Genomic DNA, 47308 nt, shown 5'->3' with positions numbered 1-47308 from the left:
CGGTTGTCCAAATAGGCCAGGGCCATGGCCGTCGGTGGGGCGCTGCGGCGATAATGGTGGGCCGTGAGGATCTGACGCTCCAGCACCGAAACCGCGCCGGAATCGATATCCACCGGGCAGGGCGGCTGGCATTTGTGGCAGATGGTGCAGTGGTCGGCCACCTGCCCCAGGTATTTCAGGGCGTCAAAGCCGGTACTGCGAAAGCGTTGGGTTTCCCACAGGATCGCCTCGATCAGGGCCACCACGGCGAGGTTCTTGTTGCGCGGGTGGAAAAAAAGATTTTCCTGGGGATGAAACACGCAGCAAGGGGTTTTGCAGCGGCCGCAGCGCACGCAGCCGGAGATCATCTCCGCCAGACGTTCCAGTTCGGCATGGCGCAGGATGCCGGCTTCCAGGCCCAACAGGTTGAAGGAGGGAGCGAAGACCAGTTGCGGCGCGCGCGGGTCGCTGAGTTTGCCCGGATTCATGAGCCCGTCGGGGTCCACCTGGCGACGGTAGTCGGCAAGCTCCGCCAGACGCTGGGGGTCCAGGTATTTGAACTTGGTCAGGCCGATGCCGTGCTCGCCGCTGACCACGCCGTCCAGTTCGACGGCCTTGGCCATGACCGCGTCGGCGGTTTCGGCGGCGCGCAGCATCATCTCGCGGTCGTTGGCGAACACGGGGATGTTGACATGGATGTTGCCGTCGCCGGCGTGCATGTGGGTAGCAATGACGATCAGGCGCGAGCGGGTGTCGGCCACGATCTCGTCGATTTCGCGGTTGATCTTCACATACCCGCTGAACAGTTCGGCCAGTTCGGCACGCAGCTGCCGGATGTGGGTTTCTTCCTGCAGGTGATGCTTGCCGGACAGGCGAATCCGTTCCAGGGCCGCCATGAACAGTTTTTTCGCGGCGGGAAATTTGGCGGTCAGCCACTCGGGATCCTCCAGCGGCTGGGCCGTCTCCAGATGGGCACCCAGGCGGAAGACCAAAGACAGTTGGTTCTCGCGCTGCTCCTCGGCGTTGATATCGTCGGCGAATTGGGCGAACTCGGCCAGGGCGGCGATGGGCAGGACGATGTCCTCGTTGAGCTTGAAGGAGCGGGTGCGTTTGGCGATGGCGCCCAGGCGTTTGCGGTCGCGCCAGAAGCGTTCGGCCTCCTGATCGCCTTCGGCCACGAAAAGGTGGGTGTTGGCATAGGCGCTCATGAGCGCTTCAAGGCGTGTCAGACCTCGCTGGAGCTGGTCGTCGTCGTGGGCCACCATGTCCACCAGGAGAACCGCCTTGGGGGGATCCTGGCGCGGTGCCTTGACCTTGTAGCCGATGGCACGCACGTAGGCATCGTCGAAATGCTCCAGGGCCATAAGGGTCTCTTGACCGTGGTTGGCGAAGGCCTCGCAGATGGCGGCGATGGCCCGGCTGGCCTCGTCCATGTCCTCCCCGAAAAATTCCAGGCAGCAGGTGGTCTGCTTGGGGTAGGGGCGGTGCAGGATGAATCGGGCCGAGGTGATGATGCCGTCGGTGCCTTCCTTCTGAACGCCGGGCAAGCCGGAGAGGGCCTTGTTGGTGATATCCTTGCCCAGGCCGGCCTTACGGAAATCGAGCCCCTCCAGGGAGATGGTGCGCAGCGTTTTTTCCGTATCGTCGATCACATCGAAAACAATCCGGTCATCGGGCCGGATCCGCCGCAGACTGTGCGCCTTGCGCCGGATGGTATAAAGGCGGCCGTCGGGCATGGCGATCTTGAAATCCAGGAGGTTGTCGATGGCCGTGCCCCAAAGCACGGCCATCTTGCCGCCGGCATTTTCGGCAATGTTGCCGCCGATGGTGCAGGCCCAGGCGCTGGTGGGGTCGGTGGCGAAGATCAGGCCGGCCTTTTTGGCATAGCCCATGGCCGTGTTGGTGATCACCCCCGCTTCCAGGTGGAGCGCCGGCGCGTGTTGGATTTTCCCGTCGGATGAGGCGATGGCCACCGTCTCGATGCCGTGGATGCGGTTGAGCTGCTCGGTGTTGACGATCGCGCAATCATCGGCAAGGGGCACGCTGCCGCCGGTCAGCCCAGTACCGCCGCCCCGCGGGATGAGCCTGACGCCCGCTGCGGCCAGGCCCCGGATCGTTTCAGGGACCTGCGCCTCGCAGGTGGGACGCACCACGGCCAGCGGCAGGCACAGACGCCAGTTGGTGGCGTCGGTCACATGGGCGTTGATGCTGAACGGATCGGAGAAAACGTTGCGGCGGCCGACAATCGGTGTGAGCTTTTGGACGATCCGGCGCTGAACGTCCCGGATTTGGCCAATGCCGGCTTCGGCATCCTCCAGGCACTGCCGGCAGGCCCGTAAAACCGCCACCGCTGCGGGGTCATCGGCTTCCGCCGCCGCCGATGCCAGATCCTGGCGCAGGCTGTCGAAAAACAACCGGCGGCGGCGTTTGGATTCAATCAGCTCATTGCGGATAAAAGCGTTGCGCCGCAGCATGAACATGTCGCCGAAAAAGCGCAGCAGGGGGCGCAACGCCGGACCGCCGTGTTTCATCAGGCCGCTTTTGCGAAGTTGATGGAACCCCTCTTCCCCAAGAAGCAGCCGTACGATCTGGTTGTCGTCGGCCGAAGTATAGTTGAAAGGAATTTTGCGAATATCGTATTCTGGCATGTCGATCAGCCCCTTTAACCGTGAAAAACTGGTTCAAAATCACAATTCCGGCCAATTGGCAACCGTTTCAACGCGTCCTGCTTGCGATCCCTTTCAAGACCGTCGGTCCCCCTACCATGGAACATCTTTCCTGCCCATTTTTCGTATCCGGGTTGACATCTCGGGTGACCTTGATATCCTGGTTTTCCGCGACACCCTTTCCAATCCGTTACAGCCGCATAAAGGGCCGCACCCCATTTTTGCGCATGAGCCCAAAAACGACCTTGCGGTTTCGAAGCCAAGTCAGTATAGAAACCAGAATTATTTTTCAGTCCCGAAATCCACGCGTTAGTGTACTGAAGAGGAGGCAAAATGGCTGATCCCCAAAGTTGGGATTGGGAGACCCGCGAAAAAAAGATTCCCCTGGATGCCTGGAAGACGGAGTACCGCTGGGTGGAGGAGCCGTACGCCAGCCCGGATGGTGAGAAAGTGGCGGCGGTCGTGAATGTTGACGAGGGAGAATTTACGGTCTGCGTGAACGGTGAGGCCTGGGGAGAGACGGTGTTCGACAAGATCTGGCACCTGCGTTTCTCGCCGGACGGCCGCCTGACGGCCCTGGTCAACGAAATGGGCGAATGGACCATGGCCATCGACGGCGAGGCCTGGGAGAACAAGTTCGGCTACATCTGGGAGCCGCACTACAGCGCCGATGGCAGCGGTATCGCCGCGGCCGTTCAGCAGGACATGCAGTACGCCATGGTGCTCAACGGCGAGCCCTGGGAGACGATGTTCGCCAACATGACCTATTTCGCCCTGAGCCCGGACGGCCGACACACGGCCGGCGCGGTGCAGGTGGTGGATGTGGATTCGGGCGAAATTCACAAATTCCAGGAGGGCACGTTTACCGCGGCCCTGGACGGCAACGCCTGGGACACCCGTTTCGTCAATGTCTGGAACCTGGCGATCAGCCCGGACGGCGTGCACCTGGCCGCCGAGGTGCGCCTGAATCTCTATGACTATACCATTGCCGTGGACGGTGTCCCCTGGGACGCGCGCTATCAGACCGTCTGGGCGCCGGTGTTCCATCCGCTGACCGGCGGCGTGGTGGCGCCGGTGCGTGAGAAGGGGGCCTGGACCCTGGCCCAAGATGGCAAGCCCCTTTGGAAACGCACGTTCGTGCAGCTCTGGCAGCAGATGTTCAGCCCTGACGGCCAGCGGATTGCCGCCATCGTGGCGCCCAAATACGGCCGCTGGACCGTGGCCGTGGACGGGGAGCCCTGGCCGGCAACCTTCGGCAAACTGGTCACCGATGCCGTTTTCAGCCCCGACGGCCGGAAGGTGGCCGCCCTGGCCAAGGACGGGGAGACCTTCCGCGTGGTGGTGGATGGCCAGCCCTGGTCGGATGCCTGGGACATGGCCTGGAAACCGGTCTTCGGCCCCGATGGCAAGGACGTGGTCGCCAAGGTGGAGAAGGATCACCGCTATACCTACAGCCTGAACAACCGGGTATGGCGCGGCACGGCGGATGCCGCCTGGGATCCGGTGTTCAGTCCGGACGGCACCCGGCTTCTGCTGCGCACCGTCGAGTCCGGGCAGTACGTGCGCCGGGTGGTACCGGTTTCCGAGATGGCCGGATAATAAGGAGAGACGGATTCGTAAAAAACCCGATATCGGCGTTACCCTTCATTCTTCAAGGAGAATGGCATGCATAGCTTTTACAACTTTGTGAGCGGGCCGCTGGCATGGATTGCCTTCCTGCTCTTCATCGGCGGCAGCATTTTTCGGATCGGGCGCATGCTGGTGCTGGTGGCCCAAAAGGAACCGTTCATCTTTACGTACATGAGCTGGCGCTACAGCTTTCGATCGATTCTGCACTGGATCGTGCCCTTTGCGACGGTCAATTGGCGGCGACAGCCCGTCCTGACCGTGGTGACCTTCGCCTTTCACCTCTGTCTGCTGGCGGTGCCGGTATTCCTGCTCGCCCACGCGGTCCTCTGGGAAGACTCCTTCGGGATCCGCTGGTGGAGCCTGCCCGACACCCTGGCCGATACCCTGACCGTGATCGTCATCCTGGGGGCGGTGTTTTTTCTGGTGCGCAGAATCACACGGCCGGAAGTGCGCTTTGTTACCTCGGCCTCGGATTACGTGATTCTGGCCATCGTCAGCGCGCCTTTCATCACCGGTTTTCTGGCCTACCACCAGTGGTTCGCCTACCCGCTGATGATGGGCCTGCACGTGCTGGCCGGAGATATCATGCTGGCGGCGATTCCCTTCACGCGTCTGAGCCACATGATCTTCTCACCCTTTACCCGGGCCTACATGGGATCCGAGTTCGGCAAGGTCAGGCATGCCAGAGATTGGTAAGTGGATCGTGTTAAGTTTTAAGTATTCAGTGTTAAGCGGCGGATCGGATCTTTTTTGTATCTCAATCGACAGCATTCCTTTACTTAACACTTCAAACTTTACACTTAACACTGATCCATGACCCATCACCTGCTGAAAACCAACGGATTTTACATCCATCCGAATCGATTCGTTGAATAAGGAGTTCACCTAATGGCTGAACCGTCTAAGCAAGAAAAAACCGCTGTCGTCGACGACGGCATCGATGTGGGCGTCTCCCGGCTGACCGAGGAGAAGATCCAGTCGGTGATCAACAGCGTCATCGACAACGAAACCGGCGTCCGGCTCAAGACCTACGTGGAGACCTGCATCCATTGCGGCCTCTGCTCCGAGGCCTGTCATTACTACCTATCCCACGACAAGGATCCGCACTATTCGCCGGTGGGCAAGGTCAAGCAAACCATCTGGGAGATGATCCGCAAGAAAGGCCGCGTGAGTCCCGAATTCATCCGCCAGGCGGCGATCATTGCCCACACCCAGTGCAACCTGTGCAAGCGCTGCGCCCAGTACTGTCCCTTCGGCATCGACATCGCCTATATGATGAGCATCGTGCGGCGCATCATCCACCGCCTGGGGGTGACCCCGTTATACATCCAGGATACGGCCCACAGCCACTCGGTAACCATGAACCAGATGTGGGTCAAGGGCGATGAATGGCCCGACACGCTGCAGTGGCAGGAAGAGGAAGCCCAGGCGGAGATCCCCGATCTGCGCATCCCCCTGGAGAAAGAGGGCGCCGACATCATGTATTCGGTGATCGCGCCGGAGCCCAAGTTCCAGGCCCAGTTGCTCTACCAGGCGGCGGTGATCATGCACGTGGCCGGAGTGGACTGGACCATGCCGGCCTCCGTGGGATGGGACAACAGCGATATGGCCATGTACACCGGCGATAACGAGATCATGGGCCGGATCAAACGCGCCCATTTCGAGACGGCGGAGCGGCTCAAGGTAAAGAAAATCGTCATGGGCGAGTGCGGGCATGCTTTCCGCAGCGTGTACGACATGGGCAACCGCTGGTTGGGCTGGTCCATGCCACCCTTCACCATCGTGCATGCCATTGAGTTCTACTACGACCTGATCAAGGCCGGGCGCATTCAGATTGCCCGGAAGTTCAAGCCTCCGGTCACCCTGCACGATCCCTGCAACGTGGTGCGCGGCGCCGGCTTGGGCGAGAAGGCACGATACGTGGCCCACGCCTTGTGCGAGACGGTCATCGAGATGTATCCCAACCGGGAGCACAACTACTGCTGCTGTGCCGGCGGCGGGGTGATCAACACCGGACCGCCGTTCAAGATGGCCCGCGTCGAGGGTAACCGGGTCAAGGCCGAGCAGCTTTTCGAGACCAAGACCAAGGGGGCCGAGGTGCTGATCGCCCCCTGCCACAACTGCCACAGCGGCCTGGAAGACATCGTGCACCACTACGAAATCGGCCTGGAGATCAAGTTCTTCAGCGACATCATTTACGAAGTCATGGAAAAGCCCGCGTGAGACGAAAAGCCCGCATGCGACCAGGAGGAGACATGAAGACCATCGCCTTGGTGGCCCTATCGCTAATCATCGGGACGGTACTGGCCATAAGCCCGGTCTGGTCCCAGGATGAGATGACCGTTGTGGACAATACGGATTTCCCCAATGCCCAGCGTCCACCGTCGGTTTTCGTTCATGATCGGCACAATGAAAATGCCGGTATTGACGACTGCGCCGTCTGCCATCACGTGTACGACGAAGGCCAGCTACTGGAAGACGAATCGTCGGAGGACCAGCGTTGTGTGGATTGCCACTACCTCGAGCGCATGGGCGACCAGCCGGGGTTGATGGAGGCTTTCCACGCCAACTGCAAGGGCTGTCACGAGCAGGAGGGTAACGGTCCGATCCTCTGTGGCGAGTGCCACGTCCGGTAAGGGCCAACGCCCTGCAGCGGGCCTGATCCGCGAAACGAGACCCCCTGTTCATCCCAGGGATGGTTAAGCAAAGGAGTGTTCTCCCATGCCAAAAAAAATCCTCATCATCGATGACGACCCCATCGTGGTCAAATACCTGGAGGCCGTGTTCAGCGACAACGGCTATGAAACCTGCAGCGCGTCGAGCACATCGGAAGGATTGGCGGTCGTGCGCAAGGAAAAGCCCGATCTGATCACCCTGGATCTGCAGATGCCCGGCGAATGGGGGCCGCGCTTTTACCGCAAGCTCCGCCAGGACAAAGCCTTGAAGGAGATCCCGGTGATCGTGGTCAGCGGCATCGACGGCGACCATGCCATCAAGGACGCCATCGCCTTTGTCAAGAAACCCTTTGATCCGGAAAAACTGGTCGGTATTGTCAAGAATACCATCGGTTGAGCGTCAAGCGTTGATGGACGCGTAAAAAGCGGCTGTCCCCGCAAGGGCGTGGCTGCTTTTTACGAATCCCCTCACAAGTGAACCTCACTGGGAACGCCCAGGTATTTGGCGCGGATGCGGTCAAAGTGGTTGACCAGCACTTCACGTCGCACGCGGGCCGTCTCGGCACCATCCCGGGCGATGATGGCGGCGCTGGTGCGGTCCATCTCGTCCAGCATTTCCTGCACTTCCTCCTTCCACTCACCCTTGTCCAACGTGACGTACCACAGGCGAAAGGTCAGCGTGTACAACTGATTGGAAACCGCCTGAAGCACCGGGTTGCCCGCGGCCTCATGCAGTACCCCGCGGAAGCCGGCATCGATATTCACCAGTGCGTTGGCGTCTTTTTGCTCGCTCAATGCGGCACACACCTTGCGCAATTCACGAATTTTTTCCAGATGAACCGCGGAGGCCAGTTCGGCGCAAAGTCGGCCGACTTCACCTTCGATCCCCAGCCGGGTCTGATAGGTGTGCATCATTTTCTGGAATTCGATTTCCGCCACCATGGTGCCGGTGCGGGGAATGATTCGTGCGAGTTCCTCCCAGGATAGGCGATACAGCACTTCGCGCATGGGGGTACGGCTGACGCCGAACTCCTTGGCCAAGACGTTTTCGTTGAGAATCTGCCCGGGTGCATACTCCAAAAAAAGAATCCGCCGTTTGATCTCGCCGTAGATTTCAGGGTTCATGTGAACTGGGTTTTCCTTGGGTTACGGTTCATCTGTTCAATCAAGGAACTGAGCGGACGCGGGGTTTCCCGCCGACCGATCGGTTGGTGGCGTTTGATGAACCCAAAGCGTTGATATACCAATAGTATGGCAAGGCTGGGCATTGGCTATACCAACCCGACCCCAGATAATCAACAATCTTCTTGATTTTCAAACAATCCCTATGCTTATAAACGAAGGGCAGCCGGCTATGCCGGTACCTTAAAAAAACGGGTCAGCTCATTACCCGGAAAGGCAAGGGGTTATGTCCAAATCCGCATTGATCATCGTTGACATGCTCAACGATTTTATCGACGAAAAAGGTGCGCTGTACTGCGGTCCGGGCGCCCGGGAGATCGTTCCCTTCATCCGCGAGCGCCTGACGGCCCACCGGCAGGCGGGCAGCCTGGTGGTTTATCTCCAGGACGCCCATGCGCCCGATGACCTGGAATTTGAAAAATTTCCCCGGCATTGCGTGGCCGGCACCTGGGGCAGCCAGGTGATCGACGATCTCGCTCCGCTTCCCGCCGAACGGGTGATTCCCAAAACCCGCTACAGCGGTTTTTATGGCACCGATCTCGACGCGGTCCTTTCCGCTGATCGTCCCGACGCGGTCGAGGTGGTGGGGGTGTGCACCTCCATCTGCGTCATGGACACGGTGGGCGGGCTGGCCAACCGGGATTACGCGATTCGGGTACCCCGGGCCGGTGTGGCCGACTTCGATGACCAGGCCCATCAATTCTCCCTGCAGCGCATGCAGCGGCTTTATGGAGCGTTGGTCCAATGAGCCCGGACGCCTTCCCCGGACCCCTGTTTACCGATTTGTACGAACTGACCATGGCGGCCGGCTATTTTGAACGCCGGATGCATACACCCGCGACCTTTTCCGTGTTCGTGCGCGCGCATCCCAAGCGTGGCTACTTCGTGGCTGCCGGACTGCAGGCGGTATTAGATGCCCTGGCGAACTTCCGTTTCAGTCCGGAAGAGATCGCCTGGCTGACCCAGACCGGTCGCTTCAAACCCGCGTTTCTCGATTATCTCGCCCAGCTCACCTTTAGCGGAAACGTGCTGGCCATGCCCGAAGGGGAGCTTTTCTTTCCCAACGAACCGGTGATGGAGATTACCGCACCGCTGATCGAGGCCCAGCTGCTGGAAACCTATCTGATCAACAGCCTGGGCGTGGCCAGCATGCTGGCCACCAAGGCCGCGCGTTGCGTGCATGCCGCGGCAGGACGCCCCGTGGTCGACTTTTCCCTGCGGCGGACCCAGGGATACCACGCGGGCATGGTCGTGGCCCGTTCCAGTTACATTGCCGGCTTTGTCGGCACCAGCAACGTGTTGGCCGGTAAGCTGTGGGACATCCCCATTTCCGGTACCATGGCCCATTCCTTTGTGACGGCCTTTAATACGGAGGTCGAGGCCTTCGAGGCCTATGCCGACCTGTTTCCCGACGACGCCATTTTCCTCATCGATACCTTCGATACCCTGCAGGGTGCTCGCAATGCCGCCCTGGTGGGACGCCGCATGCAAGACAAGGGGCTTGCCCTGCGAGGGGTCCGACTGGACAGCGGCGACATGATCGACCTGAGCCGGAAGGTGCGCCGGATCCTCGACGATGCCGGTTTGCCGGCGGTGAAGATTTTCGCCAGCAGCGGATTCGACGAATATGCGTTGTCACATCTGATCGCGGGGGGCGCACGCATCGACGCCTTTGGTGTCGGGACCCGCATGGGGGTGTCGGCCGATGCCCCCTATCTGGACATGGTCTATAAGATGGTCCGGCTGGGCGATCGGAATGTGCGCAAGCAGAGCGAAGGCAAGGTCACCCTGGCCGGGGAAAAGCAGGTGTTCCGCAAAGCGGCCACCGACGGCCGTTTCCTGGAAGACATGATCGGGGTTCGTGACGAGGCGCCGGAGGGATACCAACCGCTGCTCCAGCCGGTGATGCAAAATGGTAAACGGATGACCCGGCTGCCGCCGCTGATACGGATTCGCGATCGTTTCGCCGACAATTTCAGGTGCCTGGAGGATGGCTGCAAGCGATTTGAAGCCCCTGAGATCTATCCGGTGCGGTTGAGTGCGCGGTTGGAAGCACTCCAAAAGACGGCTTAAGCGGATGGCGTCAAAAAAGGACCCCTACATACCCCACAAAACTGTCTCCCGGGCTTTTGTCGTAACTGCTCCCATAAACCAGCTCTTCGGCGCTGACGGCGCCCATGGCCTTGCCCGCGGCGATGGCCGCCGCGGCCGCGCCACTGCAACAGGCGTTGTCATGCGCCAGGCCTTCCCGTAGCACCGCTTCCGGATCCATGCGCAGCATGGCGTTGATGACGCGCCGATCATTTTCCTCGCGGACCCATTCGACGGCCTTCGGGCCAGATCCCTTGGTGGTGAATCCATAGTTGGGGCCGTAGTGGGTCAGATCCGTGGAACCGATGGCCACCATGGACCGGCCCAAGGTATTTGCCGTCTCCACCACCGAACGGGCCAACGCGAGGGTCTCGATGGCGGGGGGGGCTCCCATGGCGACAACCCGTGAATGGGGGAAGAAGTAGCGGATGAAAGGCATCTGCAGTTCGATGGTGTTGTCCTGGTGAAACCGGCTGGGGGTTTCCAATTGGAACGGATACTGTCGGGCCAGCGCGCCGGCCATCTCCGTGTCCACCGGTACGGGCCCGAAGGGCGTCTCCCATGCGCCCTCGGGCATGATATAGCGGGGCGAGCCGGGATGCAGGTGCATGCCGAATACCACGACCACGTCCACATCCGCCGCGCCTTCCCGGGCCAGGCGATGGATCACGTTACAGGCGATGCTGCCGGAGAAGATCCAGCCGGCATGCGGAACCACCCCGCCCACGGGCGCCGTGGTGGAAACGCTGTAGGTGCTGCCCTCCGCGAGAAAATCCCGGATCCGGGCCTCGCATTCCCGCTGACTCGCCGGGTACCAGCTTCCGGAAAAGACGGATTTTCTGATCTGCATGAGTGCGCCTCCAATCATGATCGGTTAGATTTTGTTGATATTTCGACGATGCCGATAAAACGATTTTGTCATGGAAAAAGGCGCCGGTCACGACTTTTCTTTTAAAAGTTCATGATTATAGTAGGAAAAGCCATGAATCCGGCAGGATCGACATGCATCGGCAACCTGCTGTGAATACGCCTGATCCGCACCCTGTTAACTCGGAGGCCACCATGTGGGAATATACGGACAAAGTGAAGGACCATTTTCTTAACCCGCGCAATGTGGGGTTTATCGACGATTTTGACGGTCTTGGCGAAGTGGGGTCCCTGGCATGCGGCGACGCCCTTAAATTGACCTTCAAACTCGATCCAGACGGGCGGATTGCCGATGCCAAATTTCAGACCTTCGGCTGTGCCAGCGCCATCGCCTCTTCCTCGGCCCTGACCGAAATCATCAAGGGCATGACCCTTGATGAGGCATCCAAGGTCACCAACGAGGATATCGCCGAATACTTGGGTGGGCTGCCCAAGGAGAAGATGCACTGCTCGGTGATGGGCCGCGATGCCATGGAAAAGGCCATCGCCTTTTATCGCGGAGAAGCCGAGAAGAAGATCGACGGCGAGATCGTCTGTGAATGCTTCGGCGTGACCGATCGCCAAATTGAACGGGCGGTCAAGGAAAACGGTCTCACATCCATTGAAGAGGTCACCGATTATGTCAAGGCGGGTGGCGGTTGCGAAAATTGCCACGACAAGATCCAGTTTATCATCGACAAAGTGTTGGGCAATGCGCCGCGGGCGGCCAGGAAACCCGAAGCCCTGACCAATATCCAGAAGATCAAGATGATCGATGCGACTCTCGAACGGGAGATCAAACCGGCATTGAACCAGGATGGTGGCGATATCGAACTGGTGGATGTGGATGGCAACCGCGTGCTGGTAAAACTGCGCGGTACCTGCGCCTCGTGCAGCAAATCCCAGATCACCCTGAAGCATTACGTGGAGACCAAGCTCAAGGATCTGGTCTCCCAGGACCTGGTCGTCGAGGAGGTGTGAGCCGATGAACGGTACCATCTATGTGGACAACAACGCCACCACCCGCGTGGCCCCCGAAGTGCTGGAGGCCATGCTTCCCTATTTTTCCGATTTCTACGGCAACCCCTCCAGCATGCATACCTTCGGCGGAAGCGTGGGCAGCAAGGTCAGGGAGGCGCGGGCCCAGGTGGCCCGGCTGTTGGGTGCGCTGCCCGAGGAAATTCTCTTCACCAGCTGTGGCACGGAAAGCGACAGCACGGCGATCTATGCGGCCGTCCGTGCCAATCCGGAGAAAAAGCACATCATTACCACCCGGGTGGAGCATCCGGCGGTGAAAAACCTGGTCGAGCATCTGGGGAAAAATGGCTACCGGGTGACTTTTGTTCCCGTGGATCGTAACGGCCGCCTGGATCTGGAAACCCTCTATCGAAGTTTGTCCGACGAAACCGCCATTGTCAGTGTCATGTGGGCCAATAATGAGACGGGAACGGTTTTTCCCGTGGAGGAGATCGCCCGCAAGGTGAACGCGCGCGGCATCGTTTTCCATACCGACGCGGTGCAGGCCGTGGGCAAGATTCCCATCAACCTGGCCGATTCGGCCATCAACATGCTTTCGCTTTCCGGCCACAAACTCCATGCCCCCAAGGGCATCGGGGTGCTGTACCTGCGCAAGGGCACCAAATATGCCCCGTTTCTCATGGGCGGGCATCAGGAGGGCGGTCGCCGGGCCGGTACCGAAAACACCGCTTCCATCATCGGCATGGGGCGAGCGGCCCAGCTGGCCATCGATAGCATGCAGGATGAGAACACGCGAGTAAAAGCCTTGCGCGACAAGCTTGAATCCGAACTGCTCAAACGCGTCCCTGCCAGCATGGTCAATGGCGATCCGGAGAACCGGTTGCCCAACACCACCAGCATCGCCTTCGAGTATGTGGAGGGCGAGGCGATCCTGCTGCTCATGGACCAGCACGGCATCTGCGCTTCCTCGGGGTCGGCCTGCACGTCCGGCTCCCTGGAACCGTCCCATGTGCTGCGGGCCATGGGCGTGCCGTTTACCGCCGCCCACGGATCGATCCGCTACAGCCTGAGTATTTACAACACCGAGGAAGAGATCGACTTCATCATCGAGAAGATGCCTCCCATCATTGAGCGGCTGCGCCAGATGTCACCATTTTGGCAACAGGCGCAACGCGCCTAGTCTTCTTCCGAATCATCAAACATCCAGGGATAAAGGCGGGTGGCGCAGCGCTCACAAATACCATGACTGATATAGGTCCCCAGGTGCTTCTGGAAATAGCTCGCGGGTGAGAACCACTCACCGGCATCGTCGCGTAGTTTGTTGCAGTTTGAGCAGACGACGATGGCGTGCCCCCAGTCATCAGGGGGGGGGTGTCGGTATGCGGATGGGCCGTCGCCTGTTGTTTTTGCAGCTGGTCCGTAATATCGATACCGATCCCGATTTTAACGAGCCGCCTGTCTTCGGTCAGGGCCGCCGTGTCGATCATATCGTAGCAGCGTTGGGTAATGGTGTTTTTTAGCTGCCATCGGCAAGGCTCTGTCGGTAGTCCATCTTCGTCTACCAGCGCTTCAAAACGGCAGAAGGCGCATGGCCCATTCTGATCCGTATGAAGCACCTCCCAGCACTTTTTACCGACCACATCACCAAAAACTTTCTGCATATGGCGGTTGGCATACAAGATGTCATGGGATTCCATATCGATCACCGAGGCGAGGACCGGCAAATAATCGAGAATCTGATTTTGGCTTTTCATGAAGTCGTTTCGCAAAAGAGAGGTGTAGCCGTTGTTAATCTCGTACAATACCAGTTCAGTTGTGCCGCTAATGTGTAGCTTTTCATGGATGGCCGCGCTATGACGTTCAACGATCGAGACGGGCAGCATGAGCCGCCTGCTGATCTGCCGTTTGTTTTTGCCCACGGCCATCTGCGTAGCGATTTGCTTTTCACGAAGGGTTAATTTGTCGGCGCGTATCGAATCCTGATGAGCGATGCCCCGGCTGGGTGTTTGCTCGGAGGTGTCACGCCGCTGTGGATTTTCTGCTTCAATGGTTGTGTCACGGTTTTGCATGATATCGATTCCGCCCGACGCCGCCATATCTGTCTGCCTGCGGCGCATTTTGATGGATGTTGCCTCCACGCCGTCAATGAAAGAAAGCATGAGGATTGCCTCATCGATGCTCCCCTCCACCGACGGGGTTCTGTTTTTACCTTGCATTTCCTTTGGAGATATAGTTCTTATCTCTGGCCTATATGAAAATGATTATCAATTCAGATGCCAACTCGAAAAATTGGATTTGATTTCGTATCTTGTTGGTTTAGAAGCCTATTTATTTTATGTCGGTGGTTTTTGACGGCAGCGCTGTAACGATTGGTGACGGTCCTGCCATTTTTTAGGCCATTTAGGTGTGTCATTTGTACGCAGTTGCTGCGGCCCAATCAAATGGTCTTGATGAATGCTCTTTAACCGATACGTGTGTTGGTGATGAACAAACCCGTCATATATCTGATCGATGACAGCGAGGCTTTTCTGGATCTTTTCGCCTCCATGCCGGAAATTGGGGAGTTTGACCTCAGAACCTTTGACGCGCCGCAAAAGGCCCTCGATGCCTTGGAATGTGGCCCCGCCGCCGACCTGATCATATCAGATATCGAGATGCCGGAGATGAGCGGGCTGGAACTCTTTCACAAGGTCGCCGACCTGGCGCCGTCCATCCCGGTGATTCTGATCACCGCTTTTGGCTCTACCGAGCAGGCGGTTCAGGCGGTCCAGCAGGGCGCCTTCCATTATTTTGAAAAACCCATCAGCGACAAATTCCCCCTGTTTTGGACGACGGTTCGCGAAGCCCTGGCGAAGGGGGAGATGCAGCATCAACTGGCGATCATCAAAAAGAAACGCCAATTGGGGACGAGAGCGCCAGCGACCCTGATCGGTCATTCCCCGGCGATTCGGCGGGTGCTGGAGGCGATCCAACTGGTGGCCGCATTGCCGGCGACGGTGTTGATCACCGGTGAAACCGGAACCGGTAAGGAATTGGTGGCCCAACTGATCCACGAGCGCAGCGGGCGGCTCACCGATGCTTTCTTTACGGTCAACTGTGGTGAATTTTCCGCGGGGATATTGGAGAGCGAGCTGTTTGGTCATGAGCGCGGGGCCTTTACCGGTGCCATCGACCGACATGTCGGCTTCTTTGAAATCGCCGACCAGGGAACGCTGTTTTTGGACGAGATCGGTGATGCGCCGCCGACCCTCCAAACCAAACTGTTACGCATTCTCGAAACCAAACGTTTCACCCGGGTGGGGGGAACGGCGGCCATCAAATCGGATTTTCGTCTGATAACGGCCACCAACCAGGACCTGGAACAGTGCATGGCCGAGGGCCGTTTCCGCAGCGATTTGTATTACCGCATCAAGGTGTATGAAATCGCGATCCCCCCGCTGCGCGAGCGCAAGGAGGATATTCCGCTGCTGGTATCGTACTACCTCGCCTACTATAACCAGTGCTACGGGCGATCGATCGAGGGGCTTTCCGAAGCGGCCCAACAAGCCTTGCGGCATTACGACTGGCCTGGCAATGTCCGTGAACTCATCAATGTGATTGAGCGGGCGGTGATCGTTTGTCGCGAATCCACGATCACCACGCGTCACCTGCCCTTTGAAACGGTTGTTGACGAAGCGGTGATTTCCGATCTCAACCTGGCGGAAATGGAGAAATTCACCGTGGATTTGGCCCTTCAGCGCACCTCGGGCAACAAGAGCCAGGCGGCGCAATTGCTGGGGATCAGCCGTAAAACGCTGATCGAAAAAGTCAGAAAGTACCAACTGGAACATTGAAATTGATACCGGTCCACCGTACCTGTCACGCGGCGGTAATGTCCTGCCTGGCTGTGCTGCTGCTCTCGCACATCCCGTATGCCATTTCGGCAGAGATTTCCATGGGAACCCCCTATACATTGGAACCCGTGGTGGTGACCGCCACCCGTGCCCCGATTCGCGCGGACCAGACCACTGCTAATGTGACTGTGATCACGGCAGAAGAGATCGAACGGCTGCCGGCCACCAGCGTTGCCGAGGTGTTGCAGTACATCCCCGGTGTATATGTGGAGATCAACAGCGGTCCCGGAAGTTTTGCCGGTACTATCAGCATTCAAGGCTCCGAGACGCGGCATGTGGCCGTTTACCAGGACAACGTTCCTTTGGAAATGATGGCCAACCCTCGAACGGATTTGTCCTATCTGCCTATCGGGAACATCGAGAAAATAGAGATTTACAAGGGGGCGGCATCCGCCGCCTGGGGATCGTCGTTGGGCGGGGTGATCAACATCATCACCAAGGCGCCCGATTCAGAGCAGCCGTTTTCGATCAGCGCGACGGGATCCTACGGCGAAAACCAAACCCTGCGGACCCGGGCCGCCGCCAGCGGGACCTGTGGGCGATTGGGGTGGCTGGTGTCAGGCGTACACGAAAAAAGCGACGGGTTTTTTGACCATTCCGAATATCGTCAGAACGGCGGCTATGCCAAGTTCGATTATGCCCTGGGCCAAACCGGGCGCATCAGTCTCGCCACCTTCACCGACGTCGGCCGTGAAGCCCAGCTGTTGCCAGCCTATCCGGATTATTGGGATGACCGGGAACAGCGGCGTACCTATGAAAAACTGTCTTTCGAAATCGCGCCTACCGATGCAACGAAGCTGACCACGGAACTGTGGCATCATTCATACGATACACACATCGACGATGTATATGTCGACCATCGGGAGCTGTACAACGATTATACGGATGAATCGTGGGGGGGGAGCGTCAGGTGGCAATGGGATGCCGCAAAGTCCCATGCCGTGATTGCCGGTTTCGATATCGACTGGGGCGAGTATGACTGGGTCTTTTATGAAGACACCTATGATACCCGAAATTGGGCCGTCTGGGCCAACGATACCATCGCTTTGGGCTCCGTCCATGTCAACGTCGGCTTGCGTTATGACAACAATCTCAATTTTGGAAGCGAGCTCAGTCCTTCGCTTGGCGCCGTTTACCGATTTTCACGTTACGATGCATTGATCCGTGCCCAGGTATCCCGGGGCTTTTCGGCCCCGCCGCCGGCCCTGATCAACGATCCCACCTATGGGAATCCGGACCTCAAGGCGGAAACAGCCATCAATTATCAGATCGGTGGACAGATTCAACCGAACCGCTATGTCAAGGCCGAGCTTAACTTATTCCGGGCCGATGTGGACGACCTGATCACCTGGAATTACGACACTGAACGGCATCAAAACATCGATTCGGTGACCCGTCAGGGAATCGAAGGCGGCGTCAGCGTTTTTTCGGATTTCGGTTTGACGCTTTACTTCGGCGGTACCTATGTGGACGTTTTCAACGAGAAGACCGACGAGAGAATCGAGGATATTCCGAAACTGATCTATACCGCGCGCGTCCAGTATGCGGGCCAGCGCTTTACCAACACCCTGGTGGGCCGGATGGTCGACCATTGCTCCAGCTTTCCGGAAACCCGGGACAAGCGTTTCGTCTGGGATTACAAGGCCTCGATCCGGCTGCCCACACTCGAATCCCATGGCCGCTATCATCTTTTCGCCAGTATTCATAACTTGACCGATTCCGACTACATCGTGCGCCCCAACTGGCCCAAACCGGGGCGCTGGGTGGAGGGGGGGCTGCAGTTTGCTTTTTGAAGATGATATCCCTTGACGATCGCATCGAGAATATGACGGTTAACCACCGCGAATATTTTCTCGGCCACATGATCAAACATCTTTATAAGCTATCTTTGCATAATCGGGTGGCACGATTTCTGACCGATTTCCGATACCTTTCGGTCAAGCTCAACCGAAAGGAGCCGCTTTCCCTGATCGGAGATTATGCTTATTCAAATCGGCCCGAAATCCAAAGGATCGGGAAGATCCTCGATCTGTCCGCCCATATCCTCCGTCAATATCCCGATCAGTTGTGGGAGCAGTTGTATTGCCGACTGTGGAAAGATGCTGATCCCGCTATCGCTAGATTGCTGAACAATCCTGTCCAACGGCCCTGGCTGAAAAGTCTGTCAGACAATTTTTCCAAGCAGGAAGCCCCCCTGATCCGATCCCTTTACTGCGACAACGAACCGGTGGCCGGCGTGATCTGTTGGGATGCGAATACCTTGGTCGCCGGCACCGAAGGAGGCATGGTGTTTATCTTCGATACGGCCACCGGCCGTCTGCGGCGCCGGTTCCGGGCCCACCAGACGGAAATCGAAAGTATACACAAAAGCCCCCGGGGAATTGTCACCACGGCCCATGACGGAACCATAGGCGTATGGCGTTTGGAAAACGGCCAAAGCCTCTTCACGGATAAAATTCATGCGGGTTCCATCGCACGGTCGGTCGTCGGCCCCTCTGGGCAATACTTCGTCACCTGCGGCTTGGAAGGCGGACTTTTCGCCCTCGACCTTAACGATTTCGCCCAGATCGAAATCGATGCCGGGCGCCGGACACGGTACACCGCCGTGGCGATTTCAGGCGATGACATGCTGGCCCTGGCCTCATCCGACAAGACCGTATCCTTTTTCCGATTGCCCGAAGGCGAGCGTGTGGGGACGACCAAACCGCTTGAAGCCACGGCCCACTGCCTCACGTTCAATGAAGGCTCCCGAGGAATCTTCGCCGGTGACAAGTCGGGAACCGTTTGGCGGATGCACATCGATGACGACGCCGCGCCGGAAAATTTATACAACCATGCCGACGGCATCTGCCAACTTACCATCCATGAAACCACCCGGACCCTCTATTCCGCATCGGAGGATGGCGAGATCGTCCGATGGGACATGGAAGCGGAGGAAAAACGCGGGTCCCTGTTCCGGCATTACGGTCCGGTAACGGCTCTTTGTTTTTCCGAGGACGGTTCACGCTTCTATTCCGCCGGATGGGACCGGGCCATTCGGGTGTGGGATGCCAACGGCGAAGATCAGATCGGCATCTATCGGGGGCACAGCGACGAGATCAGCACCATGGACATGGATGCAGGAAGCGGCTTGATCGCATCTGGATCGTGGGACGGGACCATACGCATCTGGAACGTCAACAACAAGATGGATCATCAGGCGGCCGCTCACCATGACGAAATCAGCATGATCCGGTTCGGCAAGGATGCGGAGACCATCGTCACGGCCTCCAATGACGGGTTGTTAAAGGTTCATGACACTGCTACCCTGAAGACCTTGCATGTTTTGGAGGGACACACCCATTGGGTGACCCACTTCGCATTTTGCGGTGACACCCATCTGCTATCCGCCTCGGACGATCACACGGTCCGGTTGTGGGAGATCGCCGGCGGTCGATGCGAGAAGACCTTTTCCGGTCACGGGGATGACGTGATCGGCGTTCAACCCGTTTGCGCCCTGCCCGGAACGGCGGTCTCCCATTCCACGGACGGGTCGATGATCCTGTGGAACGTGACTACCGGCAAAATCATGAAGCGATTCCATGAACATGAAGGTGGAATTTGGGACTCGTGTGTTCATCCCAGAAAGCCCCTTGCGGTGACGGCTTCCGACGACAAGACCGTGAAGGTATGGGACCTTCTCCGGTCCGGCAGCCAACTGACACTGAGCGGTCATCAGCGGGCGCTCGCAGCCATCGCCATGTGTCCCGAAACGATGCGGATCATCAGCGGCGACGATGGCGGGAATATCATCGTCTGGGACCTGGAATCGGGCGCATCCCTCATGAAATTTCAGGACCACCAGAGAGATATTCATCAACTCATCGTGACATCCGACGAAAAGTTCTGCATCGCATCCGCCGACGACGGCCACATATCCGTCCGGGCCTTGAACGACGGGCGTCTCCTCTGCCGGTTTCCCGTTCACCGGGAGCCCGGTTTCATTGACCAGATCCAACTGGCGGCGGATGACCGGTGGCTGATCTCCTGCACGGACAGCGGATGGATCCATGTGTGGGACTGGCGAAACGGAACGGCCATCGCTGCCCTCCAGGCCGATGTGGGGGTCGGAGCCATCGATTGCTCCGATGACGGTCGCCTGATCACGGCCGGCGATGCTGCCGGACGGATCCACCTGTTCTCCCTGGAGGGGGCCTGATCGTAGCCCCGGTTTTGAGATGATATTGTATCCTTTTTCATGAAAATGGAGCGACATATGGCAACAGGAAGAAAATCGGAGCAACGCTCAAAGCTGGCCGGGCAACGATTTGAACTCGCCGTGACCCTGTTTAACGCCAGCTACGAGGCCATCGTCAAGCTGGAGCGGTGGGAGAGCCTTGTCGGCTATTTCGAACTTAAGCAGATCCGCAGATGGCCCAAGGATGGGCTGCCCCTTAAGCGCGTGGACCAAGTGGCGGCCTTTTTCGGTCTTGAGGCTCAGGCCTTTATCGATGATCGCATTGACCAAAGGGACCTCATGGCGGCCCTCTTCAGAATGAAAACCAGGGTCATCGCTGACGGGAAGAAATTAATTGACCTGGAGCGCGTCGAACCGTCACCTGCACCGGACTATCACGCCCGAGCCATTCCAGATGAATTCAGCGGCGCCTTCGCTGCGTTCATGGCGGATCGCCTGCGCCATTTTTGTGGCCGCCGATTCGTTTTCGACGCGCTGGATGCGTTCCTGGAAAATACTCCGGAGGGGAACGGCTATTTCCTGATCACCGGAGATCCGGGGATCGGCAAGTCGGCCCTGATGGCCAAATTGATTCACGACCGCAATTACCTCCATCATTTCAATATCGGGCCGCAGTCCATCAACCGTCCCCACCATTTCCTGAAAAACATTTGCCGCCAGCTCATTCATCGATACGATCTGTCATGCACGAGCCTACCGCCAGATGCGAACCTGGATGGGGTCCTGCTCAACCGGTTATTGGCCGAGGCGCCCAAAAGCTGGGCGAAGATGAGAAAATGGTGATCGCCATCGATGCCCTGGATGAGGTCGACAACACCGGTGTGGGGATGGACGCAAATTTGTTGTACCTTCCCGTCTCTCTTCCCGCTGGCGTTTTCGTGGTCGCCACCGCCAGACGCCGAAAGGAGATGCCTTTCAGCGTCATGAACCTAAAAGCCTTCGATCTGGAAGCCAATTCACCGGACAACCGGGACGATGCCGCCCGGTACGTGCGGAATCACTTGAAGGATAAAGTCTTCAAAGCGGTCATCGCCTCGTGGAATACGGACGAGGCAAGCGTTGTCGATGGCCTGGTGGACAAAAGTGAAGGCAATTTCATGTACCTGCGTCATGTGCTTCCCGCCATCCGGGCGGGAAATTATCAAGACGGTGGACTCGACGAACTGCCCCAGGGACTTTTGAATTATTACCGCCACCACTGGAAGCAAATGCGCGGCAAGGACGAGAAAACATTTGATGATCTGTATCGGCCGGTGGTCTGCATCCTGGCTACCGTCAAGGAGGCAGTCTCCTTGGATCAGATCCACGATTATACGAAGATCGGGCACTTCGATATCCAGAAGGCGATCTACGCCTGGTACGAATTCTTGCATACGGAAACCGGGCGCGAGGCCCGCAAGGAGTACTATCGAGTCTACCATACCTTATTCCAGGAGTTCCTTTACAATGAGATCGAACCGGGGTTGACCCCCTTCCATCGCATGATCGCCGATTATTACCTGGAACAGCTTGGTATGGCGGGGGATCTGGACCTCGACCCATGAATGCCGCAAACGGTCAATCCCAAGCCATGCCCGGTACGGCCTTTCAACATGTGGATGATTACAGTCTCCGTCACCTCAGCGATCATCTGAGTGTGCTGCAAAGAGCCGGTTCGCTTTATCGCCTGGTGACCCATCCGCGATGGCTCGCCCGATCTGCCGAAATCGACGCCAGTGAACTGCTATACAAGCAAGACATTGACCGGGCTTGTCTCGTGTCTGGCCAGCGCCTCGACCAGCATCCTGAGCCATCCAAATCGGATCTGACCACGGCCCTGGTCCGACCCGCCGTTCTGGCCTGGCTTTCAGGAAATTGGGGCCTGTTGGCCAACAGGGTGTCAACTTCGGCCTTGGAGGCCCTGGCCTTGTGGGGCGAGCTTTCCCAGGCACTGGATCGCGCGCAACGCTACCCGAATCCCATCCAGCGGGCCCGCGCCCTTATTCGCATCGGCGATGTTGCTTGTCGAATGAATTACGGCAATGTTGCCCACGGAGCATGGAAACAGGCACGGGAACTGCTTCTGGCGAGTCACTTCGATTTTTTCAACAAAGACCTGGAAGCATTGGCTCTTCTTACCCAATCCCTGGCAAATGCCGGTTGGGCGGCGGAGGCTCGGAACGTGGGCAAGATCATCGAGACGCGTATCGCCAAAGAAATCGAGTGGTCGGGCGGCGTCAACTCGAGTGCCCACGTTGCTCAGGTGGCGGCATGGGGCGTTCTGGGCAGAAAAGAGGCGATTCTCGGCTATGTAGAAGATCTGGAGAATGATCGGAGACGGTATGCTGCGCTGGTTACGGCGGCGCGCAAAGCCCTCTCCAACCATCCCGGCCTGGCCCAAGAGTTATTAGACCGGGCATTGGCCCTGCATTCAGAAAAACAGCCCTCCCAGGACATCTTTAATTTGGCCATCGTGCTGGCCGAATCCGGCCGGCCGGACGAGTGCGAGAAGATCATCGGAGATCGATTAAGCGAGGAGAAGCACGCACGGCTTACCGTTGCGTACGCCAAATCGGCTTTTATGAAAAACAACCTCCATATCGGCCGGGACTTTCTGAAGCGGGCAATTGCGTCTGCCGTTTCGCTGTCTCCAGACGCCGCGCTGAGGGTTGTGAAGGATTTGATCAACTGCGAGCCGGCCTTGGCCCCTGCAAACCACGATCCGGGGGTCACCGACTTGATCGCCAGGATTCGCCAAGACGACCGGGCGCGCCTGATTGGCTCCGACCTGGGGGTCGTGGCCCTCGGCCTGACGCTATTTTCAGACCGGCTCCAAGCCAGGGAAGCAATAGCGGCGGCCTTGGATTGGCGGCCGTCGATAGATGGATGGCAGGAGGTCTCTACCTTGTGCCGATTGGCGACCATCCTTGGGCGTCGAGGTGACCGGCAAGGATTGGATTGGATCATGATAAGGCTGGGAAAATGCCGAAATTCCTGGCCTCAGGCCGAACTGGCCCGTGCATTGGCGGCCGCCTATCGAGAAGCCGGCAATGAAACCCAGGCAAGGCAAGCCGAAACCATCCTGCAGGCCGCCGCCATGGGAACCAACGATACCGAGTGGCGGCTCAATGCCAAAGGGGTTCTGGCCCTGTGGCATGCCGCCAGAAACCAACCGGATTCGAAGCGGATCGCCTGCGATATGATAACCGCATTGCTGGATGAGATGGCCCGAGGCAATTCGGCACCGGACGATCTGGCCGGACTGGCCTTGACCCTGGCCGAGGGAGGACGTGGCGACCTATCCGATGGGGTATTTGAACGCACGGTCGATGCAATCCGGGCGGAACCGGATTCCAATACCGTCGCCCGGACCATCGGGACCGCATCGGAGGCTGCCGTCCTGGCGGAAAGGCCGGCAATAATGGACCGACTGATTCCCCTGGCACGGGGCATCGAGGATAGCTATCTCCAGGCAGAAGCCCTTTTCTGGCTGGCGGGCTGGAAGGCCCGCGCTCAGTCCTGGCGAGAGTCTCGCCAACTGTTTCACGAGGCTACGGAAAAGGGTCTCGACACTTCGGTGTCATTGGATCGGATCGAGGACATTTCGAATGGGGGAGGCCTGGATGAGGTTCAGAATATAGCCTTGGCGATCGGATATCCACCGACGCTTGCGGCGGCGATCTTCAGCGGGCTCATGATGGCGTTGGAAAAACCGGACCTGGAATCGGTATTAAGCAGCCTGCCTGTCCTGGGCCACATGATCGAAGGATACGATCATTTCCGATATTTGTGCCACCGTTATCATTTTGCCGCCCTCGACCGTTTGCCAGATAGAAAGAACAACTTAATCCGTTATTGGGCCGCCGCCCTGGAGCTGAATCGGAAAAAGGACGCCGATGAAGTGTGGGCCGTTATCGCCGCCGGTCTTCCCACCCTAGTGTCGCGTTTCGGGAGTCGTCTGGCCAAGCTATTGTGCGCGGAATTGAGTCGCCTTGACCCGGCCGGAACATCAAACCCGCTCCGCGATTTTATGGAGATTTGAGCTCGTTCTAACTTAGCAGAAAAAGTGCCAAATCATTTCTCATCAAAATGGAGAGACACATGACAGCGGGAAGAAAAACGGATAAACGCTCGCAACTGGCTGGCAGGCGATTCGACCTGGCCGTAGACCTATTTACCTCCAGCTACGAAGCCATTGTCAATCTGAATCGGTGGGGAAGCCTTGTTGGGTATTTCGAACTCAAGCAGATCCGCAAATGGGCCAAGGATGGGCTGCCCCTTAAGCGCGTGGACCAGGTGGCGGCCTTTTTCGGCTTGGAAGCCCAGGCCTTCATCGATGCGCGCATCGCCGAAAAAGACCTCATCAACGCCCTTTACCGAGCGAAACCGAAGGTGATGGAAGACGGCCCGGATGCCATTAAACCGGAACATATCGAGCCGGCCGTAGAAAAAGAGGCCAATACCGGTGGCTCCAAGAGCCCGATTCCCCATCCGCAGTATATAGGACCACCCGGTGAACAAATCATCTCCATTCCTTCAACGCCGCAAATCTTTTTGGGAAGAGGCTCTGATATAGACAACATCAAGGGCCTTCTCAACACTGGAACGAATCATCAAATGATCGCCATCCATGGGTGGCCCGGCGTGGGCAAGACCACCTTCGCCGCCGCCCTGGCCAACGATGTCGCCGTGCAGGAGGGTTTTCCGGACGGGGTCATCTGGATGCCGATGGGGGTGGGATTCAATCCGATTACGGGATTCAGCACCCTGGGGCAGCGTCATTTGCTGGACAGCCGGGAGTTGCGGCAAACGACCCGTCTTGAGGCGGCCATCTCCCTTCTGCGGGACCGGATCGCCGGCAAACGGTTATTGCTCTTGTTGGATGACGCCTGGGAAGTGGATCACGTGGCCGGTTTCAGGCAATCCGTGGGGGATACCAACGTGCTGATTATCACCACACGATCCCCGGAGATCGCCCGACATCTCGTCTACTCTGCGGACGCGGTCTATCGATTGAATGTCTTCAAGGAAGAAGATTCCATGGCATTGCTGAAGATTCTGATACCGGAGGTGGTTGAAGAATATCATAGTCAGTGCCTGGCTTTGGTGAACACCCTGGAAAACCTGCCGCTGGCCATTCATGTCGCCGGTCGCATGCTGAGAACGGAGAACGAAACCTGGCCCGATAATGTGAAGGCGCTGTTGGATGAACTTATTGAAAGCATCGGTTCGGTTTTCCAAGAGCGTGCTCCCCACGATCTTTTCGACCCGGTCAAAGGGGAGCTTCCCACCGTGAAAATGCTGTTTGAGAAAAGCACGGACCGGCTGGATAATAAAACGAGAATCTGTTTTGCCCTCCTGAGTTCATTTGCCCCCAAACCGGCCACATTCGACTTGAAACGCCTAACGGCCGCATGGGCCGGCATCGGCGTCCATGATCCGAAGCCGGTGGTCACGGCGTTGGCCAACCAAGGCCTACTTGAACCGATGAAAAACGGCCGTTTTCAGATGCATGCCTTGCTATTGGCCCACGCCGAGAATCTGCTCCAGGGGTTATAATCGATGAAGCAAATCGAAAGACGTTCAAAACTCAATATCACTTTCAGCTACATCGGCGACCTGTCTTCATGGCATCAAGAATACCTGCATCAGAAGGCGGATGGTGAAGAAGTCATAGGACGCATAAAAATAGAAGAATGGCCGCATATCGAAAAATTGCACAAATGGTGCGTCGACAATAGCGCCGAGGATCCTGCCGCCGCCCGGCTGGTGAGCAATCTGACCTGCGTCGCATGGGAATTCCTGATGATCCTGCTTCCCGTGGAGTCTCAGATCCTGTGGCTGGAGCAGGCCTTGCAGGCCAATACCCGTTGCGGTGTCGAGGCGGGGGACGACGGCCTTGCCAAGGAGAAGGCTGCCCTGCTCCACTATCTTGCCGCAGCCAACCTGACAAACAACAATCCGGATCGCGCCAAGGATTGCGCAGAGCAGGCATTTGAAGTCGCAAACACGGCCGGCGAACCGGAGGGCATGGGCGCAGCCGGACACATGCTCGGCCAGGTCTATCTGGAACAAGGCCAACATGAAAAGGCCGTTGAAGCCCTAACGCAGGCTACCGATGTCTACGAGGCGCAAGGCAGTAATAGGATCGGCGCCCTTTACAACAGCCTGGGACAGGCCCATTCCCATGGCAAGGACTATGAAAAGGCCATCGAATCCTATGACCAAGCCTTGCTGTACTGTGAGCGGGTTCGATCCCAAAGCCTTAAAAGCACCGTGTTGACCAACAAGGGTAATGCTCTGCTGCACCTCAAGCGCTATGAAGCCGCCGGCGCATGTGCCGCCAAGGCCCTGGAAATCGCAAGAAATATCGGCGATAAGGGCGCGGAAGGGATTGCCTGGGGATTGAAGCTTATCGTGCAAGGCTATCAAAATCCGAACACGCCGACGACGACCAATGCTTTCGACGATGTCCTGGAGACCCTCGAGGCAAGCGGCAACCGGCGCTATCACAGAAACTTTTTACAGATTATCCGGGGTTTTTATGAAAGCTGGCTCGATAATCATGCACAGGCACCGGCGTCTCCAAACCTTTGCTTCATGCTGTTCAAACTTTCTTCCATTTACAAGCGGCTCGATGATCTCGATGCGGCCCTGAAAACCGATCAACGTCTCATGGAAACTGCCGAAAAGGCCGGAGACAAGTACTATGTGTTTGTAGCCCGGGGCAGCATGGGGAGTGTCCATGTCCGGCGCGAAACCTACCGGGAAGCGGTGGATGTTCTGGAAAAGGCCGTCCAGGCAGTCCCCGAATTGGACGATCCTGCCAAGCGGAATGAAATCAAGCGGAACCGTGCGGTCCTGTTGCATAATTTGGGAATCGCCTACCGGCATCTGAATGAACCCGAAAAGGCGCAAGCCTGTCATGAACAGGTTCTCTCCATTGCCAAGGCGCTGGAAGACAAAGACCTGGAAATAACGGCAACGGAGAACATCGGTTTGATCAAGACGGATCTGCAAGACCATGCCGAGTCCATTCGCTGCCATAAACAGTGCCTGGATCATTATCTGGGAAAAGGCGATTACCGGAGTGCGGCCATATGCCAGTTCAATCTTGCCCATGCCCATGGTGAGAAGGGAGACATCGAGACAGCGATCACCATCGGCGAGAAGTCCCTCGAGAGAATGCAACAGTTCAATGATCCCCGTATTGAAAAGGCGAAAGAGCAGCTTGTTCGGTGGCGGGAAAAGCGCAAACCAACCGGTTTCGGGAAAGAATAGTCCGATTCACCGTGGATCGGGCCTTACCGAATCCAGACCGATTCTCTTTTTTTGCCGGGTTTGGCTCACTCTTCGGTCGGCAACCGCTCGGCCCGTAAGAGCGGGCCATGCCGGTGACACGAAAACAAAAAACCGGGTTCCGAAACCAACATCCGGAACCCGGTTCACAGCTTGGACTTGGTTTACCCTACTCGTCCACGGGCAAATCCCCGCAGGCATCCCGCCTTTCCAGCTCGTCTTTCGCCTTTTGGCGCATATACCGTTTCAGCTCCGTTTCCAGGTGGTCGCGGTTGCAGATCACGCCGTTGAAGTCGCCGTTCTCCATGTCGGCCCGCAGGCGGCAGCCGCCCATGCAGGTGGGAAGCAAGGCGCAGGTGCGGCATTCCTCCGGGAACCGACGTTCCAGGAGCTGGGTCTCGGCCACGTAGTCGATGCCCGTGGTTACATGGCCGTAGGCCCGCTCGCCCAGTTGCAGGGAGGGACAGGGGATGATGCTGCCGTCCACGTCATACACGTGGTAGGCTTTCTGGTCGGCGATGCAGGCGAACAGAGGGGCGGATCGCTCGGCGGGAAAGCCCGCGTCTTCGATCACGGCGTTGATCCAGTGCAGGATCGTCAAGTCGCCGAACCCGGCGTTGAAGTGGTTGTCTTGGCGCCGGGGCAGAATGGGAGTGACCTCGATGCCGGCGATCTGGATATCCCGCCGCTCAAAATCGGCGATCATCTCGCCGATGCGCCGGTAGTCATCGGCCGCGGCATCGTACTGGTACTCGATAATCACGGGCACCCGGCCACTGATCAGCTCCAGGTTGCCCAGCACCTTCTGGTAGTTGGGGAGGCCGCCCAGGGAGGGCCGCAGGCGGTCATGCACCCCGGCCGGCCGGCCAGGCTGACGTGTAGGGTCTCCAGCCCGCATTCAAGCAAGGCGTCGATCCGCGCCACGCTCAGGTGCTTGCCGTTGGTGGTGACCGAAAACCGGTAGGGGATGCCCAGCGCCTGGCAGCAGTCAAACCGCCGGCGGGCCGAATCGCACATGACACCGTAGTTGAGGAAGGGCTCGCCGCCCAAAAAGGCGTCCCGGGCGGAAAGGGGGCGCTTCTCCGCGATGAAGCCCGCATGGAAGCGGTCCATCAGCCGGGCCGTCTCGGCGCTCATGTGAAAGCCGCGGCGCAGGTGCGGCATGAGGCTACAATAGGCGCAGTCGTTGTCGCATTTGCGCGTGTAAAGGACGCGGCTCTTCACTTCGTTGAAATTGCGCGCATGGTCGCCGCGCCACTCCAGGAAAAGCTGGAACTCGTCCGTCCCGGCCGGAATCAGAAAGCCCTGGGCCTTCAGGGTGCTCCATACGGCGGTTTGCTTGATCTCCGGATCGTTATCGGCCACGCGCTTCCATGCCCATCGGGGCAGGATACAATCGGCCTTGGTAAGGGTGTGGTGCAAGGTGCTGTAATCCACCCCGCGGTAGGTGAATGAACCGTCTAAGATATAACAAGAAATTTTATGGGTCGGCATGCTTACCTCCTGGCCTGGGGGATGGCGCCGGGGAGCAGCGGCTCCCCCGGCGCGGTTGACAACCGGAAGTAAGGGCCCTTGGCTTCGGTTGGGTTCGGGTGTGCCGGGGCCTGGACGGCCCCGGCGGGGGATAGGGGTTAGGTTCGGATCGTGGGGCCCCACCTTCGCAGCAGGAGTAATACTGGTCTGCGGCTTGGTAGGTTCCCGGTGTGGCGACGATGACGATCTCTTTTGCGTTGCTGTGTTCGTTCGAGTTCATTTCAATTCTCCTTGTGTTGTATTGTTGTTAGTTTCCCTCCGGAGTTGTTAATGGGTATTGCACTCAGCATGCCAATGATTTAATTATTAATTATATTAAATAGTTAAAAAATATTATTGGACTGGGAAAACCATATCTCCATAAGAAAAATAATATCATAAATTGGGTGAGTAATTGGAATAGGTAGAAATGATAGCAATAACAGGCAATTACTGTTTCATTGGAAAACTAATGGCGGCAATAAGGTTTTGAATCGGGGAGAATGACGTTGTCGAAGTTATCGACGGGGCCGGATCTGCGCCTGGTACAGGCGTCGGACACTACCGGTGTCGGCGGCAAAGGCATGGGGCAGGTAAATGCGTTTGGAAACGACGTCTATTTCGGTGGGCTGGTAGAGGAAGGCCGCCGGTTGGAGGGCCAGCAGGCGATCTTCGACAGCTTGGCAGATGGCCTGCTGGGCTTGGATGGCGCCGGCGTCTTCGAGGGCCATCAACAACTCGGTGATCCGCGGCGAGGTGAAGCCTCCCATGTTGGAACACCCCCTTTCGGGTGGCATCCAGGCTATCAATAGGGGCGTATGGGAATCGTACAATCCCATGGTTTCCGTAAGTACGGCCTGAAAAGCGGTATTCCCATAGAAGGATTGCCGGAAGGTTGCGTAGTCGACCGGCACCGGGCGCACCCTGACCCCCAGTTCGTCCAAACATAGCTGGATGAAGCGTACGACCCTTTCATCAATAGAGCTTTCCTGCATGTAAAGCAAATCGAATTCCAATCCGAGACCGTCTTTTTGACAAATCCCCGTGGCGGTGTCCTTTTTCCAGCCGGCATCGTTCAGCAGCTCTCTGGCTTTGACGGGATCGTAGGGCCTCGGCGGGCGGTCCGACCGCCCATAGGGCGAATCCAATCCCAAGGGCCCCGTGGCCACCCGTCCGTAACCCATGAGAATCTTCTCCACCATGTGGTCGCGATCGATGCCCAGGCTCAGGGCCCGGCGTACCCGGACATCGGCGAGGCGCGGATCGGCGGTGTTGAATAAAAGGGTCTTGCAAAACCAGGATGGTGATTGATTGATATGAAAACGTTGCTGGATGAATTTCATTCGGTGAAGATTGTCCGGGGCCAGGCGCACGGCGATGTCGGTCTTTCCGGCCAGCAGTCGTGTCCAGGTCTGCTCCATGTCGGTCACATGCGTGAAAAGCACGTGCTCGATGGCCGGTCGACCACCATAGTAATCATGGAAGGCGGAGAGCCGTATGTTTTGATCATCGAGTTTCTCATCGAAGCGGTAGGGGCCGGAACCCAGGGGATGATCCCGGTGGGATGCCATCGATACATGACGGGGCAGGATCATCGTCTTATGAATAAGATCAAAGAACCCGGGGTCATCGTGAGACAGCACGATTTTGAGAGCGTGCTTGGAAATGGGGTCGATTGTGAGGATCGCTCGTTTGGCGTCTCGAAAAAGACCTTCAATTTGTCGGTGGATGGAAAAGATGACATCCCCGGATGTGACCGGCATGCCATCATGGAACTTGGCGTGGCGTCTCAGGTCAATACGCAAGGTTCGGTTTTCACGGTCGTAATGCCAGCTCCTGGCAAGGTCCGGTTCCAGTCGACCTTCTGGATTAATCCTCGCTAGGGTACTGAAAAGCAGCGGGAATATCCAACTTGCCCCCGTGCATTCGATTTCTTTTGGATTCAAGGAATGAAACGCATTGAACACATCGAACCGCAAGGTGTCGGCCGGCGGTGGATCCGCGACCGGTAACGCCGGGGAGCGCTCGCAGGCAAGCGGCAATAACGCCAGGAAAAGGATGAACAGAGCCAAAATACGTGCCACGGGATAACCTTGCCATAAAGAGCATCGCCGGTCGCCCCGCCGGCGGATTAAAAAATCAAAGATGCCATAGTATATAAATGAATGGGTGTTGGAGGGGCAAGTTGAAACTTGCAAAGATGGCAGCAGCGATACGGGTCGGTTCGTTTTTTACGGAGGAGATTGCCCTCTCATCTTCTTCAACCGCTGGTTGACCGCCGACTGGGAAATACCCAACATCGCGGCGGCCCGTGTCTGGTTGCCGCCGGCGCGGCGCAGGGCTTCGTTCAACAGCAGTTGGTCGAGTTCCTTTATGGTCGGGAGGGTCGCCCATTTTTTCAACGATTGGTCCGCCGACCCGGTTTCCTTTTCGGACTCGTCCATCAGCATGCGGTTGCGCGCCATCTTATCGCGGATCGCATCCGCATGGATCCTGCCGTTGCCGTCGATCATGGCGACTTCGACCATGGTCTGCAACTCGCGCACATTGCCGGGGTAATCATAACCGGTCAAGAGGTCCCAGACCTCCTGTCCGATTCTGGGGCGGGGCAGGCCGAATTTATTCGTCACTTGTCGGGCGAAATGATCTACCAAGGGGATGATGTCATCCCGGCGTTGGCGCAGGGGCGGAAGGTCGATGCGGTGACCGTCCAGGCGAAAATAAAGGTCCTTTCTGAATGTTCCCTTGTTAACCATTTCCCGTAGGCACCGGTGCGTGGCCACGACAACCTGCACATCGGCCGTTTTGGATCGATCCGCTCCCAGGGGCATAAACTCACCCTCCTGGATCAGGCGTAGCAGTTTGGTCTGGGACGCCGGGTTCAACTCGCCGATTTCGTCCAGAAACAGAGTCCCGCCACGGGCTTCCTCGACCAGCCCCAAGCGTATGCTTTCTGCCCCGCTGAAGGCACCCTTAACATGACCGAACAGCGTGTCCGAAAAAAATTGATCGTCGACCCCTGCCGCGTTAAAGGCCACGAAGGCGCCCCTGCGGCCACTGCAGACATGGAACAGCCAGGCAATCAGCTCCTTTCCCGTGCCGCTTTCTCCGGCGATGCGCACCCGTCTGGCCATCGGGGCGATGCGGCGGATGCGCGCGATCAAGGCCTTCATCTTCACGTTGACGGTGACGATCTGTTCTGCCTCGATGCTGGTGTCGGTTGTAGATGCGTCCGCCTGTGTCATGGCCGATTCGGGGTGCCTGGGTTGACGACATGCCGGCCGGATGTTTTCCGGCCGGCGTCTATCCGTGTTGCCACCCACTATGACACAGGCTGCTTTTGCGAACGAGGGCGCGAAACGGGCAAAAAAGAGGCATTTTTCAGGGGTGAATGACCCCGAGAGGATCGCCCCCCCTGTGGCACCCCCTCCCGCTACTGTAATCGCTCCCGCACACGCCCCCCAAGCTTGGTTAAAAAAACGCCGGCACGACCTTTCACCAACCATTTTTTACCCGATAAATGCCCGATTGCCTCCCTGTTACCTGAATTACCGATCCCATAGACTGGTCTCAGACAGCACCGTTTATCTCTTTTTACCCGTTGACGCGATGAGGAAGACCATGAAGCGACCCATGCCAATGCCCCGGCGTATGATCCTGACCGAACTGTTTTCCGACCTCGGCGGCCAATTCGTTCACCTGACCCTGCTGGCCGAGCTATTTTTCGGTCTTGCCGCATCCCACGCCAACCTGCTCTTGCTGTGCCTGATCCAACAGGTCCCGGCCATCTTTCTGGGGCCCTTGGCCGGCCGGTGGGTGGACCGCATCGGTCCCCGCAGCGGAATCGTGGGTGGCACCCTGGCCCGGTTATTGCTGTCGATCGGGTTGCTGAATGCCCGGGGAGAGTGGGCCGTGTGGCCCATCTATCTGCTGTTCGCCAGCGCTTCGCTACTGTTCGTGATTTCGCGGCTGTGCATCACGCCCCACATCGTCGCCCCCGAGACGCTGATCGGATACAATGCGGTCAACGAGCGGGTGGCCCTGGCGGCCGGCATCGGCGGCCCCCTCCTGATCGGCCTGCTGATTCGCCATGCCGGCGCCAGCGTCGCCCTGGTTATCGGAATTGCCATGTACGGGTGCAGCGCATGGCTGGCCAAAGGATTGCCGCAGGTGGATGCGGCGGCCGGCAAGGGGGGCGAACAACGGCCAAGGAGGTGGTGGAGACGGTTGATCCGCGCCTACCTGCAACCTTTGACAGACCCGCAGATTGGCACTTGTTCGATTCTAATGCTCACCTCCGGTATCGTCGGCGGAATATTGAATTTCGGTGCGCCGGTGTACAATCGCATGTTTTTCCAAGGCGATATCGTTGCCTGGGGGGCGGTCATGTCCGGTTACCAAGCTGGCGCCTGCCTGGCCACCTTCCTCCTGCCGGTCATGGACCGGCGCATGGCCGACCGCACCTTTCTGGTATCCTGTTTAGCAATGGTGGGGGCGGGCTTCATTCTTCTCACCGCTTTTCCCTGGCTGACCCTGTTCGCCCTCGTCATGGCCGGCCTGGGTTGCCTTTTCACGTTGCTGGCCATGTTCTTGATAAGCCGCGTTCAGCGCGATTGCGACGAAGCCCGCCGGGGCGGCATCCTCTCCGCCCTGACCGCCCTGCGCGGGACTAGCCTGCTGGCCGGCATATCTATGGGAGCCTTCGTGGTGCAGGCCGGCGGTGTGCGGCCGTTGCTGGGCATGGGTGCTGTGTTGTCGGTTGTTACAATGCTGGCCGCCTGCCGTTTGTCCTGCATGCCGCAAGAAAAGGAAGAGGGTAGCCACAAAAAATAGATCCGTTCATTTTCCAATGCTGTTCGGGAAGCAACGATCCCGGCGCACCTCCTGACCTTGCTTGACGCTGATGGCTTGCATTCCGTCGGAAATCCGAGCTATAGCATTCAAGATAATGTTTTTGGGCTGCGTTATCGGTCGTCGCGGTATGGTTTATACAGCTTCCTCCCTCTGGCCTTGCCAAAAACATTATCTTAAATACTATACAAATGACGCATGAACCGAACACCCCGCAAAACCAGGATATTCAAACAGCTCCTGCTGTTCGTGCTGCCTTTGGTGATCCTGGGCATCGCCGTCACCAGTTCGGTGCTGATGTGGACCAACTCCCGCTATTTTCAGAAAACCATCGATCAAGATTATCGCAACATCATCCGGGCTTCCGCTTCGGAGATCGGTCTGTTCATGGACAACGCGGCTGCGGATATGGAAAGCCTGGCGTGGATACTCCGGTCGGTCCGGTTCAGTGACTGGCGAGCGGAGATGGTGTTATCCGCCTTTCAATACAGTAAAACGAAGTTTGACCGTGTCTTGCTGATTTTTGCCGATGGCCGGCGTCTCCCGGATTCGGAAGCTGTCCCTTTGGCGAATCAAGCATCGGCCGCCGGCGTCATCAAAAAAGCATTTTCCGGCCAGTCGGCCATTTCAGCGGTGGACGTCGGGGAGGACAATCTTCCCCAGGTTCATATGGCCGTTCCCGTGCAACGCATGGGAAGAATCGAGGCCGTGCTCTACGGCAGGTTAAACATGAAGCATGTTTGGGATGTTCTGGAGGACATCCGTATCGGCGATACCGGACAGGTCTTCATTATCGATCCGTCGGGCCGGTATTTGGCCCATCGGGAAATCGATCGCGTGGTTCGCGGGATTCCCCCATACGGACCCGATAGGCTGCAATTCGTCAAAAACTCTCCATTTCCCGTCAAATGGATCGAACAATCCAATGGAAAACGGTATTTTTGTTTGGGATCCCATCTGCCGGGGCAGGACTGGGTCATTGTCTTGCGCCAGGCCATGCCGGAAATATACGCCTACCTGCATGCCAACCTTGTTTGGGCGGTCACCATCATCGTCTTCGCCTGCTGCGTGGCTGTTTTGCTGGGATGGATCCAAGTGAAAAAACTGACTCGCCCCATCGAGACCATGCACCGACAGGTTCGGCGCATCGGCGAAGGCGATCTGAATCACCAGATACACGTGACCGCCACCAATGAAATCGGAGACCTGGGCCACGCCTTCAATGCCATGACCGCCTCTTTGAAGGCGACCATCAACCGTGAAATCCAAACGGCCTCGGCATTGGCCCACGCCCGCAATCTTGCGGTGCTCGGCATATCGGCCAGCAAAGTCACTCACGAGGTGGGTAATCTGCTTAACAATGTGGGTATGTCGGCCAACACCCTTAAAGGGGAAACCCTCTCGCCGCGAGCCGAACAGGCCCTGGCCCGGATGGAGACGGAAGCGGCCCGCATCAAGACCTTCTTGCAGGATTTTCTCAAGTTCGCCAAGCCGCCCGAGATCCATCCGGCACCCGTGGCCCTCGACCTGGTCATTCGGGAGGTGCTGGCCATGCACGAGCCGGCCATCCGACAACGGGATATGGTGGTGGCGCTGACGTGGTCCCCGGAGGTTCCGGTCGTTCAGGCGGATGCCCGACTGGCCTACCAGGTGTTCGACAACCTGATCAAAAACAGCCTCGATGCCATAGACGACCATGGAAGGGTGCGGGTCAGCGGAAGAATCGATGGCGGTAGTCTTGAGATAAGCGTTGCGGACAATGGGTGCGGCATCGCCGCCGAGCACCGGGAACGGATTTTCGAGCCTTTTTTTACCACCAAGGGCAAGGCGGGAAACGGCCTGGGCATGGCCATCGTGCAGTCCATCGTCACGGCTCATCGTGGCAGCATGACCTGTCAAAGCGAAACGGGGCAGGGCACGACGATGGTCATTCGACTACCGCTGACCTGACGGTGGATTCTCATTAATCAAGCAAGGTGCGGAAACCATGCGTGAAGCGTCGTCTTCAGTTTCTGAAAAGCGTCGTCTGTGCATCGCCCGACACTGACCTTTCGGGCGATGTCTCCATAAATGGAAGAAGACCGTGGCATGCGGATATATCGAAGCGCCTCTTCCATGGCTTCTTTCGGACGGGATGGTTTTATTTGATCCGCTAAAAGGTAATTTTTATTTTCCAGCCACCTTCGAAGGGATGGATCATTCCCTCTCCACCCCAAGGCGGTATCTACTACTGGAGAGTCACTGAAAATCCAGTTTTCCAGTTCCGGATCAATAACGATGACGGCGGCCCGTTCCTCCCAGCCGGATCGCGAGAGCATAATTGTTACCTGCGTCTCCAACTCGGTTCTGGTCTTTGCCTCCTGTCCACAGCCTTCACGATCGAACATGACGATAGCATGAGCAAATCGCCTTACAAAAGGGCGCATAAATGCATCCGCATGCAGCAGGCATCCGGGGTCACTCTCTGGATGAATATAGTAAGCTGCGGATATAGGACGAATGGACAGCGCTATTGGTCGGCTGAGCAGTCCCTCCAAAGCAAATTTCATGTTTTTGTCCGCTGTGAGAATCGCCAAATCTGATTCATATTTGCATATATTCATCCCAGCACCCCACCGGCAAACAGCACGCCCAGATTAGCCTCCCCTTTCCAATCCCTCAAGGCTGGATGTTCATCACCTTTAACAATGTCGACGGCTCCCTGTTTTGTTTTGGCGAAACACAAGACATTTTTGGCTCCTACTAGACTAAGCACAACCGGAGAATGTGTGGCCACGAGAATTTGGGCGTCATAGACCGATGAAAGAGATTGAAACATCGTATCGACAGCTCGTGGATGGATGCCATTTTCCGGCTCCTCGATAAGATAGATACCCGAAAAGTTGGGAAGATATGCCGGAATTGAGAGCGCCATCAGTCGCAGGGTGCCGTCTGAAGCCATCCACGAAGGCACTTTGAGACCGCCGGCATAGTCAAGTATCAAATAGCGATGTCTATCATCTTCACGTTCGATGGTTCGGATCGTTTCAAGGTCTGGCAAAGCGGTGCGCAAATGGGATATCCAGTTTGTAAATCGATTCGGATCGGTATTTATTAAACGATCAATTACCCAGGGCAGATTTGATCCGTCGGCCTTGAAGTTACGTCCTTGTCCGGGTGGGCTTGCCTGACGAATTAGCAAGCTGTTAAGCATGAGCTGGGTGACATTTTCTGACAGCAAGTTTTTCAGCCACGAAGTAGCTGGAAAATTGGCCTCGTCCGCTGGAAGGTTGGCCAAAGCTGATTTTTGAGGGCCGAGTTTGAAAGAGGGCGCCCAACCCTTCCCTTTTTCACGATAAACTTCGGAGTAGTAATTGTCGTTTCCATTTGAGACTTTGTTGACAATGATCGATGTGCCTTTGAGCCTTGAGGATGTTATGATGGTTTCAGGTGGGTCCAATGCGGATGGAAAAAGGGACCGTTGGCAAACCGCCGGTTTGCTCTCCAACTTTTTTAAAAGCACTTTTTCCGCACGAATTGATATTTCCTGGCTGCTTTGATCGAATTGCAAGGCGATTTCATAGCGGATCTTTTTAAAATCCCGATCACGCAGCAATTCCCGTATTTTTTCCGGGACTGTCGCTTCAATGGCCAGTTCAAATCCATCGCCTTTTCGCCAATAAAGCAGATCTTCAAAATTTTTTGTTCTTTTACCGATTGCAGATATCGGTCCCTCCGAGACCAAATCTCCAAGAAAGGACACGACGTCCAGGAAAGTCGTTTTACCACTAGCGTTCGGTCCAACCAGCACTTGGAAAGGTTCAAGATTCTGTCTGATGTAATGTAGACAACGATAGTTTTTGGCTTCGATGAGGGTAATCATTGCAATTTCTTTTTTACCTGCGCTTCCAGCCATCCGATCCAGTCATCGAACCCCACTTCGGTTTTGGCCGATATTTCGAAGACCGGCATGCCGGGATGGATCTTGGCGATGCTTGTCCGCGCCAGGTCCATGTCGAAATCGAGATAGGGCAAAAGGTCGATCTTGTTGAGCAGGGTGGCGTCGCATTCCCGGAACATCAGGGGGTATTTGGCCGGTTTGTCCTCGCCTTCGGTGACCGACAGGACCACCACGCGCTTGTCCTCGCCGATGTCGAACTCGGCCGGGCAGACCAGGTTGCCGATGTTCTCCACGATGAGCAGGTCGATGCCGTCAAGATCCAGGCCGGCCACGGCGCGTTCGACCACATGGGCCGCCAGGTGGCAATCGCCGCCGAATTCGTCGGTGTTGATCTGCACGACCGGCGCACCGGACTGGGCCAGTCGGTCGGCATCAACCGTGGTGCAGATGTCACCCACGATCACGGCGCAACGCAGCCTTGGCATGATGCGGGCCAGGGTTTTTTGCAGGGTGGTGGTCTTGCCCGAACCCGGCGAACTCATCATGTTGAGCACGAAAACGCCTTTCTCGGCAAAGGCGGCACGCAGGCGCGCGGCCATGGCGTCATTGGCGTCCAGGACCCGTCGGACCACCTGGATTTCCCGGGTGCCGGACCGGCGGGTTTCCACCGCATGACCATGATCATGGTGGTGATGGTCGTGGGGGTCGTGATGGCCGCGATGATTCCGCTTGGTGAGGCGATTGGCGAAAAACCACATAATCTACCTTTGTGTGCGCGTAAACAGTTGCATGTTAGATGATTTCGTAGAAAGCCCGAGATCAAGGCTTGCGAGCCCCGAGGCGTGAGGCGTACATGGACGTACTCCGCAGTAACGAGGGGCGAAGCGTAACGCAGATATCGGGTTTTTTACGAAATCGTCAATCTTCGTCTTCGATTTCAATGGATTTAATCTCCAGCTCCCGCCCGGAGAGGATGTCGAGACTGCCGCTCTGGCAGGCCGGGCAGAGAAATACCGGTTCGGTAACCGTCCAGCGGTGCTGGCAATCCTTGCAATGCGCCACCACGGGAAGTTCTTCGATGACCAGTTCGGCGCCTTCCAGGGGAGTCTCCTTGATTACCAGGTCGAAACAGAAGCGCAGGCTGTCCGCGACGATGGCGGAAAGCTTGCCTACCTGCAGGTTGACCCGCTGAATCTTGGCCCCGTGCATATCCGCCGGGATGGAAGCCTTGGCGATCTCGACGATCTCCATGGCGATGCCCATTTCGTGCATGATCGGTACTCGATGGCGTTGGCAGGCGGGGCCGGTGACAAGCGGCGCAGGCGCTGCGTTGAACTCTTAATCGGCGGGCCATGCCCGCGCGCTCCCTTGGTCGTTGAACAACCCATGCTGGGCGACCCATTTTTAAAAGACAGTTATCATCCGGCTCCATTTTGTTCAACCGCAACTTCCGGGTCGTCTTTCCATGGCGTTAGTATTGCCTAAAAGACGAATCCCGATCCAAGTATTCGGAAGTGAAATTGAAAAAGTATTAAATCAGCGGGATGGTTGGACGTCATTGCCGAACCGTGACGACCGATAACGCAGCCCAAAAACATTATCTTGAATACTATATGTGGCTGTCCGGGAAATGCGAATGCCCGGACTGGAGTTTGTTGATAGACAAAAATGCAAATTTCTGGCTGCCGTTGAAAAGCCAATGTACATAGCACAACGCGAGCCACCCGTGTGATTATCTCCAGTATCTGCAGTCAGACAAATTGAAGACACGATTTTTTATCTGCAGAGAGGGACGAATAATATGGAAAAGGGATTTTGATGTATTTTTATTTATGCCTCCTTGACGGCGATTTTCAATAATCGACAATATTGGATTTGTTTATGGGATAGAGGAGAATACCTCCTGGTCGGTGGGTTGGGAGGCTTTTTATGGTTATAATTATTCATAATAAGCCAGTTTCATTGACTTTTTTAAAAGTCGGTGATAACCATTTGATGTTCCTTGATATCTTAACACAGCAAGAACTTATTTTGAGAAAATATAAATTGAGGTTGGTAGATAGAACCAGACAGTGTTTTTTTCTCGGGTTGCTGAAAAACTTGAAGCTAATAAGGTTTTTTTCAACGGTTTTGACCGTATCTGTCACACCCTTTGTATAATCGGCATCAGAATATGGGGAAAATGATGGATTTCAGCATATTAACAAAACCTTCACAGGTTGTTCCCTTTATTATTTCGGTTCAAAAATTTGCTGATGCAAACCGAAAATCTTTCGGATTTCTACCTCAATCGGCTTTTTTAGATCAAGCAAACAACGGTCGATTGTGGGTTGTAGTTGATAAAGAGAAAAATGAATGTTTAGGGTATTTGATGTTTGGAGGGAAATTTCCTACTTTAAAAATTTTTCAGATTTTTATAGTAAAAAAATATCGCAAACTGAAAATAGGTAAAGCTCTTTTGGAAAAGTTTGAAGCATATGCTGAGGAAAATAACTTTCTATCAGTTAATGCTCGGGTTGCAGCTGATCTTGTGTCAAATAAATTCTGGCATAAATCTGGCTACACATTAATTAAGCAATTAAAAGGGGGAAAAACAACCAATAGGAACATTAATCTTAGAATTAAAGAGTTGGATACCCCGTCTTTATTTAAACTCATGTCATTCAATTCATGTGTCGATAAAAGCGGATTAAAATCGTTAAGGACATCGCAACGCCCAATATATCAAAGTCAAACGTATGTAATTGATTTGAATGTCTTTTTTGATGTAGTAAAAAGAAGGGTTGATAAAATAAATGCAAATAGACTTATTACTGCTGGATTAAATAACGAGATTAAAATTTATATTACACCTGAATTTTGTGAAGAATTAGAAAGAAATAGAAAAAAAAGCCAAGATCCAATTATTGAGTTTGCTAAGCAGCTACCTACTTTGCCAACAATAAATGATAATGAAATAAACAAAACTATTGGAGAACTAAAAGTTATTGTTTTCCCGGAACGGGAAAATGCTGATGCCCCATTTTCGCAAAATCGTTCAGACCTAACGCATTTAGCTTACTGTATCCATCACGGGGCATATGGATTTATTACCAGAGAAAAGGCAATCCTTACAGTTAGTGATCAACTTAAAGAATCATATTCAATTGAAGTGTTGTCGCCTTCAGACCTTAATCAACCTAAAATTGATGGCACATCGAACAACCAATCTTTGATCGTTAATTTTAAAGATAAAATCATAACAGTAGGGTCATTTAAAGAAAATCAGAGAGAAGACGTCGAAAAATTTCTAACATCACTACAGGTAAAAAGAGAACATATATCTGAGATATTGCATCCAGGGATGGAACCGTCTCCTCGCCACAGAATTGTCGCTAAAATAGAGGATAAGTTTTTAGCATTTGCATCATGGGATAGTTATAAAAGTCTTAGTCGTGAGAGGAAATTGCATCTTTTCGTTGATGAAAATTCAGTTAAATCAGAGATGATTATTGATCATGTTATTGAAGCGTCATTGAGGGATACTGCTATATCTATTCCTACAATAATTACGCTCAATACAGGTCCAAATCAACCAAAGACAACTGCAACAGCTTTTAAAAGAGGATTTCTTTCTGTATCCGGTGATGATAATTACAAGCCTCTTAAAGAATTAATAAAGTTTGTATTTAATGGATTGATAACGCCAAAGAATTGGTATAATTTCAAGGTTAAATTTGAAGAACTCACAGATTTAATAATTCCAGATAGAATGCCGAAAATAGATGAATTCAATAATACTGGAATTATAATTAAGTCTAAGATTGGTAGAAGTAGTTGTTTAAGTTTATTTGATTTTGAAACACTTGTATCTCCAGGCGTTGTTTTATGTCCTGGAAGAGATGCGATTATAGTCCCTATAAGAAATAAGTATGCAAAAAATCTTTTCAATTTATCACATACACAACTGGATCTATTTTTCTCTCCAGAAGCACTATTGCACATAGAAAAAGCTTATTTTAGAAGCTACAGAAATTCATCAATATTCAAAAAAGGTAAGCTTGTTATATTTTATATTTCTGGTTATGATGGAGGACTGAAAGAAGTGATCGGGAGTGGAAGGATTACATTCTCCGAAGTGATAAAAGTTGATAAAGCATCCTTACTTCTTGAGAGACAAGGAGTTCTTTCTCGTAATGAATTGATTGAAATTTCAAATCGGGATAATTTAATACATGCATTTACTTTTGATAATTATTGTATCTTCCAAAATAAAATTTCGTTTGACATTCTAAAATCTAAAAATTTAATTTCTGGAGCCAATCTTATAACAGCCGAGCAATTATCTTCAAAACAACTATTCAAAATATTTGAAATCGGTTTTAAAAATGGAGAATAAATTTATGCCTGATGCGCTAATTTCGATAAAGCCGAAGTATGTTGATAGATTTCTTAACGGCCAAAAAGTCATCGAGATTCGTAACCGCAAGGTTAATTTGGTTAATGGTTCAAAATTGTGGATCTACGCAACATTGCCAAAGGCAAGTATACAAACCATTGCATATGTCAAACAGGTTGAAATCGATGCTCCTAAAATAATTTGGGAAAAACATAGAAAATTGATGGGTATATCCGAAAATAGCTATCTGAGATATGTAAATGGATCCAGTAAAATATCAGCTATTATAATGAAAAATATACAAAAACTAAATACTGAAATAAAACTTGAAAAAATTCGTGATTTAGTACCTGGATTTCAACCACCTCAATTCATAAAATATATGGAAGATCATGATCCAATACTATCTGCACTACTCTCCATATTGTCCAAAAAATCCATTTAGTTATCTTGATTTATGCTGAATAATTGTGTTGAATGGATAGCGTCAAATTGCTCATATGGGAAAAGAACCTAAGGGTGAAAATACCCGGTTTATTTTTAACTTTTCTACGGCTCTTGGATTTTATTGAATAGAATGGATAAAAAAGAATATATATCACTTTTCAGTGCTGCAGATGACGCATTTAATAACGCCATACTAAATCGGTTTTCAGATCAAATTGAAGCATACACAATGGGTTATAAAGAGGCTGCAGATATACTGGCGAAGTATGTTTTACAGTCACAATGTTTTCAAGATATTCTTATTTATCCAATAATTTTCTTGTATCGTCAATATATTGAATTAAGATTAAAAGAGATCATTCAAGAAGGTCGTAATTTTTTGGGTGATGAAGGTAGTTACCCAAAACATCATAGACTTCACCATTTATGGGATACTGTAAAATCCATAATTATGAGGATTTATAACTTGTCAGATGAGCCCAATGAATTTGATCTTATTGGAAAATTAGTTTCTGATTTTAAAAAATTTGATCCTGATTCATCTTCCTTTCGGTACCCTGCAGGAAGAAGAGGCAATAAACCATTAAAGGAAATTTCATATATAAATATCAGACAATTCGTTGATGTTATAAATGAAATATCCATTTTTTTGGAAGGTGTTAGTTCTGAGATATCGGTTTTCATAGATCATAATCATGAACGCTGATTAGTTAATAATTTCTAATCTGGATCAACATTGCTTCCAAAACCGACCATGCTAATCTATCCCAAGCGTCATCGGTTCCTAAGCGCATTGCGATTACAATACATATTCCCCGAACACCGTCTTTTTAGATACGGCCTGTCTATCGCAAAAAGCTGACAGTTCTGCCAGCTACATAGAAATACAGGCTTTTCAACATCTCAATTTTACCAGGTGGCCTGTATTTTACAGGAGCGAAATTTCAAGTTGATAATCCATCTCCGACATATCACAATAATTGACAATCCCATGGTTAAGGTATATTTCGACAATTTAATCATGCTCCAATTAGCGTCTTGCAGAGTAACATTACTTGGTTATTGTTGTGATCAAAAAAAGAGATATTGACAAACACCTGAACACGAACGATGCAATACTATAATCGCTTCAAGGTTATGCAAGCCATAATGGCACGGAGCCCTATCAATTCACAGGAGGTCCTGGTCGATGTGAATCGAAAAGCTGTGTTCAAGGCGCTCAAACGATCAAAAGGCGGAATTCCACGCCCCATCCAATTTACAAATGCCCCCATAGAAGAATCGAATTTGGCAAAGATGCCATCTCGTGACAAAGCCTATCTTTACCAGTTGTGTCGTCAGGTTCAGGAAGAGCCTTTGAGAGTTATTCCTGAACTCCTCGCATTACAAAAGCAGTATCCGAAGGTTCCGGCTATTGCCAATTATCTTTGTCTTTCCTATATGCATAGCCAGCAGGAAGAGCTATATTTTGCAACATTGATGGAGGCACGCGAGCGATTTCCTGAATATCTGTTTGGAAAGATCGGCCTTGCTGAATATTATCTCAACCATCAGGAACACACGCAGGTTCCAAAGACGCTCGAAAAAAAATACGAGATCTGGCAGCACTGTCCCAATGTCGAGGTCTTTCATGTGAGCGAAGTGCGATCATTTTTTAGCGTTGTTGGAACATATTTTGCGCGATGCAATCAGATTGCCCGTGCTTTGTATCACTACTGTATGCTTGTCGATATTGCGCCTGACCATCACGCCACGAAACGGGTGGGAGATGAAATTATCTTAAAAGAGCTTAATAAGGTGACACAGCGTTTTTCTAAACGGGCTTAGGAGTGGTCGTGAAATTGGTCATGGTGCTGTCGTGCAAAATGCATTTGCCAACCAAAGTTTTCACACAGGACCGAGCAACCGGCGACATTTCTTTGAAAGACTGTGCGTGCACGCAACCTACAATCTGAGAACATTTAATTCTGGCACGGTATCGATTAATCCCGGCCAGGATGGTGCCTTGATCTTCAGGCCAGCCCCTCGATAATTCCTGGCTGCTATACGTACCGGACAAGAACGGGCGATCCAAGCGGACCGCCCGTTCTCCCGGTAGCCAAATAAGGATTCAGGTTGGGAATCCCTTATTTGAATGTTTCGGAACACACATCTTTTAGGTAGGCCAGGTTTTCGCACACATTGATGCCGTTGGCCTTCATGGCCGCTACCTTGCTCTGCCCGGTGCCGCTGTTGCCGCTGATGATGGCGCCGGCATGGCCCATGCGTCGTCCCGGAGGGGCCGTGAGGCCGGCGATGAAGCCCACCACCGGCTTGGTGACCTCGGCCTTGATGAATTCGGCCGCTTTTTCTTCCGCGTCGCCGCCGATTTCGCCGATCATGACGATACCCTCGGTGGCGTCATCGGCCTGGAAACGCTCCAGGCAGTCGATGAAGTTGGTCCCGTTGACCGGGTCGCCGCCGATGCCGATGCAGGTGGTCTGGCCCAGACCGGCAAGGGTCAGGGCGTGGACGGCTTCGTAGGTCAGGGTTCCGGAGCGGGAGACCACGCCGATCTTTCCGGGCATGTGAATCGGTGCGGGCATGATGCCGATCTTACACTCCCCGGGAGTGATGATGCCGGGGCAGTTGGGACCGATGAGGCGCACGGGTTTGTCTTTGATGTAATTCTTCACCCGCATCATGTCCATCACCGGGATTCCCTCGGTAATGCAGACGATCAGGGGTACGCCGGCATCGGTGGCCTCCATGATGGCGTCGGCGGCAAAGGGCGGGGGCACGAAAATCATGCTGGCGGTCGCGCCGGTTGTCTGTACGGCGCCCGCCACCGTATCGAAAACGGGAATCTCGTCCATCTTTTGGCCGCCCTTGCCGGGCGTCACACCGGCCACGACCTGGGTACCGTACTCAACGCATGCACGGGCATGGAACTGACCTTCCTTCCCGGTAATTCCCTGGACCAACAGTTTGGTATCTTTATTGACTAGTATACTCACGGTTCAATCCTCGCTGATTTGGCGGTTTCGTAAAACGCCCGAGATCGGCGTTACGCTCATCCTTCGTCACTGCGGCGTACGTCGAGTACGCCTCCCTCCTCAAGGATTCGCAAGCCTTGATCTCGGGCTTTTTACGAAACCTTGTTGTGAGAGTTACTGGATGGCGGCCTTGAGTTTCTCGGCGGCATCCTTCAGATCCTTGGCATTGATCAATTCCAGGCCCGAGTCGGCCAGGATCTTGCGCCCCTCTTTCAGGTTGGTGCCTTCCATGCGGATGATCACCGGCACGCGCATGCCCACCTTTTGGGCGGCTTGGACGACACCGTTGGCCAGGCGGTCGCAGCGCAGGATTCCGCCGAAGATATTGATCAGGATCGCCTTCACGTTTTCATCGCTTTGCAGGATTCGAAAACCGTTTTCAATCTGCTCGGCGCTGGCACCACCGCCCACGTCGAGGAAGTTGACCGGCTTGCCGCCGGCGTATTTGATACAGTCCATGGTGGCCATGGCCAGACCGGCGCCGTTGACCATGTTGCCCACGTTGCCGCCCTCGCCCAGATGGATGTAGTTCAGCCCAAAGGAGCCCGCCTCCACCTCGGTGGGATCCTCTTCGTCCAAGTCGCGGTATTCCTTGACATCCGGATGGCGGTAGAGGGCGTTGTCATCAAAATCCATTTTGCCGTCCAAGGCGATGACATCGTTTTCGGCCGTGATGATCAAAGGATTGATTTCCACCAGTGAGCAGTCATAGTTGACGGCTAGGTTGTACAGGTTTTTTAGCAGGACCGTAAACGATTTCATGCAGGCACTGGGCATGTTCAGTCCGAATGCCGCGGCCCGCAGGTGATAGGCCTGGATCCCCACGTTGGGATCCACGTAGACCTTGATGATCTTCTCCGGCGTTTTGGCGGCCACATCCTCGATGTCCATGCCGCCGGCTTCGGAGGCCATGATGATCATCTTGGCGGTCGCGCGATCCGGCAGAATGCTCAGATACAGTTCCTTGGCGATATTCAGGCCCTGCTCGATGAGCAGCTTTTTCACCAATTTGCCGCCGGGGCCGGTCTGTTTGGTGACCAGGTTCATGCCCAGGATCGTGTTGGCATAGGTGTCGAATTCTTCCGGGGACTTGGCCACCTTCACGCCACCGCCCAGCCCGCGGCCGCCGGCGTGAATCTGGGCCTTGACCACCACCGGGTAGGTGCCCAGCTTGGCGGCCACCGCCTTGGCTTCTTCGACGGTAAAGGCGACGGCACCTTCCGGTACGGCGACGCCGTTTTTACGGAACAGTTCTTTTGCCTGGTATTCATGGACTTTCATGATACCGATCTCCTTTGTGTTAGTGGGGTCAGGCAAGCGGCAGGACGCAACCTGAGCCCGATGGTCAACATCGACGTGTAATGCTGAGAGCGAGGGGGGGAGCACAGCCCCTGTGGTTGTCGGGCTGTGCTCCCAATAATGGGGTTGAATCAATAAACAGATAGGAAAATGGACGACTACTAACCGATAACGCAGAGCACATCACCCTTGGCCACGGAGTCCCCGGAGCCGTAGTTGATGGCCGTGATGGTGCCGCCGGCCGGTGCGGGCAGGGCGTTTTCCATCTTCATGGCTTCCAGAACCACCACGGTCTCACCGGCGCTGACTGTATCGCCGACCTTCTTCTCATACTTGACGATCATGCCGGGCATGGGCGCGGGCAGCGGGGTTCCGGCGGTCGCTGCCGGAGC

At 55.1% G+C, this 47308-nt stretch carries 38 protein-coding genes; 23 read left to right on the top strand and 15 right to left on the bottom strand.

Annotation, left to right across the window (positions count from 1 at the left end):
* Positions 1-2627, bottom strand: a 2627-nt coding sequence (locus JCM12296_RS09245) for a DUF3683 domain-containing protein (protein WP_054691792.1), incomplete at its 3' end; no start/stop codon positions are given.
* A 351-nt stretch (positions 2628-2978) separates the two neighbouring features.
* Here JCM12296_RS09245 and tmcD point away from each other — a divergent pair.
* The 5 genes from tmcD (at position 2979) to divK (ending at position 7346) form a co-directional block, all read left to right on the top strand.
* Entirely contained in the window at positions 2979-4244 is a 1266-nt protein-coding gene (gene tmcD / locus JCM12296_RS09235) for an electron transfer complex subunit TmcD (RefSeq protein ID WP_054691787.1), read from the top strand.
* 66 nt (positions 4245-4310) lie between these two features.
* Positions 4311-4970 (top strand): TmcC family electron transfer complex membrane anchor subunit, encoded by a 660-nt coding sequence (gene tmcC / locus JCM12296_RS09230; protein WP_054691784.1) that lies wholly within the window; start codon positions 4311-4313, stop codon positions 4968-4970.
* 192 nt (positions 4971-5162) lie between these two features.
* A complete protein-coding gene (gene tmcB, locus JCM12296_RS09225) occupies positions 5163-6497 on the top strand; it encodes an electron transfer complex ferredoxin TmcB (protein WP_054691782.1) in 1335 nt (444 codons plus the stop codon).
* 32 nt (positions 6498-6529) lie between these two features.
* Positions 6530-6910: an acidic tetraheme cytochrome c3 TmcA gene (tmcA, locus tag JCM12296_RS09220; RefSeq protein ID WP_054691780.1), complete on the top strand. Its 381-nt coding sequence runs from the start codon at positions 6530-6532 to the stop codon at positions 6908-6910.
* A gap of 85 nt (positions 6911-6995) precedes the next feature.
* The gene (divK, locus tag JCM12296_RS09215; protein WP_054691778.1) at positions 6996-7346 is read left to right on the top strand and encodes a DVU0259 family response regulator domain-containing protein; all 351 of its coding nucleotides are present in this window, start codon (positions 6996-6998) and stop codon (positions 7344-7346) included.
* 71 nt (positions 7347-7417) lie between these two features.
* Here the strand turns inward: divK and JCM12296_RS38075 are convergent, their stop codons facing one another.
* Complete coding sequence (locus tag JCM12296_RS38075) at positions 7418-8074, bottom strand: GntR family transcriptional regulator (protein ID WP_054691776.1); 657 nt, start codon at positions 8072-8074, stop codon at positions 7418-7420.
* A gap of 283 nt (positions 8075-8357) precedes the next feature.
* Between JCM12296_RS38075 and JCM12296_RS09205 the strand changes: the two genes are divergently transcribed.
* A complete protein-coding gene (locus JCM12296_RS09205) occupies positions 8358-8879 on the top strand; it encodes a cysteine hydrolase family protein (RefSeq protein WP_054691773.1) in 522 nt (173 codons plus the stop codon).
* Positions 8876-10204: a nicotinate phosphoribosyltransferase gene (locus tag JCM12296_RS09200; RefSeq protein ID WP_054691771.1), complete on the top strand. Its 1329-nt coding sequence runs from the start codon at positions 8876-8878 to the stop codon at positions 10202-10204. The genes JCM12296_RS09205 and JCM12296_RS09200 overlap by 4 nt, the downstream gene beginning before the upstream one ends.
* A gap of 10 nt (positions 10205-10214) precedes the next feature.
* Here JCM12296_RS09200 and amrB read toward each other — a convergent pair whose 3' ends face one another.
* Complete coding sequence (gene amrB / locus JCM12296_RS09195; RefSeq protein WP_054691769.1) at positions 10215-11072, bottom strand: AmmeMemoRadiSam system protein B; 858 nt, start codon at positions 11070-11072, stop codon at positions 10215-10217.
* A 212-nt stretch (positions 11073-11284) separates the two neighbouring features.
* Here amrB and nifU point away from each other — a divergent pair, with 212 nt between their 5' ends.
* A complete protein-coding gene (nifU, locus tag JCM12296_RS09190; RefSeq protein ID WP_054691767.1) occupies positions 11285-12109 on the top strand; it encodes a Fe-S cluster assembly protein NifU in 825 nt (274 codons plus the stop codon).
* Between the two features lie 4 nt (positions 12110-12113).
* A complete protein-coding gene (nifS, locus tag JCM12296_RS09185; protein ID WP_054691765.1) occupies positions 12114-13286 on the top strand; it encodes a cysteine desulfurase NifS in 1173 nt (390 codons plus the stop codon).
* Here the strand turns inward: nifS and JCM12296_RS09180 are convergent.
* Positions 13231-14265 carry a LuxR C-terminal-related transcriptional regulator gene (locus JCM12296_RS09180; protein WP_172683825.1) on the bottom strand — a complete coding sequence of 345 codons (1035 nt, stop codon included), beginning with the start codon at positions 14263-14265 and terminating at the stop codon, positions 13231-13233. The two genes, nifS and JCM12296_RS09180, sit on opposite strands and share 56 nt — an antisense overlap.
* Positions 14266-14589: 324 nt before the next feature.
* Between JCM12296_RS09180 and JCM12296_RS09175 the strand changes: the two genes are divergently transcribed.
* The 8 genes from JCM12296_RS09175 to JCM12296_RS09140 all read left to right on the top strand — a co-directional run bounded on the left by JCM12296_RS09175 (position 14590) and on the right by JCM12296_RS09140 (position 27496).
* The gene (locus JCM12296_RS09175) at positions 14590-15939 is read left to right on the top strand and encodes a sigma-54-dependent transcriptional regulator (protein WP_054691761.1); all 1350 of its coding nucleotides are present in this window, start codon (positions 14590-14592) and stop codon (positions 15937-15939) included.
* Between the two features lie 38 nt (positions 15940-15977).
* Positions 15978-17792: a TonB-dependent receptor family protein gene (locus tag JCM12296_RS09170; protein ID WP_054691759.1), complete on the top strand. Its 1815-nt coding sequence runs from the start codon at positions 15978-15980 to the stop codon at positions 17790-17792.
* 107 nt (positions 17793-17899) lie between these two features.
* Entirely contained in the window at positions 17900-20197 is a 2298-nt protein-coding gene (locus tag JCM12296_RS09165; protein ID WP_172683824.1) for a WD40 repeat domain-containing protein, read from the top strand.
* Positions 20198-20254: 57 nt separating this feature from the next.
* Positions 20255-21019 carry a P-loop NTPase family protein gene (locus JCM12296_RS09160; RefSeq protein ID WP_054691755.1) on the top strand — a complete coding sequence of 255 codons (765 nt, stop codon included), beginning with the start codon at positions 20255-20257 and terminating at the stop codon, positions 21017-21019.
* Positions 21013-21780, top strand: coding sequence for a hypothetical protein (locus tag JCM12296_RS09155; RefSeq protein WP_054691753.1), 768 nt, complete (start codon positions 21013-21015; stop codon positions 21778-21780). The genes JCM12296_RS09160 and JCM12296_RS09155 overlap by 7 nt, the downstream gene beginning before the upstream one ends.
* Positions 21777-24257, top strand: coding sequence for a hypothetical protein (locus JCM12296_RS09150; protein ID WP_054691751.1), 2481 nt, complete (start codon positions 21777-21779; stop codon positions 24255-24257). Before JCM12296_RS09155 ends, JCM12296_RS09150 begins: the two co-directional genes overlap by 4 nt.
* 59 nt (positions 24258-24316) lie before the next feature.
* Complete coding sequence (locus tag JCM12296_RS09145) at positions 24317-25774, top strand: NB-ARC domain-containing protein (protein WP_054691749.1); 1458 nt, start codon at positions 24317-24319, stop codon at positions 25772-25774.
* Positions 25775-25777: 3 nt separating this feature from the next.
* Positions 25778-27496, top strand: a complete 1719-nt coding sequence (locus JCM12296_RS09140; RefSeq protein ID WP_054691747.1) for a tetratricopeptide repeat protein — start codon at positions 25778-25780, stop codon at positions 27494-27496.
* 187 nt (positions 27497-27683) lie between these two features.
* Here the strand turns inward: JCM12296_RS09140 and JCM12296_RS09135 are convergent, their stop codons facing one another.
* From JCM12296_RS09135 to JCM12296_RS09120, 4 genes are all read right to left on the bottom strand, one after another.
* Positions 27684-28367, bottom strand: a complete 684-nt coding sequence (locus JCM12296_RS09135) for an SPASM domain-containing protein (RefSeq protein WP_054691745.1) — start codon at positions 28365-28367, stop codon at positions 27684-27686.
* Positions 28295-29008, bottom strand: coding sequence for a radical SAM protein (locus tag JCM12296_RS38070; protein WP_054691742.1), 714 nt, complete (start codon positions 29006-29008; stop codon positions 28295-28297). The genes JCM12296_RS09135 and JCM12296_RS38070 overlap by 73 nt, the downstream gene beginning before the upstream one ends.
* A gap of 536 nt (positions 29009-29544) precedes the next feature.
* On the bottom strand, positions 29545-30993 hold the full coding sequence (locus JCM12296_RS09125) for an ABC transporter substrate-binding protein (protein ID WP_246804100.1): 1449 nt from the start codon (positions 30991-30993) through the stop codon (positions 29545-29547).
* A 264-nt stretch (positions 30994-31257) separates the two neighbouring features.
* Complete coding sequence (locus tag JCM12296_RS09120; RefSeq protein ID WP_054691738.1) at positions 31258-32271, bottom strand: sigma 54-interacting transcriptional regulator; 1014 nt, start codon at positions 32269-32271, stop codon at positions 31258-31260.
* Positions 32272-32647: 376 nt separating this feature from the next.
* On the opposite strand from JCM12296_RS09120, the gene JCM12296_RS09115 reads away from it, so the two are divergent.
* The gene (locus JCM12296_RS09115) at positions 32648-33859 is read left to right on the top strand and encodes an MFS transporter (RefSeq protein ID WP_172683823.1); all 1212 of its coding nucleotides are present in this window, start codon (positions 32648-32650) and stop codon (positions 33857-33859) included.
* Between the two features lie 216 nt (positions 33860-34075).
* Positions 34076-35827, top strand: a complete 1752-nt coding sequence (locus tag JCM12296_RS09110) for a sensor histidine kinase (protein ID WP_054691734.1) — start codon at positions 34076-34078, stop codon at positions 35825-35827.
* A 17-nt stretch (positions 35828-35844) separates the two neighbouring features.
* Here JCM12296_RS09110 and mads4 read toward each other — a convergent pair whose 3' ends face one another.
* The 4 genes from mads4 to hypA form a co-directional block, all read right to left on the bottom strand.
* Positions 35845-36480, bottom strand: a complete 636-nt coding sequence (gene mads4 / locus JCM12296_RS09105; RefSeq protein WP_054691732.1) for a methylation-associated defense system protein MAD4 — start codon at positions 36478-36480, stop codon at positions 35845-35847.
* Positions 36477-37772 (bottom strand): methylation-associated defense system AAA family ATPase MAD3, encoded by a 1296-nt coding sequence (mads3, locus tag JCM12296_RS09100; protein WP_213183310.1) that lies wholly within the window; start codon positions 37770-37772, stop codon positions 36477-36479. The genes mads4 and mads3 overlap by 4 nt, the downstream gene beginning before the upstream one ends.
* Positions 37736-38356, bottom strand: a complete 621-nt coding sequence (gene hypB / locus JCM12296_RS09095; RefSeq protein WP_054691795.1) for a hydrogenase nickel incorporation protein HypB — start codon at positions 38354-38356, stop codon at positions 37736-37738. The genes mads3 and hypB overlap by 37 nt, the downstream gene beginning before the upstream one ends.
* 319 nt (positions 38357-38675) lie before the next feature.
* Positions 38676-39029: a hydrogenase maturation nickel metallochaperone HypA gene (gene hypA, locus JCM12296_RS09090; protein WP_054691728.1), complete on the bottom strand. Its 354-nt coding sequence runs from the start codon at positions 39027-39029 to the stop codon at positions 38676-38678.
* A gap of 910 nt (positions 39030-39939) precedes the next feature.
* Between hypA and JCM12296_RS09080 the strand changes: the two genes are divergently transcribed.
* From JCM12296_RS09080 to JCM12296_RS09065, 4 genes are all read left to right on the top strand, one after another.
* Positions 39940-42135, top strand: a complete 2196-nt coding sequence (locus JCM12296_RS09080; protein ID WP_172683822.1) for a GNAT family N-acetyltransferase — start codon at positions 39940-39942, stop codon at positions 42133-42135.
* A gap of 4 nt (positions 42136-42139) precedes the next feature.
* Complete coding sequence (locus tag JCM12296_RS09075) at positions 42140-42580, top strand: ASCH domain-containing protein (protein WP_054691722.1); 441 nt, start codon at positions 42140-42142, stop codon at positions 42578-42580.
* A 132-nt stretch (positions 42581-42712) separates the two neighbouring features.
* Positions 42713-43288 carry a hypothetical protein gene (locus JCM12296_RS09070; RefSeq protein WP_054691719.1) on the top strand — a complete coding sequence of 192 codons (576 nt, stop codon included), beginning with the start codon at positions 42713-42715 and terminating at the stop codon, positions 43286-43288.
* A gap of 485 nt (positions 43289-43773) precedes the next feature.
* Positions 43774-44409: a hypothetical protein gene (locus tag JCM12296_RS09065; RefSeq protein ID WP_157067493.1), complete on the top strand. Its 636-nt coding sequence runs from the start codon at positions 43774-43776 to the stop codon at positions 44407-44409.
* A 299-nt stretch (positions 44410-44708) separates the two neighbouring features.
* Here JCM12296_RS09065 and sucD read toward each other — a convergent pair whose 3' ends face one another.
* From sucD to JCM12296_RS09050, 3 genes are all read right to left on the bottom strand, one after another.
* Positions 44709-45578 (bottom strand): succinate--CoA ligase subunit alpha, encoded by an 870-nt coding sequence (sucD, locus tag JCM12296_RS09060; RefSeq protein WP_054691714.1) that lies wholly within the window; start codon positions 45576-45578, stop codon positions 44709-44711.
* A 153-nt stretch (positions 45579-45731) separates the two neighbouring features.
* Entirely contained in the window at positions 45732-46898 is a 1167-nt protein-coding gene (gene sucC / locus JCM12296_RS09055) for an ADP-forming succinate--CoA ligase subunit beta (protein WP_054691712.1), read from the bottom strand.
* A 179-nt stretch (positions 46899-47077) separates the two neighbouring features.
* A partial coding sequence (locus JCM12296_RS09050; protein ID WP_054691710.1) for an acyl-CoA carboxylase biotin carboxyl carrier protein subunit occupies positions 47078-47308 on the bottom strand: 231 nt, incomplete at its 5' end.

It is taken from the genome of Desulfosarcina cetonica JCM 12296 (assembly GCF_001311845.1).
GTDB classification, from domain to species: domain Bacteria; phylum Desulfobacterota; class Desulfobacteria; order Desulfobacterales; family Desulfosarcinaceae; genus Desulfosarcina; species Desulfosarcina cetonica.
Note: the sequence above shows the minus strand (reverse complement) of the source record. Positions and strands in the feature narration are given on the sequence as shown.

Bases quoted from the DNA above. Each gene is read 5' to 3' on its own strand.
- JCM12296_RS09170 (WP_054691759.1), top strand. From the start codon at position 15,978: ATGTCCTGCCTGGCTGTGCTGCTGCTCTCGCACATCCCGTATGCCATT.
- JCM12296_RS09080 (WP_172683822.1), top strand. From the start codon at position 39,940: ATGATGGATTTCAGCATATTAACAAAACCTTCACAGGTTGTTCCCTTT.
- sucC (WP_054691712.1), bottom strand. From the start codon at position 46,898: ATGAAAGTCCATGAATACCAGGCAAAAGAACTGTTCCGTAAAAACGGC.
- tmcC (WP_054691784.1), top strand. From the start codon at position 4,311: ATGCATAGCTTTTACAACTTTGTGAGCGGGCCGCTGGCATGGATTGCC.
- tmcA (WP_054691780.1), top strand. From the start codon at position 6,530: ATGAAGACCATCGCCTTGGTGGCCCTATCGCTAATCATCGGGACGGTA.
- JCM12296_RS09150 (WP_054691751.1), top strand. From the start codon at position 21,777: ATGAATGCCGCAAACGGTCAATCCCAAGCCATGCCCGGTACGGCCTTT.
- divK (WP_054691778.1), top strand. From the start codon at position 6,996: ATGCCAAAAAAAATCCTCATCATCGATGACGACCCCATCGTGGTCAAA.
- nifS (WP_054691765.1), top strand. From the start codon at position 12,114: ATGAACGGTACCATCTATGTGGACAACAACGCCACCACCCGCGTGGCC.
- nifU (WP_054691767.1), top strand. From the start codon at position 11,285: ATGTGGGAATATACGGACAAAGTGAAGGACCATTTTCTTAACCCGCGC.
- JCM12296_RS09070 (WP_054691719.1), top strand. From the start codon at position 42,713: ATGGATAAAAAAGAATATATATCACTTTTCAGTGCTGCAGATGACGCA.
- hypB (WP_054691795.1), bottom strand. From the start codon at position 38,356: ATGGCCGCGCGCCTGCGTGCCGCCTTTGCCGAGAAAGGCGTTTTCGTG.
- JCM12296_RS09155 (WP_054691753.1), top strand. From the start codon at position 21,013: ATGGTGATCGCCATCGATGCCCTGGATGAGGTCGACAACACCGGTGTG.
- JCM12296_RS09180 (WP_172683825.1), bottom strand. From the start codon at position 14,265: ATGCTTTCTTTCATTGACGGCGTGGAGGCAACATCCATCAAAATGCGC.
- JCM12296_RS09140 (WP_054691747.1), top strand. From the start codon at position 25,778: ATGAAGCAAATCGAAAGACGTTCAAAACTCAATATCACTTTCAGCTAC.
- JCM12296_RS09075 (WP_054691722.1), top strand. From the start codon at position 42,140: ATGCCTGATGCGCTAATTTCGATAAAGCCGAAGTATGTTGATAGATTT.
- JCM12296_RS09120 (WP_054691738.1), bottom strand. From the start codon at position 32,271: ATGACACAGGCGGACGCATCTACAACCGACACCAGCATCGAGGCAGAA.
- JCM12296_RS38075 (WP_054691776.1), bottom strand. From the start codon at position 8,074: ATGAACCCTGAAATCTACGGCGAGATCAAACGGCGGATTCTTTTTTTG.
- tmcD (WP_054691787.1), top strand. From the start codon at position 2,979: ATGGCTGATCCCCAAAGTTGGGATTGGGAGACCCGCGAAAAAAAGATT.
- JCM12296_RS09205 (WP_054691773.1), top strand. From the start codon at position 8,358: ATGTCCAAATCCGCATTGATCATCGTTGACATGCTCAACGATTTTATC.
- JCM12296_RS09115 (WP_172683823.1), top strand. From the start codon at position 32,648: ATGAAGCGACCCATGCCAATGCCCCGGCGTATGATCCTGACCGAACTG.
- JCM12296_RS09145 (WP_054691749.1), top strand. From the start codon at position 24,317: ATGACAGCGGGAAGAAAAACGGATAAACGCTCGCAACTGGCTGGCAGG.
- JCM12296_RS09110 (WP_054691734.1), top strand. From the start codon at position 34,076: ATGAACCGAACACCCCGCAAAACCAGGATATTCAAACAGCTCCTGCTG.
- JCM12296_RS09200 (WP_054691771.1), top strand. From the start codon at position 8,876: ATGAGCCCGGACGCCTTCCCCGGACCCCTGTTTACCGATTTGTACGAA.
- amrB (WP_054691769.1), bottom strand. From the start codon at position 11,072: ATGCAGATCAGAAAATCCGTCTTTTCCGGAAGCTGGTACCCGGCGAGT.
- tmcB (WP_054691782.1), top strand. From the start codon at position 5,163: ATGGCTGAACCGTCTAAGCAAGAAAAAACCGCTGTCGTCGACGACGGC.
- mads4 (WP_054691732.1), bottom strand. From the start codon at position 36,480: ATGAATATATGCAAATATGAATCAGATTTGGCGATTCTCACAGCGGAC.
- mads3 (WP_213183310.1), bottom strand. From the start codon at position 37,772: ATGGCTGGAAGCGCAGGTAAAAAAGAAATTGCAATGATTACCCTCATC.
- hypA (WP_054691728.1), bottom strand. From the start codon at position 39,029: ATGCACGAAATGGGCATCGCCATGGAGATCGTCGAGATCGCCAAGGCT.
- JCM12296_RS09175 (WP_054691761.1), top strand. From the start codon at position 14,590: ATGAACAAACCCGTCATATATCTGATCGATGACAGCGAGGCTTTTCTG.
- JCM12296_RS09160 (WP_054691755.1), top strand. From the start codon at position 20,255: ATGGCAACAGGAAGAAAATCGGAGCAACGCTCAAAGCTGGCCGGGCAA.
- JCM12296_RS38070 (WP_054691742.1), bottom strand. From the start codon at position 29,008: ATGCCGACCCATAAAATTTCTTGTTATATCTTAGACGGTTCATTCACC.